Raw genomic sequence first — 54,706 nt, 5'->3', positions numbered from 1 at the left:
CAGGGGCACTGAAAAGGACGCACGTGGACGATCTGACGGAGATGCTGAAGGGCACGCTCGAAGGTTGCGTCCTTGAGATCATCGGCACCGAGGAGACCTACGGATACGCCATCACGCGGCGGCTGAACGAACTCGGATTCGCCGATGTCATCGAGGGGACGGTGTACACGATCCTGCTGCGACTGGAGAAGAACGGGCTCGTCCAGGTGGCGAAACGGCCGTCGGGGTTGGGCCCGCCGCGCAAGTTCTATGCGCTCAATAACGCGGGGCGAGAAGAACTCGCGAGGTTCTGGGCGAAATGGGCGTACATCACATCACGGATCGACAAGCTCAAGGAGGGCGGGAGATGAACTTCTGGGAGACCATCACAGGCAGCGATCTCACCAGGGAATGGAAGGCGTTCGAAGTCCGGGCAGAGGCGCTCCCGGCCGACTACCGAGCGGCATGGGAGCAGATCAAGGGCCATCTATTCCTCTACGGGGACTTCACCGGTCGAAATCTGATGCCGATCTTCGACGGTGCCCTTGGGCTGCTCGAAGAGACAGCGGCCGATGGACAGAGCGTTCACGAGGTTCTGGGAGACGACGTCGAGGGCTTCTGCGTGGCGCTGGCCGGCGGAGAAGGTGCTCGAACCTTCCGCGACCGGTGGCGCGAGCAGTTGAACAGGGACGTCGCAAGGAAATTGGGCCGGCTAGGAGGCTGACGTGGGCATTCAAGACATCATCGAAGGCAAGAAGCAGTGGCGGGCACACATGGCGCGGGTCAAGGCGCTCCCGCCGGACTACCAGATCGTCTACGAAGAGATTCAGAGGTACTACTTCAAGACCGGACCGATCGACCTGCCTGACGTTCTCGCGGGGCTCATCGACTTCTTCGAGGAGGGCGTCGCGGCCGACAAGGGAGTCCTGGAACTCATCGGCAACGACGTCGCGGCCTTCTGCGACGACCTGGTCAAGGACTCGCGCACCTACGCGGACCTCTACCAGGAGTCCATCAACGGGCAATCCGGCGGGGCGGAGAAGTAACACACGGGTAGCGTGCTGCGGGTGCGGTCGTCATCCGGCACGTGATGCCGATGTGGAAGGCTCATGCCATGGAAACATCCGCTGATCGCCCCCAGATCGGACGCATCACCGTCGACCGAGCAGCGGTTCAGCAGCCGGGGGCAGAGCTCGGATCCGTGCTCGACAGCCTCGAGTTCGAGGTGTCGATCGAGGGGGTACCAGACGGCACCCCGATGCATGGCTGGCGAGTGCTTGCCCGACCGGAGTACGCCGTCGTGCTGGGAGCTCCGGTCGATGGAGGATCGAAGACGTGGCGCATCGCGCAGGTCGCGCCGCCACGCGACGGATCGAAGACGGCACACGTGCAGGTCCATCCCGAACCCCAGCCCTTGCGACGGAGTCGCGCCGAGCGCGGCCGTGGTCTCGCCCTGCGCTGGCCCGAGGTTACTCGCACGGAACCCGACCTCGACCGGCTGATGGTCGACGTCGTCAACACGGGTGAAGGACGATGGCGGCCTGACGGCGACACCTTCGTCGCAATCGGCTTCATCTCCCGCGCCGGTGAAGGACCTGGATCCGGCTCCTTCGCCTTCGTGGGCGGTCAGGGTCCGGCCCTCCCATTGGACGCCGGCGAATATGCGCGCGTGCACGTGCGACTCGATACGAACCAGTGGCGCGATCTGGAGCCGGGGCGATTCGAGATCTCGGCAACGCTCATCGATCTCGGGATCCCCACCGAGACACCGCTCGAGGTCGAACTGACCGCTGAACAGATCGAGCAGCACCAACCGCGCACCGGTCGCGCACAACCGTCCGCCCCGGATCAGCGGCGTGCGATGGAAGAGCAACTCGAGGGGCTGCGTGCGCTGCTCGACGCGAGGGGCGAGCTCAGCGCCGTGCTCGAGGCCGTGACGTCGGCGGCGTCCGACGACGATGCACTGCTCGGCATTCGAGAGCTGCTCGACTGCTCGCCGGGCGCGGCCAGGATCGTCTACGACGCACCCCTCCGCCGATTCCGTTCGGCGAACACCGACCACCTTGCCCGGGAGGCCGAGGCGCTCGCGCGCGCGATCGCTCGGGCGGACGAGCGAAGGAGCAATGATGCCCTGCAGGAGGCGCCCGGGGCGCTCGATCGCTGAACGGATGCACCGCAGCGGAATGCCTCGGCTCGCCATCGGGTTATCGTCGAGGAACCGATCGAGGAGAACAGATGCCACTGGAAGGCGAGTACGAACCGAGCACGTCGAGTTGGGCGCGCAATCAGGCCGAGGCGTTCGAGGCGTCGAACGGCGAGAAGTCGAACACCCTGAAGGGGATGCCGATCATCCTGCTCACCACGGTCGGCGCGAAGTCCGGCAAGCTGCGCAAGACGGCACTCATGCGCGTCGAGCACGACGGCGAATACGCAGCTGTCGCGTCGCTCGGCGGTGCGCCGAAGCATCCGGTCTGGTACTGGAATGTGAAGAAGCACCCGCACGTCGAGCTGCAAGACGGCTCCGAGAAGCACGATTACGTCGCGCGCGAGCTCGAGGGCGACGAGCGCGAGCTCTGGTGGGAACGAGCCGTCGAGGCCTTCCCGCCGTACGCCGACTACCAGACGAAGACCGACCGCCAGATCCCGGTCTTCCTCCTCACGCGCATCACCCTCTGAGGCGCGGTCGCCGCCGTCGCCGGCCCACGTCGGAGGACGTCACCCGCGTCGGAGGACACCGGTCCGCGTCCTCCCACCGGACTCGCGTCCTCCGACACGCATCCGCGTGCCCGCGTCAGGCGTGGCGGCGCCGGCGCCGGGTGCGGGTGAGCGTCACAGCCAGCGCATCGTGAACGCCCGCGCGAGCACCGCCCGCAGCGGCGGCACGGAGAGTGTACGCACGGCAGCGTTGCGCAGCCGGAGCCGCGCACCGGCCGCCGGCGCGCCCATCGCCATGTTGAACGCGGCCTGGCGCATGGCGCGCGCCGCCGCCGACCGCCGCACTCGCGCATAACGGGTGAAGGCCTCGAACGGCGCCCCCGCGTCGAGCGCGGCGGTCAGATCGTGATGGAGGGCGAGCGCGTCGAGCCATCCGAGGTTCATGCCCTGACCGCCGATGGGGCTGACCTCGTGCGCCGCGTCGCCGACGAGCGCGACGCGGCCATGCGACATCCGCTCGGCCAGATGCTGTCTCGCCTCGAAGGCGGTCGGCGGCGACACCGACGCCTGATCGAGCTCGTCGCCCGTGCGACCGGCGACGATCGTCGCGAGCACACCGGCGTCGAGCCGCGCCGGCGGTCGCCGGACCCACGCGACCCAGCGACGCTGCCGCCCGGGCATCGGAAAGGACTCGACCACTCCGGCCGGCTCGAAGTGCAGCAGGGCCGTCGCCGGCTCGTCGGTGTCGTCGGGAGCGTCGCCCATCACGTAGTGCGCCCGGCCCGGCCAATCATTCCATCCGATGCCGACGAGGCTCCGGATACCGCTGCGCACCCCGTCGGCCCCGACCGCGTAGCGCGCCCGCACCGTGACCTCTTCGCCACCACGATCAGCTGCGACTTCGACGTGGGTGCCCCGGTCGCGGATGCCGCGCACCTCCGTCGCCCGCTCGAGAACGCCCGGGGCGAGCTCGCCGAGCCGCCGTTCGAGCATCGCCTCGGTCTCGACCTGCGGCAGCGACCAGACCGTGCCGGCGCGCCTGAATGACATCACGCCGAGCGTGCGCCCCTCGCACGTCACCCTGCCACCCCGGATCTCGACGGCGGCGGCCCGCACCGCACCGCCGATGCCTACAGCGTCGAGGGCACGCAACCCGGGCGGATGGATGCCGATCGCCCGTGACGACCCCGCGTGCGTGCGTGGGGCACGACGTTCGAGCACGATCACATCGCGGCGGCGCTGCGCGAGCAGGCAGGCGAGGAGGAGCCCGACGGGCCCGCCGCCCACGATGACCACGTCGTGCATCGGGTCGACGGATGCCTCAGACATCCGTGCCCCAGACGACCTCGAGCCGCGACGGGAAGGCCCGCCGCACAGCCCATCCTTCGGGCAGCACGGCCGCGAGCTCGGCCGCGGTGTGGCTGCGCCGGATCGACGTCAGCCCGTCGGGGCGAATATACGATCCGGCGAGCAGGTTGCCGGCGAACGGCAGCGTGCCGAGCCAGAAGCCCGCGTAGCCGAGACGCGTGCGCTCGATGTCGCCGTGAACGGCGATGCCGCCCGCCCCGAGCAACAGCTCGCTGTCGCGCAGCAGCGCTCCGAGCTCGCGGCCGTCGAGATGATGCAGCACGTGGTTCGACAGCACGAGATCGAAGTGCTCGCGCGCCTCGACGAGCTCACCGCTCGTGGCACGGCTGAGCGTCAGCCCCGGTGTCGGCGGTTGGGCCGATGCCCACTCCATCGCGCGCGCGTCGGGGTCGATCGCCGTGATCTCGAGCTGCAGTCCGTCTTCGTCGGCCCAGCGCAACAGGCGGCGCGGCAGGTCGGCGCTGCCCGAGCCGATGTCGACGAGACGTGTGCCCCAGACCGGCGAGAGTCGCGGCCGCACCCACCGTCGGTACACCGCGCGTTCCCCCGACACCACGGCGTTCACGAGCCGGAACCGCTCGTAGGTCTTCGCGAGCATCGCCGGGTCGGCGGCGGGGTCGTCCATAAGCTCGGCGACCTCGTCGTCGCGTCGGCCGAGGCCACGGGTGTTCCCTGTGTCGCGCGCCTGCATGTGGCCATCGTAGGCGTCGGACGCGCTCGCCGCGCCCGACGCAGAGCTCACACCCGAATGGTCATGAGCGCCGACTCGACGGTGATCCCCGGGCCGAATGCCATCGCCGCGACCCGGTCGCCGTCGGCGGCTGCCTCGGAGTCGAGGATGTTCCGCAGCACGAAGAGCACGGTCGCGCTCGACATGTTGCCGTAGTCGCGCAGCGTCTCGCGCGCCGGCACGAGTTGCGCCTCGGTGAGCACGAGCCGCGACTCGACCTTGTCGAGGATCGACCGCCCGCCCGGGTGGATCGCCCAATGCTCGATGGCATCTGAAGAGCCGTCGGAGGCGAGCGCCGTCGCGAGCGCATCGTCGTGCGCGAAGAGCGGCTCGAGCGCACCCGTGATGTGGTCGTCGATGATCGCCGGGATCGCGTTGGAGAGCACCATCTCGAAGCCGTGGTCGCCGATCTTCCACGCCATGTCGCTCTCGCCGACGGGCGTGATGCGTGTGGCGAAGCGGTCGAGGTCGAACGCCCGCTCACCGGGCGAGAGGGGCCGCGACGTGACGATGCCCGAGCCGGCCCCGTCGGCGAAGAGCGACGACGCGACGATCGTGTCGGGGTCGTTCGACGTGCGCAGATGCAGCGTGCAGAGCTCGACGGAGACGACGAGCACGACCGCCGAGGCATCCGCTTTCGCCAATTGCGAGGCGATGCGCAGTGCCGGAATCGACGCGTAACACCCCATGAAGCCGAGGTGATAGCGCTCGACACCGGGGTCGAGCCCCAGCTCGCGGGCGATCATGAAGTCGGGCCCCGGCGCATAGAAGCCCGTGCACGAGACGGTGATGACATGCGTGATATCGGATGCCTCGATGCCCGGAGTCGCCTCGATGGCCCTGCGACCCGCCTCGACGTAGAGCGGCGTGGCCTGCTCGGCGTAGATCTCGTTGCGCACCTTGGTGCCCGGGAAGAGGAGCTCGCCGGATTCGACGTCGAAGAAGAAGGGCTCTTCGGGGTGCGCGTCGAAGCTCAGTTCGTCGAGCACCGTGTAGCGGGTCGCGATGCCCGACACGTTGAACGAGGTGGCGACGATGCGCTGGCCCAGGCGGTTCAGCCCCGGCTGGCCCGCGAACACGTCGCGCACCTCTTCTTGCACGAGAACAGTCGGCGGAACGACGGTCGAGACGCCCCTCAGAGTGACGGTCATGCCTCAGTGTATGCAGCCGAGCGGATGCCGCGAAAGGACTCGGACGAGGCTCGCACGATCACCCCAGCAGCTTCGCCTTGGCCGCGGCGAACTCGTCGTCGGTGAGGATGCCCTGCTCTTTCAGCGCGCCGAGCTTCGACAGCTCGCCGACGATGTCAGAGCCGCCCGCCGAAGCGGCCGGAGCAGCCGGTGCTGCAGCGGCCTGCTGCGACGCGACGCCCATCGCCGCTTGCTGCTGCTGCGCCACCGCGGCCTGGGCCGCTGCGTCGACCTGCGCCTGCTGTTGCTGGGCCTCGTACTGCTGTCGCTCGTACTGGTCTTGGGACTTCTGCTGCTGGCGACGCTGCATGCCGCCACTGACGGCGGTGGCGGTTCCGGCGACGACTGCCGTGCGAGCGGCCATGCCGATCAGTCCGGGGCGTCCCATTCTTCTGAACGGCATCTTCCTACTCCTCTTCGGCTTCGGCGAGCGCGGCGTTCACGACCGGCGCGGGAATGCGTTCGGTCTGCAGCACGATGCCGCCGGCCGCGGCGAACTTCGAGGCGAGGCGCTTCGCCCAGACGAGCTCGATCGCGAGCAACGCGCCCGAAGTGCCAGGCGGAATACCCTCGGCGAGTTCGGTGGCATCTTCATCGGCGACGAGGCCGATCGCTTCGAGCTCGACCGTGCCGAAGCCGTACTCGTCGCTCACCTCTTCGAACTCGGTGATCTTCACCGTGCCGTCTTCAGCCCGCGAGATCATGAGGAAGTCGAGCAACCTGATCTCGCCGCCCTCGATGAGCTCACGAATCGCCTCGAGGCTGCCTGCATCGGGGCGATCGCCCTCGAACCCCACGAGGTACAGGTCCACCGGACCGTATTCGAAATCCGCCATGATCTCCCCCAATCCACGTGGTTGCAGACTACGCGCGCAGCACCCCGGGACGCCAGAGTCCAGCGGAATCCTCGGCGGACGACGAACATCGGGTCACGACACGTTCGGGTCGCCCGACAGCCGGCGGAGCGCCCGCATGTTCTCGTCGGGCTCGAGCAGCAGGGCCCGCACGAGCAGCGTGAGCGGGATGCAGAGGATCGCACCGATCGGCCCGATCACGAGAGTCCAGAACACGACAGAGAAGAAGGTCAGCGTGAGGCTGAGGCCCACGGCGTCGCTCACGAACTTCGGCTGCACGAGCACTTGCAGCACGACGTTGATCACGCTGTACGCGAGGATCACGACGAGCGCGAGCGGCCAGCCGCCGATGACGAGCGCGAGCACCGCGGGCGGGATGACGCCGATCACGAAGCCGATGTTCGGAATGAAGTTCGTGACGAACGCGAGGATCGCCCACACGATCGGGATCGGCACGCCGAGCGCCCAGAGCAGCAGGCCGTCGAGCACGGCGACGATGAGTCCGAACGTTGCGTTGACCACGTAGTACCGCCGCACGCTCGTGAAGTAGTGGGCGCCGATCACGTCGCCCGCCGCCGTTCCGAACACGCGGCCGCCGCCGCGGCTGAAGCGCGAGGCATCCGCTGCCATGAAGATGACGTAGGCGAGCACGAAGAAGAACGCCGTCGCGGCGCCGAGCACGGCATCGGCGACCCCCGCTGCGAAGGTGAGCAGCACCTCGGGGTCGACGGCGGCGGCCGTCGAAGCGGCTGACACGCTCGTGATTCCGAGCGAGGTGAGCCAGTCGTAGATCGCCTGAACGGTCGCGGTCAGCTTGTCGGCGTAGTCGGGCAGCATCTCGATGAACTGCACGGATGCCACGACGAGCAGTATGCCGAGCGCTGCGAGGATCAGGTAGGCGACGACGATCACCGCGGTCGTCGCGAGCCAGCTCGGCCAGCCGCGGCGTTCGAGCGGGCGGCGCACCGGGTGGGCGATGATCACCACGACCGCGGCGACGGCGGCGGGGGCCAGGATGTCGCGGGCGAACCAGATGCCGGCGAAGACGATCGCCGCGGCGGCGATCGTGAGCAGCATCCGCGTCCCGTGCGCGAGCCCCGTTCCCTGAGCCTGCTCCGTTCCCTGAGCCTGCCCTGTTCCCTGAGCCTGCCCTGTTCCCTGAGCCTGTCGAAGGGAGCCGCCCGAGTCGCCCGCTTCGACGGGCTCAGCGAGCGACTCAGGCTCAGCGATCGACCCGGGCTCAGCGAGCGGCTCGGGCTCAGTGGCATCCGTCATCAGAAGCTCCCGATTCCCTTGCCGATCACGACGACGCCGATGACGAGCAGCAGCACGGCCATGACCGTCGCGTTGTTGTGCACGAGCCACGCGCGGAGCGATTCGAGCGGGCCGCCCATCTTCTCGGCGGCGATGAGGTACGCGATCACGGGCACGGCGACGGTGCACGCGGCGATGATCGTGAAGATCACGACCGAGATCGTGATCTCACCGCCGCTCAGGCCGCCCGTGCCGATGATCACGCCCGCACCTGCAGCCATCAGCAGGTTCTTCGGGTTGACGGCTGCGAGCAGGAAGCCGAGCACACCCCCGCGGACCGTGGTCATCGAGTCGATCGCCGACATCCACTTCGGCAACGCCGCCTCCTCCCCCGGCTTCGGCCGGGTGCGCCACTGCCTCAGGGCGAGGAAGAGCAGGCCCGCACCGAGCAGGAGTTTGATGACACCGGAGATCGGCTTCGAGGCGTCGGAGTCCTGCTCGGGGATGATCGAGGCGAGCAGCGTGAACACCACGACCGCGACGACGATGCCGAGTACCCAGCCGATCAGGAAGCCGACGCTCGTGCCCTTCGCCTTCGGCGAGAGCAGCATGAGGATCGCCGCGATGATCGGGATCGGGCTGATCGCGATACCGAGTGCGAGCGGCAGGATGCTTCCGATGACCTCGCCCATCTGTGTACTCCCTGTCTGGCGGACGAAGCCGCCGTCGGTTATTGCTGAGCGAGCGGATGTCCCGCGCCGCATCACCCTGTTCGCGGTGCGCGACCGGCATCCGCCTCGGCACCATGCACCTCGGGCTCGATGCGGAATTCCGGCGCCCAGGTGACGAGCAACCACGCCGGCAGCACCACCACGCACAGGATCGGGAGCACGGCGATATCGCCGCAGACGGCGACCGCGAGGAACAGCGAGATCCAGCCGTCCCTGGTCACGACGAGCACGATGCCGAGCACGCCGCACGCCACAGCCAGGCCGATCGGCATCGACGGGATGAGGACGTGGCCGAGGAGACCGAGTGCGACGCCGATGAACGTCGCGGGGAAGACGCGACCGCCTCGGAACAAGGCACTCGCCGCGATGAGCAGCGCGAGGATCTTGATGCCTGCGATCGCAGCGAGTTGGGCGCCGTCCAGCTCATCGGCCTGGTTCAGCAGCTCGCCCATCTGCGTGAGCCCCTTGAACATGGTGATCGGGCCGCCGAGCATGCCGAGCAGGCCGAGCAGCACGCCGCCAACGGTGGGAATCAGCACGGGGTGGGGCAGCGCGTGCAGGGCACGGTAGATCCAGGGGAACGCGAACAGTGCTGCGAGCCCCACTATCGTCGCACCACACGCGACGAGCGCGCCGGTGGCGAGGTCCCCGGGTTCGACTTGGCCGATGGGCGGCAAGCTGAAGGCGAGCGGCGGCGCGCCGAGGAGGTGCATCGTGATGGAACCGGCACCGGCCGCCGCGACCGGCAGGAAGAGACGGTCCCAGAGCGACCCGCCCGACTTCAGCGCGGCCACGATGCCCGTGAAGACGAGCGCGGCGGCCACGGGTGTGCCGAACAGGGCGCCGATCGTGCCCGATGCGGCGAGCAGGGTCGTGAGCTGGGCGGGCACCTGCGGCATGAGCCGTGCGACGACGGCCACGAGGATCGCCGTGTTGATGGCGATGATCGGGTTCTCGGGGCCGAGGCTCACGCCGCCCGCGAGCCCGAGCACGGTGACGAGAGCGAGTCCGGGCAGGGTCGCGACCGGCAGCGGCGGCCCGACGAGCTCGGTGGTCGCCGAGTCGGGCCCGCCGTGCCCCGGCACGAATCGCAGCGCGAGCCCGACGGCGAATCCCGTGACGGTGAGTACGAGGAGGATCCACCATCCCGACGGGTCGACGCCGAGCGCCTCCGGCGCCGCCTCCCAGATCAGACTCTGCAGCCCACCCGACACCCGATCGAGCGCCCACAGCACGAGCGCCGACACGATGCCGATGACGAGCGCCGGTACGGCGAGTACGAGCAGTCGCCGCGGCGAGACATCCGGATCCCTCGCTGGCAGGGCAAGTGTCATCGTTCCGCCTCCCGCGGCCAGAGTATCGCTGTGGTGGTCGAAGCGTGGTTGTTCGAAGTATGGACGCGCCGAGCCGCCAAGCGATAGGTTTCACCTCAGCGGCGCTCCTGGGGGGCGCTCACTCAGTGAAAGGCTGCGCATATGAGTTTCTGGACGAATTTCTGGGACCTGATCTGGTGGTTCCTTTGGATATTCGCGTTCATCGCCTACCTGTATGCGCTGTTCGCGATCATCGCCGACCTGTTCCGGGACCAGAAGCTGAACGGCTGGTGGAAGGCATTGTGGATCATCTTCCTCGTCTTCGTGCCGTTCCTCACCGCGCTGGTGTACCTCATCGCCCGGGGCAAGGGCATGGCAGAGCGCGCGCAGAAGGACTACAAGCAGGCCGAAGCCGCGACCCAGGAGTACATCCGTCAAACAGCCGGGGCCCACAGCCCTGCAGATGAGATCGCGAAGGCCAAGGGCCTCCTCGACTCGGGCACCATCACCCAACAGGAGTACGAACTGCTGAAGGCCAAGGCGCTCGGGCACCCCACGCAGAACGTCTGATCTCAGACGGCAGCTGAGAGGGTCGGATGCTTCGGCATCCGACCCTCTTCGCGTCCCTGCAGATCGAGGAGGCCCCCTCACTGCAGGTCGAGGAGACCCGTCCCTGCGGGTTGAGGAGGCCGCCCGCGGCCGTCTCGAAACCCACCCTGGGCGAGCAGGTTCCGAGACGTTCCTTCGTCGCTCGTCAACCAGCGGGTGCGGGTGCGGGAACCTCCGAGACCGGCGTCGCCGAGGCATCCGTCGCCGGCTGCCCGTGCATCGCACTCGAGTTGCGGAGGAAGACGATGATCCAGCTGAAGATCAGCACAGATGCCACGAGTTCGACGGCGGTGAGATTGTAGTACCCGGTCGTGAAGAACACGGCGAGCACGACGATCACGCCGACGTAGACGTATCCGAGCAGGATGAACACCTTCGGCATCGACGGGATGAACCAGCGCAGCCCGATCACGAGCACGGCGAATGCGATCGTCATGCCCGTCGCGACGGTGTTGTGCAGAATGAAGAACCGGTCGACCGGGAGGATTCCGACGCATCCGAGGAAGATCCCGAGCAGGATCATGCCGACCCGCACGATGTTGCGACCGCGCACCTCTGCGGGCGTCGTCGTCGGCACGGCCGCCGTCGCGTACCGGGCGATCGTCGTGACGATCACGCCGGCGATGATGAGCGTCATGTTGAACGCGAGCGCCGAGACATCGTTCGTCATGCCGAGCGCGCTCAGGTTCTGCTGCCACCACAGTGGATTGCTCGAGCTGAGCATGCTCGCGAGCCCACCGACGACGAGGAACAGGGCGAGCACGAACGACAGCAGCATCGGCGTGAGGTGGGCGGCGGAGAGGAACACCGCGTAGGCGGTGACCGCCATGCCGACCCCGGCGAGAATCGCTCCGGGCAGTGCGAAGACGACGGCACCTTGGAAGCTGCGCTCGAGCAGGTCGGCGAGGCCGACCCAGCCGAGGAGCGCGATGAACGCATGCGCGAGGGCGATCGCCGTGAGGTCGAACCAGTGGATGTGCGCTCCGGGCGCGTCGAGACCCGGCAGCTTCGCCTCGGCCAGACCCGCGGCGCTACGCGTGCGCAGAGCCAGGCGGCCGAGCACGAACGCGATGAGCGTGGCGATCGCGGCGCCGACGCTCACGAATTCGCCGAGCGATCCCGGGCCCGCGATCTCCAGGTCTCGGCCGAGGAAGACGAGCCAGGCGACGAGCCCGCCGACGACGAAGGTGGCGGCGCCGATGAGCAGGGCGATCGATTCGAGCGATTCGGCATTGGCCGCCGGATGCCGCAGCACTCGTGCGATCGACGACGGTTCGTGAGTGATGTTCGCGGTGTCTCGGCTCACGTGCTCAGCTTGCCATGATCCACCCGCCGGTCGAGGAGCGACGCAGGAGCGTCACCTCGTTGGTCGAGTAGCGACGCAGGAGCGTATCGAGACCCGTCACCAGGTCTCGATACGGCGCTGGCGCGCCTACTCGACCAGCGGTGGTCTTCAGCCTTTGATCGGGTCGAGCACCTCGAGCATCGAGCCCTGCACGAACCCGGCCCACTCGTACGCCGCACGCAGGTAGTCGTCGCGGGTCTCGTCGGACTCGGTCTCGTCTTCGTCGACGATGCCGACCCGCTCGGCGAGGATCAGCCGCAGGTCGGTGAGGAACGTCAGCCAGCCCCACGCCTCCGACTGGTCGAGCTCGATCTGCACGAGCCCGGCCTGCACGTCGACGGCGGTCGCGTCGCGCACGCGCTGCGCCGCCTGGCGCTTGCCGTCGACGAGGTTGTCGCGGGTGTAGCGGGTGAAGTCGTGCGCCGCGGCCGCATCGTCGGGGTAGGCGTCGGGCAGCAGCCGGCCGAGCGCCGGGTCGTCGACTTCGCCGAGCAGCAGCACCGAGTCGACCTGGTCGGCGAGCTCGGAGAGGAGCATCGCCTCTTCGATCTCGAGCACGATGCGAACCCCCTCGCCGCCGCCGAGGCCCGCGACGATCACGGTTCGCCTTTCGCGACGGTCGCCTGGAGACCGTAGCCGTGCATCGCCTGCGCGTGCCGCTCCATGGCCTCGCGGTTGCCGGTCGCCACGATCGCCCTGCCCTCGGTGTGCACGAGCAGCATGAGGCGTTCGGCCTCCTCGCGGGGGAACCCGAAGTAGCTGCGGAACACGTAGCTGACGTACGTCATGAGGTTCACGGGGTCATCCCACACGATCGTGCGCCACGGCACCTCGGCCGTGGCACGCACGGCGCGATCGGTGTCGAGTTGCTCGATGGTGGTCGTCATTGCTCAAGCCTGACACGATGCGGCGATGCCCGCATCCCGCAGGTAGCGTCGAACGGTGACTGAACGCATCGATATCGACGAGCGATCGGGCAACTCTCGGCGAGCGATGTACTCTTGGGTCACGGCGCGGTCGGCGCGGTCGCGGGCGAGTCGCGGCGAGCTGCTCGCTCGCGCCGCGCTCGGTGAGGATCAGCCGGTGGAGACCGAGTTCATCGATCCGTCGCACTTCTCGCGCCTGATCGCGCGGCCGGTCACGCCACCGCTCGCCGCGAGGCGGTGACCGTGAACTTCGCGTTGCGGGCGATCTGACGGGTCGGGCCGACGACGTGTTCGAGCAACGGCCGGTAGCGCAGGTGCGAGTTGAACACACACCAAAGCTCGCCGCCCGGGGCGAGCACGCGCGCGGCGTCGGCGAAGAGGTGGGCGGCAATGCCGGTCGAGATCGCCGCATCGCTGTGGAACGGCGGGTTCACCACGATGAGCGGCTCGCTCGCATCGGCGAAGGACTCGAGGCCGTCGGCCTGTGCGACCTGCACCCGGTCGGCGACTCCGTTCGCCTCGGCGGTCAGCCGAGCGGATGACGCGGCCGACGCCGAACGATCGGTCGCCGTCACCCGCAGCCCGGGTCGCGCTCGCGCGAGCCACGCCGCCACCACGCCCGTGCCGCACGCGAGATCGACAACGGTCGGGGCATCCGGAACCGCGTCGCCCAGCTGCTCGAGCAGGAACCGCGTGCCGATGTCGATGCCGGTGCCCGCGAAGACCCCGCCGTGCGCAACGACCACGAGGTCGACGTCGTCATGCCGAGTGCGTCGCGGCCAGTTGCCATCCGTTGGTCGAGTAGACCCCGCGACCTGGTCTCCATCGGCATCCGTCGGTCGAGGAGACCCCGCGACCTGGTCTCGATGGGCATCCGTTGGTCGAGTAGGCGCGCCAGCGCCGTATCGAGACCCCGCGACTTGGTCTCGATCGGCATCCGTTGGTCGAGTAGGCGCGCCAGCGCCGTATCGCGACCCCGCGACCTGGTCTCGATACGCTCCTTCGTCACTCCTCGACCGACGAGGCAAGCGTGCCATCAACACGCGCGACTTCTGGCGCGCATGACTCACGTCCAACCGCTCGAAGTGCCGTGCGAGCACCTCGTTCATCGCGAGCGACATGTGCTTGATGCGACCGCCGGCGACGACCACGGCGTCGCGATGGGCATTCGCCGCGATGAGCTCCGCCAGTTCGTCGAGCCGGTCGAGCGAGCGCGGCAATCGCAACAACACGAGGCGTGCGCCCTCGAAGAGCTCGGCGCCGAGCGGCAACGACTGCGCCGCACCCTCGAGCCGCAGTCGACGGGCGTTCTCGACGAGCGCGCGCTCACCCGTGATGAGGTCTTGGTGCACCCTGATACCGCGGACCCCGGCATCCGCCGCAGCGAGCGCGAGTGCCCCGTACGAGTCGTCGACGACGACGAGTTCGCCCTCGCCGACCCCACCGATCATGGCGGCGGCTTCGTCGAGGATCAGCCGGTCCGCGGCATCCGATGCCTCGAGGCCCGGCCCTTCGACATCGGGGCGCCGCTGCAGCGCACCGAAGTCGAAAGCCATCCCCCAAGGGTACGCGGCGACCGACGCTCAACCGGTGCGCCTGGTCACGGACGATCTTGCTGGGTGCGGCGCTCGGTGAGGTTTGCTACTCTCGTGCCGCATGCAGGACGCACAGACCGGGGGACGGCGGGCGGCGCGACATGGAGTCGCGACGCCCGTGACGCGTACCCCGCGCAACGTGCGCTCCCCGCGCCGCTCGCTCGCGGCGGCGGCGGTGCTCTCGGTCATCGGGCTCCTCGCGGGCCTCACCCTGGCACCGTTGCCGCAGCCCGGTGGAGTACTCCCCCTCGCCTCGGCGAATACGCCGCACTCGGGTGACGCGCAGGATTTCAGCGTCGCAGCGGATGTCGCGGCGGCGGCGATCTCGCACGAGTCCTACGTCGCGACCACCGGAGAGCAGACTCTCGTCGCCGGTGGCACGAACGTCGACTGGGCCAAGCTCGTGCTCATCGAGGGCGCCTGGCCGGTCACCGAAGAGAACATCACGTTCATGATGCGCTGGATGCGTCAGGAGAACGGCGCCGACAACTGGTGGAACCGCAACAACCCCCTGAACAACGGGCAGGGTTCGGGCGGCGGCTCGGGACTCGGTAGCTACGCCACCCTCATGGAGGCCGCCTTCTACGCAGCGCAGAACCTGAAGTCGGGCCGCTACCCCGACGTCGATGCCGCACTCGCCCGCGGTGATTCTGCCGACGCGACTGCGCAGGCGATCTGGGCGTCGGCCTGGGCGTCGAGCCACTATGGCAACGGTACCCACTGGAGCTCGCGGCCCTATGCGGTCATCGAAGCGCCCGCCTCGGCCTGGGGTCGCTGAGTTCAGCTGGGCAGGTCGACCGTCACATGCGGCGACAGTGAGCGGAGGAAGTCCGCGGCGTCGAACACTGCGCCCGCCGAGACCACGCCAGTTGCGCGGGTGCGCCCGCTGAGCACTCGCTCGACGGCTTCGACCGCGAGCGGCGCCGTGACATGGCCGGCAGTACGATCGTGCCCGCCGCCCGTGCGGCCTCGGCGTAGTCGGCGAACATCGACGCATTCGCCTCGATCTCCGCGGCAACATCGATGTACGGGATGCCCGCGCGGAGCGCGGCCTCGACGACCGGGCCCGCGGTCACCGCGAACGGGCCGGCGCAGTTGATCACCGCAGCGGCGCCCGCCAACGCGGCATCGAGCGCCGCAGGATCGTCGACCGTCGCCGGTCGCACGACGATCTCGCTCCACTCGGCGGCGAGTGCGGCCAGCTGCGCCCGGTCGCGCCCTGCGGCGATCGGCGTGAAGCCGCGCTGGAGGAGTTCGGCGACGACGAAGCGTCCCGTGTGACCGGTCGCTCCGTAGACGACGACCGTATTCGCTGTTCCCGTGCCACCCTGATCTCTTGTTCCGACGAGTATCTCTTGTTCCGACGAGTACATCTTGGCAGCTCGAGGATGCCCCGCGATCGGATGGATTCCCGGGATTCGGGTGGCCTACCCGCGTTCCAGCGGCCGCCACACGACGACGGCGTTCTCGCGTCTCATGCGAGTGCCGGCTCGAAGAGAAACGACTTCTCCGGCAGACCCTGCGGCGAACACGCGGCGCCCCGGGCGGTTCAGCATCTCGTCGGCGAGCGCGGCCTCGAGCTCGTGGACCCGCGCCCGCAGCGCGGTCACCTCGTCTTCGAGACCGAGCACCCGGCGGATGCCCTCGAGGTTCACACCCTCGCTCGAGAGTTGCGCGATCTCGCGCAAGTGCACGACGTCGCGCATCGAGTAGCGCCGCGACTTGCCCGCGGTGCGGGTGGGCGACACGAGCCCGAGCCGGTCGTACTGGCGCAGGGTCTGCGGGTGCATTCCAGCGAGTTCGGCGGCGACCGAGATGACGAACAGCGGGCTCATCTCGTTCATCTCCACCGCCTATGCCTTCGCCTTCGAGAGCAGCTCGTCGCGCGGATTTTCGTCGGGCAGTAGCGCGGCGAACTCCGCGAGCTTCTCCTCGGCGTCTTTCGAGAGGTGCGAGGGCACCGCGATCTGCACGACCGCGAGGAGGTCTCCTGTGCCCTTGGTGGTCTTCACGCCACGACCCTTGACGCGCAGCACGCGCCCGCTCGGGGTGCCGGGTGCGACACGCAGCTTGACGGGGTCGCCGCCGAGGGTCGGCACCTGGATGGTCGCGCCGAGCGCCGCCTCGGCGAAGGTCACCGGCACGTTGACCCGAAGGTTCAGGCCGTCGCGCTCGAACACGGGGTGCTTGCGCACGCTCACGGTGAGCACGAGGTCGCCGGGCTCGCCGCCGTCGGGCGACGGATGGCCCTTGCCGCGGAGCTTGATCTTCTGGCCGTCGGCGACACCGGCGGGTATGCGCACGGTGATCGGCTTGCCGTCGGAAGTCTGCAGGGTGATCTGCTCGCCCTTGGTGGCGGTGACGAAGTCGAGGGTCGTCGACGCCGCGACATCCCGACCCTTCGATGGGCCGCCCTGACCGCGATAGCCGCCGCTCGGCTGGCCGAAGCGGCCGCCGCCGAAGAGCCCGCCGAGCAAGTCGTCGTAGTCGCCGCCCTGCTGGAACGTGTACGACTGGCTGCGGCCCCCGCCGCCCTGGCCGAACATGCCACCGAAGACGTCTTCGAAGCCGCCCGCACCGCCCGCGCCGCCAGCGCCACCGGGCGCGGTGAACCGAGCGCCCGAACCCATGGCGCGAACCGCGTCGTACTCCTTGCGCTGTTCGGGATCGGAGAGCACCGAGTGCGCTTCGCTGATCTCCTTGAACTTCGCTTCGGCTGCGGCGTCACCCGCGTTGGAGTCGGGGTGGTACTTGCGTGCGAGCTTGCGGTACGTCTTCTTCAGCTCTGCGTCGCTCACGTCTTTGGAGACGCCGAGCACTTTGTAGAAGTCCTTGTCGAACCAATCCTGACTGGCCATCGGCACCTCCTCTTCTGAAATCTAGTCGTGTGTGTCGGTCGAGTAGCGCGAAGCGCGTATCGGGACTCTTGTGACGGGTCTCGATACGCTCCTTCGCCGCTACTCGACCAACGGGGCCGTCACGCCTGCGGCGTCTTCACGACGACCTTCGCCGCGCGAAGCAGCGTGCCGCCGAGGGTGTAGCCCGTTTCGACGACGTCGGCGACCGTCTCGGTCTCGACTTCGGCGGATGGCTGCTGGAAGATCGCCTCGTGCCGCTGCGGGTCGAACGGCTCGCCGACCTCGCCGAAGGCGGTGAGACCGAGCTTCTCGACCGCACCGCGCAGCTTCGCGGCGATCGTCGCGAATGGCGCGTCGCCCTCGAGATCGCCGTGCTTCTCAGCCCGGTCGAGGTCGTCGAGCACGGGCAGCAGTACGGCGACGGCCGCACCCACCGCTCGCTCACGCTCGACCTCGCGGTTCGCTTCGGTGCGCTTGCGGTAGTTGGCGTACTCGGCCGTGATGCGCTTGAGGTCGGCGAGGTGCTCGTCGCTCGGCTCCTGCACCTCAGCCTGCGCCGCGTTCAGGATGTCGTCGACCGTGAGCACCTCTTCGTCTGCGCCATCGCCCGCTGAGCCCGTCGAAGCGGATGCCGCGGCATCCGTCTCGATATCGGGCCCTTCGGCCTGGATGAACTCGTCATCCAGACCGTCGTGCTCGTTCTCGTGCTGGTCGGACATGGCTACTTCTTCTCTTCGTCGTCGTCGATGACCTCGGCGTCGACCACGTCTTCGTCAGAGGACTGGTCGCTCTCGGCGCCGGACGCGTTCGCATCTTCGCCGGCCGCAGCGCTCGCGCCGGCCTGCTGGCCCTGCGCGTAGATCGCCTCGCCGAGCTTGCCCTGCGATGCGTTGAGCTTCTCGAAGGCCGACTTCACGGCCTCGTCGTCTTCGCCTGCGAGCGCCGACTTCAGTGCATCGACATCGCCCTGCACCTCGGACTTGACGTCAGCGGGAAGCTTGTCGTCATTGTCCTTGATGAGCTTCTCGATCGAGTAGACGAGCTGCTCGGCCTGGTTGCGGGTCTCAGCCGACTCGCGACGCGCCTTGTCTTCGGCAGCGTGCTCTTCAGCCTCGCGCACCATGCGGTCGATGTCGTCTTTCGGGAGGCTCGAGCCGCCCGAGATCGTCATGCGCTGCTCCTTGCCGGTGCCCTTTTCTTTCGCGGACACGTGCACGATGCCGTTGGCGTCGATGTCGAACGTGACCTCGATCTGCGGGATGCCCCGCGGCGCCGGCGCGATGCCGGTGAGCTCGAAGGTGCCGAGCGGCTTGTTGTCGCGGGTGAACTCGCGCTCGCCCTGGAAGACCTGGATCGCGACCGACGGCTGGTTGTCGTCGGCGGTCGTGAAGGTCTCGCTGCGCTTCGTGGGGATGGCCGTGTTGCGCTCGATGAGCTTCGTCATGATGCCGCCCTTGGTCTCGATGCCGAGGCTGAGGGGGGTGACGTCGATGAGCAGCACGTCCTTGCGCTCGCCCTTGAGGACGCCCGCCTGGAGGGCCGCCCCGACGGCGACGACCTCATCGGGGTTGACGCCCTTGTTGGGCTCCTGGCCGGTCTCTTTCTTGACGAGCTCGCTGACCGCGGGCATGCGCGTCGACCCGCCGACGAGCACGACGTGCGCGATGTCGGAGAGCTTGACGCCCGCCTCGCGGATGACGTCTTCGAACGGCTTCTTCGTGCGGTCGAGCAGGTCGCTCGTCATGTTCTCGAACTCGGCGCGCGTGAGCGTCTCGTCGAGGTTCGCGGGGCCATTCTCGGTGAGCGAGAGGTAAGGCAGCTGGATCGAGGCCTTCATGTTCGAAGACAGCTCTTTCTTGGCCTGCTCCGCTGCCTCCTTCAGGCGCTGCTTGGCGATCTTGTCGTTGGAGACGTCGACGCCGGTGGTCTCCTTGAACTTCTTGATGAGCCAGTCGACGATGCGCTGGTCCCAGTCGTCGCCGCCGAGGCGGTTGTCGCCCGCGGTCGACTTGACCTGGATCGTCGAGAAGTCGTCGTCTTTGCCCACCTCGAGCAGGGAGACGTCGAACGTGCCGCCACCGAGGTCGAAGACCAGGATGAGCTCGTCTTCCTTGCCCTTGTCGAGGCCGTAGGCGAGGGCGGCCGCAGTGGGCTCGTTGATGATGCGCAGCACGTTGAGGCCCGCGATCTCGCCGGCCTCCTTGGTAGCCTGACGCTCGGCGTCGTTGAAGTAAGCGGGCACGGTGATGACCGCGTCGGTGACGGTGTCGCCGAGGTACTGCTCGGCGTCGCGCTTCAGCTTCTGCAGGATGCGCGCCGAGATCTCTTGCGGCGTGTACCGCTTGCCGTCGATCTCGTCGGTCTTCCAGTCGGTGCCCATGTGGCGCTTGACCGACGCGATGGTGCGGTCGACGTTGGTGACCGCCTGGCGCTTCGCGGTCTCACCGACGAGCACCTCGCCGTCTTTCGTGAATGCGACGACCGACGGGGTGGTGCGAAGACCCTCCGCGTTGGCGATGACTGTGGGCTCTCCGCCCTCGAGGACCGCGACGACCGAGTTGGTGGTTCCGAGGTCGATTCCTACTGCACGTGACATGTGTTTTCTCCTTCTCTCCACCCGCCGCCCGAGTGGCGTGCGACGCCGTCGCACGCGTATCGAGACCCGCGGGCCGGATGCCGGTTCGACCCTTGCTGGCCCGCAACCGAAGTACGTGTGACAAGACTTGAGCCTTGCCGACTCAAGCTTCGCAGCCCCTCGGGAACGTGTCAAGTGGAGGCGTGAAACTTGAGCGTACTTGACTCAACTTTCGGATGGCGTCCAGTATTCCTGCACTGGAGGTCCAACGAAAGAGCGCCCGGAGATCGATCACTCCGGGCGCTCTTCCTGCCGTTGGGGGCTACTGTCGGCGGGATTCCGACGTCATTCTCCGCTCAAGCGATGGCATCGTCGTGACGGTCATGCGCGCGCGTATCCTGCAGCTCGGGCACGAGCCCGAAGTCAGTCAGAAGCTGACCCACCTCGGTCTTGTCGAAGCGGTGGACCAAGTGTCGCTCCGCGAATGCGGGTCCCGGGATGTGCAGTTCTTCTCCGTCGGCAAGGATCTTGGTGGCATGCAGGAGGAACCGAAGGTCGTATGTCGAGTTGTAGACCTCCGGCACGCCTCGCTCAACGTTCAGCAGCTGGTACGTCGCCTCCATCGCTGTGCGCACCGAGTACTCGGTGGTGAAGATGCAATCGCGCGTCGTTTCGGCGAACTGACCGATGAACGCGAAGTTCACGCTTCCCTCCGGCACGACGGCGGGGCGGTCGCCCGCCGTGCGCGGCATGAAGAATGAGGTCACATAGGGCATCATCACCGGCACGGTCTTGGCGCCGGTCGCGGCCAGCTCGGGGATCTCGTCGACGGGGACACCCATGTGGTACAGCCATTCCTGGGTGATCTCTTCGCCAGTGCAGTCCTGCATCGCCTTCTTGACGTAGGCGCCCGGCGTTTCGACGAACAAGCCGTACACCCACACCACGATCTCGGTGGGCTTCTGCGCCTTGAAGTGCGGCTGTCGGTTCACTGTCCAGCTCATCAGCCACGGCGAGTCCCGCACCGTGACGATGCCGCCCGTGACGACCTTTCCTGAGAACGGGTCGCGCTCGGCGATCTTCTCGATATACGCCGGGATACGGGCATCCAAAGTTGTGACGGTTGCCGACTCCCACTTCGTCTTGTCCACATCGCGGCAGAATACGTCAGGGCGACCAAAGTCGGGCGATTTCGCGGCGATCGTCTTCCACAGATCCCATGCCGGAGCCGGGCCCGTATTGAGCACGGCAGGTGTCTTGTGGTCGCCGTCATCCGAGTTCTCGGTGAGCGAGCCGATCGTGACCAGCGCCAGGTCGTTCTCGCTGAGATCGACACCGCCCACGATCCCCTTCTCTACCCAGTCGAGCCGCGTGGCCTGCTTGCGCCCGTCGCTGATATCGAACTGGACGTCGGTCACGGTGGTGTTGAACTGGAACGTGACGCCGCGCTCGAGGAGCCAGGTATACATCGGCAGAACGAAGGACTCGTACTGGTTGAATTTCGTGAACTTCAGGGAGGACATGTCGGGGAAGCCGCCGAGCTGGTGCACGAAGCGGTGCAAGTACAGCTTCATCTCGAGCGCGGAGTGCCATTCCTCGAACGCGAACATCGTGCGCCAGTACAGCCAGAAGTTGCTTTCAAGGAACTCCTTGGAGAAGACCTCGTCGATGCGCTTGCCTTCCATCTCCTCACGGGTGGCGAGGAACAACTTCACGATCTCCTTCTGCGCCTTCGAGCTGAGTCCGAACTTGAAGTTCGTGCCGGCGTCCTGCCCCTGCTTCTCGGTCACGCGACGCTTGGAGGAGTTCGGGTCATCCTTGTTCAGCCAGTAGAACTCGTCGAGCATGCTGCCGTCGACCTCAAGGGAGGGCACCGTCCGCAGGAGATCCCAGAGGCATTCCATGTGGTCTTCCAGCTCGCGTCCACCGCGGATCACGAACCCCTTCTCGGGGTACTTGATGCCGTCGAGCGCACCGCCGGGCAGGCTGAGCTCCTCGAGGATGGTGATCTTCTCACCCTTCATCTGACCGTCGCGGATCATGAAGATCGCGGCTGCCATGTTGCCCAACCCGGCACCGACCAGCCAGGCGGTCTTGTCGTCAACGCCCACAGGTTTACGGGGCCGGGCGAATGCCTCGTAGTTGCCGCTGCTGTAATGCATGGGTGGACCACCTATCCGATCGGTATGGCACTGAGTCGGAGCTGGACGAGAGCGTGTCCGCTCCGATCCATCCAGCGTATGAAGGGTTGTCCGGTCCACGGCGGGAAACGCAGCGAAATCCTCCTTGGCGTCACCCGGGGGTCACCCGGCTGGGAGAACAGGGAGACGTCCGTGCGGTTGACCTCCTCGCGTCGATCTCTACCTGGCGCAGTGGGTCGTTCTCTACCTGGCGCAGTAGGTGGAGCCGGCTCGCCATCCGGAACCCGTCAGGTCGACGGATGCGCGTTGGACAGGCTCGGCCGGTCGACGCGGACCATGCTCGACTTCACGAGCGTCAGAGGATGATGGATCCATGCCCGCCGCCCACCGTCCCGGTCTTCGGGTCGACTCAACACTCACGATCCCCGAGTCTGAGCTGTCGTGGCGGTTCTCGCGGTCATCCGGTCCCGGCGGGCAAGGTGTGAACACTGCCGACTCCCGAGCGGAACTCGTATGGGATGTGGCAGGCTCGGCCGTTCTCTCTCCGATCCAGCGGGAGCGACTCCTCGAGCGTCTGAGCAGTCGCGTTGTCGACGGAGTACTGACGATCACAGCATCCGAGCATCGCGCGCAATTGCGCAACAGGAATGCTGCGCGCGCTCGGCTGGCCACTGTCGTGGCCGACGCTCTGCGGCCGCCGTCACCGTCACGACGACCGACGAGACCGAGTCGCGGTGCCAAGGAACGGCGCTTGGAAGCGAAGAAGCGGCGCACCGACGTCAAGCGACTGCGTCGCCCACCTCACGACTGACCCCGGAGTGGTACTCCGGCCACCTCGACCAACACCTCGTATTGCGACCGCGTGCATGGCTGGCCGTCCATCGACGCACCGTCATCATCGCCTTTCGGGGTCGCGCAATGACGGGATGTGCAGGAGACTTGCGTCACCTGGACCGAGGAGGACAACCATGCCGGAACCGATCGAAGTGGGTCTCGTCTCGTACACGCTCTCCGCCGACACGTACGCGCGCATCGGCGCGGACTTCGACCCCGAGGCGGTCGACGACGCAATCCTCGCTCGACTGAACGAACTCGTGCCCCCCGGCGTGGTCGTGCACCGCAACGGCAAGGCGTTCGCCGACGCCGACATCGCCGACGTCGCCCGCGAGCTCGACTGGCAGCACCTCCTGTCGCAGATCGACGTCAACCAGATTCTCGCCGACCACAGCCGCTGAACAGAGCCCCGCGAGCCGGCCGCGGCGATCGCATGGCTGACGCGACGGAGCGAGCAGCACAGTGTCGGATGCCTCGTGCTGCATGTCGTCCCGCATGCGCCGACCCTGCTCCGCGCCGAAGGTGAGAGGCTTGACGGCGATCCGCGATCCAGGAGGAACATGTCGCACGTCGACCCGATCGATCTGGCCGACTGGCCGCGCCGCCAACACTACGAGCACTACCGCGATGCGGTGCCGTGCAGCTACAGCGTCACCACCGAGGTCGACGTGACGGCCCTGCGCACGGCGCTCCGAGCGGTCGGCCGCAAGACCTACCCTGCCCAGATCTACGCACTCGCGACGCTCGTGAACCGCTTCGCCGAGTTCCGCATGACCACGACCGACGGCGGCGGGCCGGGCACGTGGAGCGAGGTGCATCCGGCGTACACGGTGTTCAACGCCGAGCTCGAGACGTTCTCATGCGTCTGGACGCCCTACGACGGCGACTTCACCGTCTTCCACGACGCGGTGGTCGCCGACCTCGACCGATTCAGCACGGCCACCGGCCTGTTCCCGCAAGGCGACCTGCCGGCCAACATCTTCGACGTGTCGAGCATTCCGTGGCTCGGCTTCACGGGCTTCACGCTCGACATCACGGGCGGCAACGGACACTTGGCGCCGATCTTCACGATCGGGCGGTTCGTCGAACGCGACGGGTCGACGTTCATGCCGCTGGCGCTGCAGGTGCACCACGCGGCGGCCGACGGGTTCCATGCGGCGCGCTTCATGAACGAACTGCAGTCGATGGTCGACGACCCCAGCTGGGTCGGCCACTAGACGCGCCGGGCGAAGCGCCCTAAACTGCCGAAGCTGCGTCATTCGCGCGGCATGGGTCCGGTGCATCCGGTGAGGGAAGGAGTCGATCATGGCTGTCGTTGTCGTGAACCTCCACGTTCCTTTCACTTGCGAGGCCCCCTCCCGCTAAGAGCGGCCCGGTGGCCTCCGCGATCCACGGAGATCCACCTTGCACATCACCACGTCACTCGACGTTTCTGCCGTGCTGCGTTCGCACGCGGCATCCCACGACCTCACGACCCCGCGTTTCGACGCGGGCGACCTCGCGTTCCAGACCACGGAACCCGGCGAGGACCAACGCTGGTCGACCTGGCCGGCGACCACCCCTTCCGAGCGCGGCCCGGAGCCGCGACCCGATTGGCTCGTCACGGATGCCGCGGCGATCGACACCGAGCTCGGCGTCGTGAAGACTGGCAAGGAGGCCGACCTCAACCTCATCGAACGCGCCGTGCCGGGTGCGGAACCCGGCACGCCCGGCAGAAGCGTGCTGCTCGCCGCGAAGCGCTATCGGGGCAACGAGCACAGCGATTTCCACCGCTCGACGGTCTACACCGAGGGCCGCGGCACCCGCCGCAGTCGTGACGCGCGCGCCGTCGCGAAGGGATCGACGTTCGGCCGCGAGGTCGCGCGCGTGCAGTGGGCGTACGCCGAGTTCGAGGCGCTGAAGCGACTCACCGAGCTCGGGGCATCCGTGCCGTACCCGGTGCAGGTCGGCGGCACCGAAGTGCTCATGGAGTTCATCGGCGACGGCCGGGTCGCGGCCCCGCGGCTCGCGCAGGTGCGCGCGACCCCCGACGAACTGCGCGATCTGTTCCACCAGGTCGTGGAGTTCATGCGCACGCTCGCGCACTCGGGGCTCGCTCACGGCGACCTCTCGCCGTACAACCTACTCGTGCTGCACGGGCGGGTCGTCGCGATCGACCTGCCGCAGGTCGTCGACGTGGTCTCGAACCCGCAGGGGTTCGATCTACTGCACCGCGACTGCAAGAACGTCTGCGACTGGTTCACCCGGCAACGCCTCGAATGCGACGCAGAGCAGCTCTTCAGCGAGCTGATCGCCGAGGTCTACAGCTGAGACGGCGGATGTCGCGGCGCCCGCGACATCCGCCGGCCGCGACATCCGCCGGCCCAGACTGCCCGGCTCAGGGACAACCCTGAACTCAGGTCACGATTCGCCAACACCCATTGCGAATAGGAAGATATCTTCCTATTCTCTCGGTATGGAACTTCGAACCCAATCGATCACGGTGCTCGCTGCGGGCGCGCTCGCCCTCCTCCTGAGCGGATGCGGGGCGACCCCGCTCGAGAATTCCGGCTCGACCTCGACAGGCCCGGCCACGCCGGTCGCCTCCGAGACCGCCGAACCGACCGAGGCCGCGACCGACCCTGCCCAGTCGGCGACGAGCTGCGCGTCGGTGTTCACCGCCGACGAGTACGCGCAGCTCGCCGACGACGGTCTCGTGCTCGACGAAGACGATCCGTTCCTGCTCGGGCCCGTCATGGAGCGCATGGCAGACGAGGGCGGCCTCGTCTGCGTCTGGAGCAAGCCGAGCGGCGATGTCTCCGTCTGGTACGCGCGCCTCGACGTGGGCGACGCCGGAGACGCCTGGCTCACCGAGCTCCAAGCCGAAGGCTGGCTCGACGACACCGAACGTGGAGACGGCACCTACCTCGCACCCGCCGACTACGACTCGAACTACCAGCCCTCGGTGCAACTGAGCAACGGAGTGCTGCACTTCGCGAGCTACAATCAGCTGCTCGAATCGGTGCTCGAGCTGCAGTGACAGAGCGGCGCGGCGGATCCTGAGCGCTACACCCGGGCCGTCGCGTCGGCGACCGGCACGACACGTTGCGTCGTGTCGCGCGCCGCGGGCGTGAGCATCTCGGCGACGGCTGCCGGTTCGGCCGCGTACTTCACACGCAGCGCGTCGTCGATACGCAACTCGAGATCTGGGTCGCGCACCGCCTCGAGCGAAACAGCCTGCGACCCGACCGGGGAGCGGAAACCCACGCCTGCATTGCGGGTCGCGCGCAGGTACCACTTGGACTCCGGGCCGTACGCCGAGCGCACATAGATCGCGTCGTTGACAGCGACCGACCAGATCGGCGTCGAGAGACGGCGCCCGTCGCGGGTCTTCGTCTCGATGTGCACCGTGTCGGTGTCGCGGAGGTGGATGAACAGTGCTGCGTCGAGGCCCATGCCAAGGTGCAGCGCGAGGCGCCGACGAGGTATTCCGCCGACGTGCCGCATTTCCCGGCCGCGCGCCGCCGTTCACACGGCACCGCGCAGGCGATACAGTGCCCACGGGTCGATGCGGACCAGCGCGAGCCCGGAGACCTCCGGATGTCGCGGCTCCGCAGCATCCGCCACCCGCTGTTCACCTGAGAGAACGAGACTGCAGCCATGACCGATCCGACGCCTCCGCAGGGTTCACCCGAGACGCCGCGCAACTTCCCACCGTCGCATCTCACGCCGTCCGACGGAGCCGCCGCGACGATCGGCGTGGAGACCGCACAGGTCACGGCGGTCACCGAGGCCGGAGCGCGCAAGGGCCGTATTCTCGCGTGGGGGCTGTGGGACTGGGGCTCGGCGGCCTTCAACGCGGTCGTCACGACGTTCGTGTTCACGGTGTACCTCACGAGCGAATCATTCGGGCCGACGGGCACCGTCGAAGCGCAACTCGGGTGGGCACTCGCCATCGCTGGCCTTTTCATCGCCCTGCTCGCGCCGATCACCGGGCAGCGATCCGATACGAGCGGGCGGCGCAAGTTCTGGCTCGCGGTGAACACCTACGTCGTCGTCGCGATGACGCTCGCGATGTTCTTCGTACTGCCGGCGCCCGAATATCTGCTGCTCGGCCTCTTTCTGGTTGCAGCCGGCAACGTGTTCTTCGAGTTCGCGGGCGTCAACTACAACGCGATGCTCGTGCAGGTCTCGACCCCGCGCTCGATCGGCAAGGTCTCGGGCTTCGGCTGGGGCATGGGCTACGTCGGCGGCATCGTGCTGCTGCTCATCGTGTACTTCGGCTTCATCCAGCCCGAGGTGGGCCTCTTCGGCGTCACCGGCGAGAACGGCCTCGACGTGCGGGTCACGATGCTCGTCTCGGCGATCTGGTTCGGTCTCTTCGCCCTGCCGGTGCTCTTCGCGGTGCCCGAGTACCGCAACCCCGCCGCCGTCGACCGAGAGAAGATCGGCTTCTTCGCCTCGTACGCCCGCCTCGGCCGCGACATCAAGCGGCTCTGGAAGGAGCAGCGCAACACGGTGTGGTTCCTGCTCGCGAGCGCGGTGTTCCGCGACGGGCTTGCGGGAGTGTTCACGTTCGGCGGCGTGCTCGCGGCATCCGTCTTCGGGTTCTCGGCGGGCGAGGTCATCATCTTCGCGATCGCCGCGAACGTCGTCGCCGGCATCTCGACGATCGCGGTCGGCGCCCTCGACGACAAGCTCGGTGCGAAGCCCGTCATCGTGACGGCGCTCATCGGGCTCGTCGTCAGCGGCCTGCTCGTGTTCTTCCTGCACGACGGCGGTCAGATCGTGTTCTGGACCGCCGGTCTCGCGCTCTGCCTCTTCGTCGGCCCCGCGCAGTCGGCGAGCCGCACCTTCCTCGCGCGGCTCATCCCGGCGGGCCGCGAGGGCGAGGTCTTCGGCCTCTACGCGACGACCGGCCGTGCGGTGAGCTTCCTCGCACCGACGGCGTTCGCGCTCTTCGTCACGATCGGCGGCGAGCCGTACTTCGGCATCCTCGGCATCATCCTCGTGATCGCACTCGGGCTCGCGCTCCTGATTCCGGTGAAGGCGACGGCGCCGACCAAGTAGGGCTGACCGAGCGGATGCCCCGCGGCGGCCGGGCCGGGCCGTCGACTCACTTGCGGCCGTCGGAGCCCAGCCGCGTCTGCGCGCGCAGGCGCGCGACGATCTCGTCGAGCGTGCGGCTGACGATGCGGGGCATGTCGACGGCGTCGGGTTACAGGAGCCATTGCACCTGCAGGCCGTCCATGACGGCGATGAGCGCGGATGCCGAGTCGAGCAGCATCGCGACGAGCAGCCCCTCTTTGCTGCCGAAGTGGTGCAGCACGCCGGCGTGGGTCATGCCCGCCTGCTCGGCAACTTCGACGAGGGCGCCCTTGTTGTAGCCGCTGGCCGAATCGGTGGAGTGGAACCTCGAATCCGCCCGGGCCGTGATCACGGCGCGGGCGTCAAGTGGTCCGACGGAACTCAGTGGGTCGGTGGCGACCGATCGGGCACCTCAGTCGCGGGGCCACGCCTCGATGAAGCGTGAAAAGAGGCGCGAGAACTCGGCAGTCTCTTCGGGCGTGAATCCGGCGAGCGCGGTCTCCACAGCGCTGCGGCGCGTATCCCGTGCGCTCGCGAGCAGGTTGCGCCCGGCCCCCGTCAGCACGAGCGCGCTGCGCCGCGCGTCGGAGGCGTCCACCTCTCGGCGCACGTGACCCGCCTCGACGGCAGCCTGCACGAGCCGGCTCGCGCGCGGTTGATCGACGCCGATCGCGTCGGCGAGCTCGCTCACCGACAGGGGGTGCCCTGCGCCCTCGAGCGCGTCGAGCAGGCGGAAGCGCGCCGCATGCGCGAGCCCGTGCCGCGTCGGGCCACCCCGGCCGCCCCCGCCGCCAAGACCGCCCATGCCGCCGCGTGCGCCCCACTCGTCCGGCACACCGCGACCCCGCCGATGTCCGTGGCCCTCATGATCGCCGGGCTCGCCGGGCTCGTGCCCGCCTCGCCCGAAGTGCTCTGAGCGGCGCTGCAGGCGACGCCGCTCCTGGTCGCGGCGCATCGTGACGAGCGACTGCTCGATCAGGGTGATCGGGTCGCCCGAGGCGCCGGCCGCGGCATCCGACCCTGAATGTTCGCCGGGAGGGACTTGACTCGATGCGCTCATGTATGTCATTGTACATATACATGTAACGGAGCATGCAATAGACCAGGCGCGTGACACGGGCATGAGCGAGAGCCGCCCGTGCGCACCTGCCACAGCGGGCGAGCCTCCAGCGCCGCTCGCGACACCGATGCGCATCGCGCACGAAAGGAACACCCATGTCGAACAACGACAACATCACTCCAGACAGCAACACCAGTAACACGTCCATCCCGACGAGCCCGCGCCCACTCGGCTTCTGGCTCCGGGTCATCGAACGTCGTCTCGACGACGGAATGCGCGAACTCTTCGCGGCGGAGGGAATCACCCGCCGCGACTGGCGCCGCCTCAACCTCGTGGCCGGCACCGTCACCGATCCCCGCATGAGCGAGAAGCTCGCAGCGCGCCCCGAGCGCGTCGAGCCCCTCGTCGAGCGCGGCTGGGTCGAGGGCGAACCGGGCGCCTGGCGCCTCACCGAAGCCGGCGAGGCCGCACGTGCGTCACTGCACGAGCGAGTCTCCTCGCTGCGTGCGAAGGTCGCCGGCTCCGTCAGCCCCGAAGACTTCGCGACGACGCTCGCCTCACTCGAGGCGATCGCCCGCGAACTCGGCTGGAGGGAAGACGAGCGGATGCCGCGCCGCCACGGCCGCGGCTTCGGCCGCCGTCACTTCGGCGAGGGCTACGGCCACGGCCACCGCCACGGCGCGGGCCGCGGCGAGTGCGGCCACGGTGCCGCTCGCAGTGATGTGCACGTCCATGTGCACGTGCACGGTGACGCCGATCAGCACGGCGATCCGCGCCAGCACCCTGACCACGGCGCCCGTCGTGGCCGCACCGGGCACGGTCGCACCGGGCACGGGGCAGACCGCGCCTGATCGTCGCGGTAAGTGCGTCGATGCACCACGAGGGGTCCGCCAGCGGCGGGCCCCTCGTTCGTCGCGGCATCCGTGCGCAAGCGGGAAGCGCCGCAGCTACAGTGGGTGAACCCGCCGCCGGACCCGACCGGCGTCACTGGATCGCCGCGGCAGCGTCGCCACGGAGAAGGAGCCCCATGAGCGCGCTCACCCCGAGTCCTACGATCACGCCTGCACGAACGTCGGATCGACGGCTGCTGACGTGGATGTTCGTGATGAACGCCGCGATGCTCAGCTGCTACGCCGCGTTCATGGTGATCTTCATTCCCGATCAGGTGCAGCAGCTGGACCCGGCGAACAAGGTGGGCAACCTCGCCCTCGTGATGACGGCGTCCTCGATCGGCGCGATCATCGTCCACCCGCTGATCGGCGCATTCTCCGACCGCACCCGCAGCAGGTTCGGTCGGCGCGCACCGTGGATGGTCATCTCGGCGGCGACCGCTGCCGTCATGATGGTGCTGCTCTCGGGCGCGGCGAGCTTATGGTGGATCGGCGTGTACTGGGTGCTCGTCATGCTCGCCCTGAACGCGATCGGCACGGCTCAGGCGGCGATCGTGCCCGACCGAATCCCGAAGGAGCGGTTCGGCGCCGCCTCGGGAGTGCTCGCCATGGGCACGTTCCTCGGCATGGGCCTCGGCGTCGCGGGCGCCGGGTTCTTCGCGAACAGCATCGGCATCGGCTACGCCGTCTTCGGCGGGATGATCCTCGTCGTCACCCTGGCCTTCACGATCTTCAACCGCGACTTCTCGTCGCGTGACCTCGAGGTGGCGCCATTCAGCTGGAAGCTGTTCTTCGCGAGCTTCTGGGTGAACCCGAAGCAGCATTCGGACTTCTGGTGGGCATTCGCTGGCCGGTTTCTGATGATCCTCGCCTACCAGAGCGTGCAGTCATACCTGCTGTACATCCTGCGTGACTACATCGGCATCTCCGACGCCGAGTCCACCGCGCTCAGTACACCGCTCACCGCCGTGATGCTGGTCGGGGCCCTCGCCACGGCGTTCGTGACGGGCAAGCTCTCGGATCGCTCGGGGCGCCGGAAGGTGTTCGTCATCATCGCGTCGCTCATCATGGCGTGCTCCCTCGTGATCCCCCTGGTCTCCCCGACCATCGGCGGCATGTTCGCCCTCGCCGCCACCTTCGGGCTCGGCTACGGCATCTACCTGAGCGTCGATGCGGCCCTCATGACCGAGGTGCTGCCGGCCGCCGAGGCGGCGGGAAAGGACCTCGGCATCCTGAACATCGCCACGACGCTCCCCCAGGCCCTCACGCCGGTCGTGGTGTGGGCGCTCATCACCGCCACCGGCAGCTACACGTCGGTGTTCGTCGCCGGCATCGTGTTCGCCGGGCTCGGTGCGCTCTCGGTCATCCCCATCAGGCGCGTGCGATGACCGCACGTTCGATGACCGCTCGTGAGATCATCGCGCCGGTCGACCTCGTCCGGCCGAACGGACGCCTCGACCCGGCATCCGTCGGCTGGACTCGCCATCAGTTCCACGACACCGATCGAATCGGACGCGGATGGTATGGCTGGGGGCGCAACAAGCGATGGGAGTATTGGGGCATCGTGACCCCGACGCATGTCATCGCGCTCACGATCGCGGCGCTCGATTTCGCGAACGTGCGCCAGCTCTGGGTGCTCGATCGAACGAGCATGCAGACCATCGACGCCTTCGAGATCGGACCATTCAGTCGCGGCGTATCGCTGGCCGGAACCCACGGCGCGGGGCCGAACACCTCGCGGGGCAGACGCCTGTCGCTCCGGTTCGAGGAAATCGACGGCGGCACACGACTGCGCGCGGAGAGCGAGCGGGTGCAGGTGGACGTCGTCGCCGAGACTCGCCCGGGGCACGAGGCGATGGGCATCGCCTCGCCCCACAGTCGGCGGCTGGTCGACTACACCGTCAAAGACGTCGACCGGCCGACATCCGGCAGCCTCACGATCGACGGAGTGGTGCGCGATGTGCCTGCGGAGCACAGCTTCGCCGTGCTCGACCACGCCCGCTCCCGCGGCCCGTACCGCACCGACTGGAACTGGGGTGCCGCCGTCGGTGTGGCCGAAGGCCGCCGCATCGGCATCAACCTCGGCGGCGGCGGCCCGCAAGGCATCCGCAACGGACTCTCGCACACCGCATTCACCGTCGACGGCCGAGTGCACAAGATCCCGACGGCCCTGCGCTGGCAGTTCGACCCGTCTGATTGGATGCGGCCATGGCACATGTCGACCGACCGTGTGGAGCTCGAGTTCACCCCGTTCTACGACCGCTACGCGCGCACCGATCTGCTCGTCATCCGGTCGACGACCCACCAGTGCTTCGGCACATTCGCAGGGCGGGTGCAGACCGACGAGGGCGAATGGATCACGGTCGACGGCCTCGCCGGTTGGGCGGAAGACGTGCACAACCGCTGGTGACGTCGCGCTCGTCATGCGCATCGATCGAGCGCGCGTCGCCAGACGAGCACGAGTCGCCGCACGCGACGATAGGGTAGCCCGCTGTAGTGACCGTCGTGAGCTGGGCGCCGTCCCAGTGGCCGTGGAGACCGCGGTCTACTTCGTGATCAGCGAGGCCATCGCCAACGCCGTCAAGCACAGCAGCGCCGATCACGTCGACGTACGGCTCCGACGAGACGCCGACGAGTTGCGCGTCGAAGTCCGCGACGACGGTGTCGGCGGGGTCGACGAACGCCGAGGCACCGGCATCACCGGCATCCGATCGCGAGTGGCCGCACTCGACGGCGACGTGTCGATCGCAAGCCCGGACGGCGGGCCGACGACGATCGCGGTCGAGATCCCGTGCGGGTAGTCGTCGCCGAAGACAATGTGCTGCTCTCCGCTGGGCTCGAGTTGCTGCTCGACACCTACGGCTTCGAAGTGGCGGAGATCGCGAGCGACGGCCCGGCCTTCCTCGCTGCCGTCGAGGCGCACGACCCCGAGCTCGTGATCGTCGACGTGCGACTCCCGCCGACGTTTCGCGACGAGGGCGTGCTCGCCGCGCTCGAGGCACGACGCCGTCGACCGACCCTGCCGGTGCTCGTCCTCTCGCAGTACGTCGAGCGGCAGTACGCCGCCGAATTGCTCAGCGACGATCGGGGGCACGTCGGCTACCTCCTGAAGGACCGCATCAGCCGCGTACGCCAGTTCATCGATGCCCTGCACCGGATCGTTGCCGGGGGCACGGTCATCGATCCCGAGGTCGTCGCCCAATTGCTGGGGCCACGACCCCACGACCCGCTCGACCGACTGACGCCTCGCGAGACCGAGGTGCTCGCGGCGATGGCCGAGGGCGACGACAACACCCAGATCGCCGCTCGCCTCGTGGTCACCGAGAACGCCGTGCACAAGCACATCGGCAGCATCTTCGCCAAGGTCGGGCTCCCTCCGAGCGAGAGCGGCCACCGGCGCGTGCATGCCGTGCTGGCCTACCTCGCCGATCGCTGACGACTGCGGACCTCGAAGCCCCTTCGTCAGCGCGACGCGACCAGCTCGTCGTCGACGGCGAGGAACGTCGCGACGACGCCCGGGTCGGCGGCGCCCGCGAACAGCCGTGCAGCGAGCGCCACGCGCGCCCGCCGATATGGTGCGTTCGCCCCGGTCATCACCGAGCGGCTGTTGGCCGCATCGAGCACCGCGGTCGCTTCGAAAGCGATCTGCTCGGCGTCGACTTCGGCGTTCAGCTCGCCCTGCGCGACCGCATACCCGATCGACACCACGAGGTACGAGTTCCACGAGTCGAAGCAAGCGGCCACGGCGTCGCGAACCGGCCCGGGCTTGGCGTCGACATCGGCGATCGCCGTGCCGAAGAAGCATCCGCCGGGAAACACGCGGTCGCGAGAGTAGGCGATCCAGTGATCGTAGAGCGCGACGAGCCTGCGGATGCCTCGTGGCTCGACGCGCGCACGATCGACGACCGTGCGGAGGAACTGCTCGCGTGCTGCGTCGACCGTGGCGAGCTGCAGGCGTTCCTTGGTGCCGAACAGCGTGGCGACCCCGCTCTTGCTGACCGAGGCTGCGGTTGCGAGCCGCCCGATCGAGAGGCCGTCGAGCCCTTCGACCGAGGCGATGTCGACCGCGCTCGCGAGCACGATGCGTCGCGAGGCATCCCCTCGCAGTCGCCGGCCATCGATATCGGTCATGCTCTCGATTTTACGCACGATCGTTCGTATAGTGTACGTACGACCGTTCGTACTGTTGGTTCACCGCCACCATTGAGGAGTTACGATGTCCGCTGCATCCGTCATCGCCGCCGGCGTCCGCACCGCTGCGGCCGTCTCACCCGAGGCGGGCGCCGCCGTCGCACTGCCGCTCTTCATTCGGATCGGGCGGCGCACGCCCATCGCAGCCGCCGACCTCGCGACGCATCGGGCCGCCCGACGCGGCACGGTGCGCATCCCCGGCATACACGGCACCGGTGTCGACATCGTCACCTACGAGTGGGGCAGCGGAGAGCGCACCGTGCTGCTCGCGCACGGCTGGCAATCACGCGCGAGCGTGTTCGCACCGCTCGTCCGCGAGCTGCGCAGCGAGGGGTTCCGAGTGCTCGCGTTCGACGCGCCGGCCAACGGCGACTCCCCGGGTCGCGACACCTACCTCGTCGACCACCTCGACATCATCGACGAGCTCACCCGCCGCGAAGGACCGTGGCACGGCCTCGTCGGCCACTCCTTCGGCTCCCTCGCCGCGCTCATGGCCGTGCACGACGGCATCGAGGCGAACCGGGTCGTCTCCATCGCAGGCGCCGCCGATCCGCGCATCTTCGTCGAGCTGTTCGGCGAGATGTTCAGACTCGACCGCGCGACGCGCGATGCGCTCGCCCGACGATTCGCCGCTCGCTTCTTCCGCGGCCGGCCCGACCCGTTCGAGCGCTACTCGGCCGTGGGACATCCGCTGCCCGACGCCACGCCCCTGCTGCTCGTGCACGACCGTGGCGACCGGCGGGTGCCGTTCGCCGAGTCCGAGCGACTGCTCGAGGCGAACCGCGACTCGGCCCGGCTCGTGCCGACCGAAGGCTTCGGCCACAACCGGGTGCTGCGCGCCGATGCGACGCTTGATGCGACCATGGCGTTCATGCTCGCCTCCGACGCGGAGCTGGCTGAGCCCGACGCGGCGCATGCCGCGACCGACATGCACTCGTCGACCGACGCGCACTCGTAGACAGCGGCCGGCTGACGCCGATCAGCCCGTGATCAGGCCGAGCAGCACCGCAAGGCGGTCCTCGCCGTCACCTGGGACGCGACGGGTACGTTGCAGCATCGTCAGGCCGTGCAGGCTCGCCCACAGCACCTCGGCGAGCGTGTCGGGTTGCTCGGTGAACGGCTGCACCGCCGCGCGGAGTTCGGAGAAGCCCGCCACCAGCTGCGGCGAGGTGCGCTCATCGGCGAACGCGAGGCCCGTTCCGCGAACGAACATCGCGTCGTACATCGCGGGATGCGCTTCGGCGTAGCCCAGGTAGGCACGACTCAGGGCCTCGAGCGCTCGCTCAGTGCCGGATGCACCGGCGCGAGCTCGCGCGAGGGCGGCCGCGAGTTCGCCGAAGCCCTCGACCGCGACGGCGTCGATCACGGCGTCCATGGACTCGAAATGCGAGTAGATGACGGGCTGGGTGTAGTCGATCGCGTCGGCCAGGCGCCGCGACGTGACGGCGGACCAGCCCTCGGCCTCCGCGAACTCGCGCGCGGCCGCCAGGATCGCGCCGCGCCGTTGCTCGCGACGCCTCGCCATGCGTTCACTCGTTGCCACGAAGCCAGACTAGCGCGAAGCCGAAAGGAATGCTAGCTTCGCTATAAATCTTGCATCGAAAGGATTCTCATGGACTTCGCACAATTCTCGCCGGCCACCTGGATCGGCGCCGCTCTTGCGCTCGTGCCCACCCTGGGCATCATCTACGTCGGCATCGCCTACCTCACCGCTCCCGAAGCGACCTCCCGCGGCTTCGGCTTCACCAGTGCCATCACGCCCGAAGTGACCCCGTGGCAGCACATCAAGGGCCCGCGCGACATCGTGCTCGGGCTGGTCGCGATCGCGATGCTCGTCTTCTTCGGACCAGTGGCCGCGGCAGTGGTCCTCTTGCTCGAGGCGCTCGTTCCCATCGGCGACGGCCTGATGATCATCCGCAATCACGGCCGCCCGTCGGCCGCCATCGGCATCCACTTCGCCACAGCGGCCGTGATGGTCGTCGCGGCCGTTCTGCTGTTCCTCTGAGCTCCCGCGGGCTGTGACTTAGAGCGCTAAACGGCCGCGCATTTGCGGCGGTATTTGGCAGGGTCTCGGCTACGCCGTCCCAATGTCGCTATCGGCGCCGTTGCTTCGGCACCACAGTTTGCGCCGCTCTACTGCTGGAAAAGGATGCCTTCGACCGACGTCATGACACGATTGGAGACTCGGGTTCCTCATGAGGACAGCCCGACAGGCCTTCAACCCGCCCGTCGAGCGCTGCGAACGTGGTGTAGAAGCCACGGGATTCCTCCAAATCCTGCCCAACGTCCACACCTCCATTCGGCCACACAATCCGCACGAGGGACACTCCCTCCAGCACACCATGTTCTGGCCACACAGCGGGAATCACGGTCTCGTCGTCCTGGGTGATTCCCACGCAGACGCTCTCAGTAGAGATCCTTCCGGTGACTGAAACGACCTTCTCACCAGCGGATGGGACCAACTTCCCAGTCAGCAGCATTCGAATATCAGCAGAAGCCGGAAGGTATCCTCGGGACGGTGAAGATTTGTTGCGCGGTTCCGGCCAGCTGATGGACGTGTATGAGGCCGTAGACAGCCGTCGAGCTGTGCGGGCATTCAACAATGAGCCGGTGCCCAGGGAAGCGCTTGAGCGTGTGATCGCCGCAGCGGGGCGGGCACCGTCGAGCGGGAATCTTCAGCCGTGGCGGGTCTTTGTCACAACCGGGGAGCCCCTGGCCCAATTGAAGAGACGAGCGAAGTCCAGGGCGCGTACAGGGGACCCCGGCGATGACCGGGAGTACCCGATGTACCCCGCTGAACTCGGCTCGCCCTATTTCGACCGCTTCTCTTCGGCGGCCGCCCAGAGGTACATGGCTCTGGGCATTGAGCGCGACGACCCTCAGCGGCCCGCGAAAATCGCCGCATTGAACTGCGACGGGTTCGGCGCGCCTGTCGTCCTGTTCTGCTATCTCGACCAGTCGATGGAACCAGGGCAGTGGACAGACGTCGGAATCTACCTCCAGACGGTGATGTTGCTGCTGAGAGCCGAGGGGCTGCATAGCTGCCCCCAAGTGATGTGGACCATGTACCGGAAAACGGTCAGCGAGATAGTCGGAGCCAGCGAAGACCTCGTACTGGTCTGCGGCGTCTCGATCGGATACGAGGACACCGGCGTACCTCCACTGCGCACCGACCGCGCTGACCTAAGCGAAACAGCGACCTTCCTCGGAATGTGAACTACATCCAGGGAGTCATAAACGACCGTTCGCGAGACGCCCGACAGACCCGCGCAAGGATCGGTGTGTCGCGTCTCACAACTCGTGTCCACAATCTACGTAACGTGGGCGGCATTTGCATTACATTCTTAGGGTGGCAGTGATTGGGTACGCACGTGTGTCGACTCGGGATCAGAATCCCGAGGGGCAGACGGACGCACTCGAGTCTGTTGGGTGCGACAAGATCTTCGTCGAGCACATGTCGGGCACTCTCGCACGGCGCCCGGTGCTCGACGACGCCCTTGCCTACCTCAGGGACGGTGACACCCTTGTGGTCACGAAGCTCGACCGGCTCGGCCGTTCGGTCCGGAACCTGAAACAGGTCGTGGACGGGCTGCAGGGGCGAGGGATCGGTTTGAAGGCGTTGTCGCAGGGGATCGACACGACCACGCCGGGCGGCCGTTTGTTCTTCCATATGCTCGATCGCCGAGTTTGAGCATGACCTCATCGTCGAACGCACCCACGACGGTCTGGCCGCCGCCCGTGCCCGCGGGCGCAAGGGTGGGCCCAAGTTCAAGATGACCGCGAACAAGATCAACCAGGCCCGCTCCATGTATGAAGCCGGCCATCACACCGTCCAGGAGATCGCGGACACGTTCGGTGTCTCTCGTCCCACGATCTACCGTCACCTGCAGCGTGACCTGGACGCCGGTGGTGCGTCCGCAACGTAGGCAGGATGCATGATGGCGGGGCCGTCGGCGCTGGAGCGGGCAGCGCTGCTGCGCCAGCATCTCGACGATGGCGTGCCACTCATCCGTGTCGCCGACGCGAGCGGAGTTCCCGTGCGAACTCTGCGACGGTGGCTTGCTTCGTACCGGTCTGCGGAGTCCGTTACCTGCCTGGAGCGGAAGCCGCGATCTGATCGCGGCACGCACACTCTGCCCGATGATCTGGTCGGTGCGATAGAGGGACTCGCGCTGCGCAAGCCTCCGCCGACGATCGCGTTCATCCACCGCCGCATCTCCGACGTGACGGCTCAGCGCGGTCTGCGTGCGCCGAGCTACTCAAGCGTCCGCGCGATCGTCACCAACATCGACTCAGGCACACGCACCCTCGCGCACGAAGGAGACGCGGCCTACCGTGACCGCTTCGAACTCGTCTACCGGCGCACCGCGTCAAACCCGAACGAGCAATGGCAATGCGACCACACCCAACTCGACATCATCGTCCTCGACGCCGCCGGTACGCGGATCCGGCCGTGGCTCACGATCGTGCTCGACGACTACTCGCGTGCGATCGCCGGCTACACAGTCTTCACCGGCGCACCCAGCGCGTTGCAGACCGCCCTCGCACTGCACCAGGCGATACGGCGAAAGACGAATCCGACGTGGCCCGTCTTGGGTCTGCCTGACATCCTCTATAGCGATCACGGCTCCGATTTCACCAGCGCTCACCTCGAGCGCGTCTGCCTCGATACCCACATCCGACTTATCCACTCCCTTCCGGGGATCCCGCAGGGCCGCGGCAAGATCGAACGGTTCTACCGCACCGTCACCGATGAACTCCTCCCGCACCTCCCCGGCTTCATCCCGCACGGCACCAACGGCGAGCCGGCGACGACGCCGATGCTGACCATCGAGCAGCTCGACCGTGCGCTCGAGCAGTTCATCGTCGACGAGTACAACCACCGCCGACACTCCGAAACCGGCGCCGCGCCAACGCAGCGGTGGGAGGCCGGGGGTTGGATCCCGAGAACGCGGCACGCCCGGAGGACCTCGACCTGCTCCTGCTGACTGTCGCAACACAGCGAATTGTGCACCGTGACGGGATCCGCTTCAGCGGCATCAGATACATCGACGTCACCCTCTCCGCATACGTCGGAGAACCCGTCACCATCCGTTACGACCCTCGCGACATGGCCGAGATCCGTGTCTACTACCAAGACGACTTCCTCTGCCGAGCCGTAGCGCCCGAACTGGCCGCAGAGCAGATATCGCTCAAGCAGCTCCAGTTCGCTCGGGTCGCGCGGCGCAACGCCCTCAAGAGGAACATCCGATCGAAGCTCAGCTTCGCCGACGCGCTGCCCGACGATACCCGCTATGCGACCCCATTGACCGTCAAACCAGAACCTGCGCACGACACGCCTGTGCCCCGGCGGCTGCGCACCTACGCCGAGGACTAGTCCAACGAGAACGGAGCGATGATGTCGATCATGGACGAGGGCGACGACGGCCGCAGATTCCTGTCGAACAAGCTCGGCGAGATCTCGCCGGCAGCGCCGCCCGTCCCCTCCGACGCCGCCACATTCCTCATCACCAAGGAGCACCGTCGGTTCGACGAGTTCGCCACCACCGTGCGCCGCAACCGGCATATCGGCGTCTGTTACGGCCCACCCAGCGTCGGCAAGACGCTATCGGCACGCACCTACGCCGGCGTCACAGAATGGGAACAATGGCAACGCTTCGGCGAGACGAATGCCGACCCGATCCCTCCGCGAGTCATCGAATCATGCACCGCGTTCTGGACCCCCACGGTCACCGCGAGCCCGCGCATGATCGACGATCAGATCCCGCGCATCTGCCAGCAGGTCTCGTGGGCCATCGAATACCACCAGAACGGCAACATCAACCCGTTCGAACACCGCCCCTCGCGAAGCTCGGGCCTGACCGAGCTGCTCATCGTCGACGAAGCAGACCGGCTCAAGCCCCCCGCCCTCGAACAAGTCCGCGACTACTACGACCGGCACACAATGGGCGTCATCCTGATCGGCATGCCAGGCATCGAGAAACGTCTCGCTCGCTACCCACAGCTCTACAGCCGCATCGGCTTTGCACACCAGTACCGCGGCCTCAGCAACGACGAACTCGCCTTCGTCCTCCAACACCGCTGGAACGAACTCGGCCTCACATTCGAACCCGACGACTTCACCGATACCGAAGCCATCGCCGCCATCACCCGCGTCACCAACGGAAACTTCCGCCTCGTCCAACGGCTCTTCACCCAGATTCGCCGGATCCGCGACATTAACCAGCTCACCACCATCACGAAGGAAGTCGTCGAAGCCGCCCGAGAGACTCTCCTCATCGGCAGCTGAATCAATAGCGACACAGCCAAATACCGCCGCAAATGCGCGGCCATCTAACGCTCTAGGTCACACCCGCGGGCCTCGACCCGAGGGTCAGTTGCCCTGCGAGCCTGCGTCGGACGCACCGACATCCGTGCGGTGGAAGTTGTGGAACGACCGCGACGCCGTCGGGCCCCGCTGGCCCTGGTAGCGCGAGTTGTACTCGGCCGAGCCGTACGGTCGCTCGCTCGGCGACGACAAGCGGAAGAAGCACATCTGACCGATCTTCATACCCGGCCAGAGCTTGATCGGCAGAGTTGCGACGTTCGAGAACTCGAGCGTGACGTGACCGGTGAAGCCCGGGTCGATGAACCCGGCCGTCGAGTGGGTGAGCAGGCCGAGACGCCCGAGCGAACTCTTGCCCTCGAGTCGTGCAGCGACGTCATCGGGCAGGGTGACCGCCTCGTACGTCGACGCGAGCACGAACTCGCCCGGGTGCAGGATGAATGCCTCGTCGGGTCGCACCTCGATGAGGTGGGTCAGCTCGGGCTGGTCTTCGGCCGGGTCGATGAACGGGTACTTGTGATTGTCGAACAGCCGGAAGTACCGATCGAGCCGCACATCGATCGACGCAGGCTGGATCATGCCCGGTTCGTACGGTTCCAGACGGATGCGTTCGCGGTCGAGTTCGGCCCTGATGTCACGATCCGAGAGAAGCACGGGGACAGCCTACTGGGGCGATCGACATCGGCGTGGGACATCCAAATCGAATACCACCCATCCGTTAGGTATTGGTGCAACGCTGTCGTCACGCCCGGTCGGGCATCGTGTGACTGGTGGCGCTATTTGGCGGCGTTCTGTGATCTCCCGGTGGTCCCGAGCGTCGCATACTCCCCTCGAGCGACGAGAACCCCACCGTGCCCGACTACGGGACGAGCGGGGCCGCGCCTTCACGGACTGAGGCAATACGGTCCATGTGCTTCGTGCCCCAAGCGCCGAGCGACTCGAGCGACTCGTTCAGTGACACCCCGAGCGCAGTCAACGAATACTCGACTTTCGGCGGGACCTGTTGGTACACCTCCCGGTGCACGATTCCGTCGGCTTCCAGCTCGCGCAGTTGCTGGATCAGCATCTTCTCGGTGATGCCGGGCAGCTGTCGCCTCAGCTCGCCGAATCGCTGGGCACCGGAGTACAGGCCCCAGAGAATCAGGGCCTTCCATTTGCCGCCGATCACGTCGATCGCAGCGTCGATCCCGCAGGAATAGGGCCGATGCTGGCGTTTCATACCGACCCTTCACTGACCTATTGGTAAGTACCTGACTTAGAAGTCGGTACTTGTCAAGATTACCGTGTTGCCAGAGCCTTGGGAGGCAACCACTTCTTCACGAAAGGGATTCATGTCTGAGAAACTGCCCGCGGTCACCGTCGTCGGGCTCGGCCCGATGGGCCAGGCGATGGCCACGACCTTGCTCGGCCAGGGGCTGCCGGTCACCGTCTTCAACCGCACGGCCTCGCGCGCGGACGCGGTGGTGGGCGCGGGCGCTCGTCGTGCAGGTACCGCGGCCGAAGCGCTCGACGCCGCCGACCTCGTGCTGATCAGCCTCACCCACTATCGGGCGATGTACGACATGCTCGGCCCGGTCGCCGAGCGGCTCGCCGGGAAGGTCCTGGTGAACCTCAGCTCCGACACGCCGCGCGAGGCGGAGCGCGCTGCCGTGTGGGCCGAGCAGCACGGCGCCGCCTTCATCACGGCCGGCATCATGGTGCCCGCGTCGCTCGTCGGCGACGAATCGGCGTATGCGTTCTACAGCGGGCCTCGCGAGGTATTCGACCGTTGGTCCAGTACTCTCGCGCGCATCGCCAGACCGGAATACGTCGGCGCGGAACCCGGGCTTGCCCTGCTCTGGTATCAAGCCCAGCTCGCCATCGTCATGACCGCGGTGGTGAGCACGAGTCATGCCGCAGCCCTGCTCGCGTCGGCCGGGGTGCGCGCGGAGACGTTCCTTCCGTACGCCGTCGAGACCTTCGAGCAGATGCCGTACTTCCTGCAGGGCGCCGCGAAGGAGATCGACGATCGTGCGTACCCGAACGACGGCGCGAGCCTCGCGATGATGGCGGCTGGCATCGACCACATCACGATCGCCAGCGAGGACGCGGGAATCGACGCGACGCTGCCTGCTGCGGTTCGGGCGCTCTACCAGCGCACGGTCGCGCTCGGGTACTCTCAGCACGGCGCGGGCAGCGTCTACGAGGCGATGATCGCGCACCCGCGCGCCGCAGAGGCCGCCTGACCATTAGCGCCAGATCGGGGAGGAACAGCGCGGCACGTCTTGCTAGCATGGTGACCGTGCATTCGTCGGACGGATGCCGCGTGCGGATGTAGTTCAATGGTAGAACTTCAGCTTCCCAAGCTGATAGCGCGGGTTCGATTCCCGTCATCCGCTCCGTCGAACTCCCCCGGAATTCCGCGGGAGTTCAGCCCACGAATGAGAGTTCAGACCCGGCGTGCCCGCCGCACGAGCGCGCTCACGCAGCGGCCTTCTCCGACGCGGTCGAGCGCAAGGCGAGCGCGACGGCAACGGCCGCGATCACACACAGCACCGCGTTCGCCGCGATGGCGATCGTGATCCCGCTCAGCACTCCGGCCGGGCCTGTGTCGCCGAGCGTGTTCACGTGCGCGGTCACGATCGCCGACATGATCGGGATCCCCATCGTGATGCCCACCTGCTGGCTCATGGTGACCAGGCCCGTTGCGAGGCCCTGCTCCGCATCGGGCAGACCTGAGGTCGACGTGACGACGTATCCGACGATCGCGACCAGGTTGGCGACGCCGCCGACGAACGTAGCCGCGAGTAGGAGGATGATCCAACTGGACTCTGGGCCGAGCAACACGAGGGGGGCAGTCGCGGCCGCCTGCACCAGGAAGCCCGCGACGATCGCCCGCCGCGCACCGAACCGGGCGATGAGCTTCGGGCCGACGATTCCGCCGAGCACCGTGCCCACTCCGAGCACGGCGAACGAGAGGCCCGCGGCGAGCGCCGTGTAGCCGAGTACCTGCTGCAGGTACAGGGTCAAGAGGAACACGAGCGAGGTCTCGGTGGCGAACGCGAGCAGGCCGGCGGTGTTGCCCCAGGCGACCGTCTTCCGCTTCAGGATCCCGACGGGAACGAGCGGGTTCGCGACACGTTGTTCGATCGCCCAGAAGGTGAGGAGGAGCGCGGCGCCGACGAGCAGTGATCCCCACGCCAACGGGTTGCCCCACGACGTCTCGCCGGCCGTCGTGAGACCGTAGACGAGTGCGAGCAGGCCGAGACTCACGGTGACGGCGCCGGCGAAGTCGAGCCTCGGGCGGTCTTCAGGCCGGCTCTCCTTGAGCACGAACGGCGCGACGACGAGCACCGCGACCGCAACGACGACGTTGATGAAGAACGCCCACCGCCAGCTGAGCACATCGGTGAGCACGCCGCCGAGGATGGCCCCGGTTGTGAACCCGGCGGCCATGAGCGCTCCGTTGAGGCCGAGCGCCCGGTTCCGCTGCGGGCCTTCTGCGAACGAGGTGGTGAGCAGCGACAGCGCCGCCGGCACGACGATCGCCGTCGCCACACCTTGCCCGATTCTGGCGATGATCAACAGCACGGGCTCCTGCGCGAGGCCACCGGCCAACGAGGCTGCGCCGAGCAAGGCCATGCCGATCAGGAAGAGCCGGCGGCGGCCGAACAGATCCGCGATGCGACCGAAGAAGAGTGTGAAGCCCGCCGCCGGCAGTGCGAACGACGTCGCGATCCACTGCAGGTGATCGATGGAGAAGCCCACGTCGGCGCCGATGCTCGGCAGGGCGACGTTCAGGATCGAGAAGTCGACGGCCAAGGTGAAGCTCGCAGTGAACAGCACGAGGAGCACGAGGTTTTGCCGACCCGTCCAACGGGTCGCTGCTGCCTGGGACGGACCCGCAGACGCAGAGGCAACCGCAGTCGCAGTCGCAGGTCGAGTGGAATCGATGGTCTGGGAGGTGTTGGACATCCCGGCTCCTTCTGGTGTGGAGTGATCGCGGCGCCGGAGGGCGCCGTGAGATCACTCTGCGCCGACCCACGCAGGGCAACCAGACCCGCCTCATCCGATCCCCCGACTGCCTAGCACTGGCAAGGGCAGGCTGTTTCCTGCCGGAAGACCCAGAATGAATGCATGGACAGCAGAACAGGATCAGACGAGCTCGGTGAGTTCCTTCGAGCCCGGCGCGCACTGCTCACCCCTGAGGCCACGTACTACACGAGGCTCGAACAGGGGCAGTCCACGAATGCCTCCGAGTCCGTCATCGACTCGATCGCTCGCGCGCTGTACCTCAACGATGACGAGCGCGCGCACCTGCACGATCTGGCGCGGCCGACGCGGGCGAGGCGCCGCAGCCCGGCGCGACCCGATCAGGCCCGACCCGGCACGATCCGCCTGCTCGAGGCGATGTCCGACGTGCCGGCGGTCGTCATGGGCCGGCGGAACGAAGTACTCGCGTGGAATCCGCTCGGCCATGCGCTCCTCGCGGGGCACCTGGACTTCGATGCCCCCTCCCGACCTTCGGAGCGACCGAATCTCACGCACCTGCTGTTCCTCGACCCCCATACGAGAGACCTCTACCGCTCCTGGCGAGAGGAGGCCACCCTCGCGGTGGCGTCGCTCCGCTTCACCGCCGCCCAGTTCCAGGATGACGCCGAGCTGACGCAGCTCATCGGCGAGCTCACTCTCAAGAGCACCGAGTTCGCCGCGCTGTGGGCGAAGCACCCCGTGCAGCAGTGCGTGAGTGGAGTGAAGCGCTTCCACCACCCTGAGGTCGGAGACTTCGACCTGAACTTCGAGGTGCTCCACCTTCCCGGCACCACCGGGCAGCGGATGATGACCCACGCGGCCGACCCCGGTTCATCCGATGCCGCAGCGGTGTCGCTCTTGTCGGCGACGATCGCCCCATCGGTTGCAGCAGAGGTCGCCTCGCTCCAGCGCTGAACCGGGGGAGGTCCTTCACACCCGCTGTGCCTCCTCGCGCTGCACCGTAACGGGAACGCCCGTCGCCGCGGAACGCCGCGCAGCGTCGACGATCTCGAGCGTGCGCAGCCCAACGCCGCCATCGGGCTGGGGCTGCGCAACGGGGGGGCGCCCTGGCACGGCCTCGCCGCTGCTGCGCACCGCGCCGAGGAATTCCTTCAGTAGGAGCGCGTCGACATCCGTTGCATAGCCGAGACGGATGCCGCCGCGCACTCCGATACCGCCGACGTGTTCGGCGAACGGCTCGATCTCCACCGAGCCGCGCGTGCCCGTGACCTTCAACGAGACTCCGCCCCAGTTCGGAGCGGTGTCGGGCTGGCTCCAGGAGCAGTCGATCGTCGCGATGAGTCCGCCGGCGTACGTGATCGTCACCAGCCCGCCCGTCTCCACGCTCACGTTCTTCTCGGAATGCAGGATGTTGTTCGCCACGGCGTACACCGATTCGGCTCGCGCGCCGCCGGTGAGCGCATCGATCAGGTCGGCGCAGTGCACGACGTGATCGACGAGCGCGCCACCCCCGGCGAGCTCCCGGTCGGTGAACCACTGCCGCGAGTCGATCGGGATCTTCCCGTTGTTCGTGCCGACGATCGCGAACAGCTCGCCGAGGCGGCCCGTGTCGACAGCGTGACGCAGGGCGGCGAACTGCGGGGCGAACCGCACGGGGTAGGCCACCATCAGGATGACGCCGGCGGCTTCGCAGGCGGCGATCATCGCCTGCCCGTCGGCGACCTCCGTCGCGAGCGGCTTCTCGCACAGCACGTGCACACCCTCGGCCGCCGCTCGCTCCACGAGCGCTCGGTGGTGCACGTTCTCGCTCGTCACGACGACGGCGTCGGGACCCCATGCGAACAGCGCGTCGTAGTCGTCCGCGTACGGAACACCGATCTTCGCGGCGAGTTCGGGGCCGCGCGGTGCGGCATCGGGTGCAGCCGCGCCATCCGGGTCGCTCGCCATCACCTCGACGTCGAGCGCCAGAAGCGCCTTCGCATAGCCGGCGGCGTGCACATGGGCGAAGGACGCGATCGCAACCTTCAGGGGCTTCTCCGTGATCACGCTGCATTCTCCTGTCGTGTCGGCCTGGTGCTGAACTCCGACATGGTCACGACCTTGCCGGTCGACAGCGACTGCTGTGCGGCCTCGGCGAGATAGACGGCGAACGCGCCGTCCTCCGCGCTCACGCGCGGCGCGGGCCCGCCGTGGAACGCACGAGTGAACTCGCGGATCTCGGTGAGATACGGGCTCTCCCGCAGGTTGCTCGTCGGAATGGTGAGGGCGCCCTCCGACTGTCCCTGCAGCTCGGGTGTCAGGCCCGTGTTCTCCAGCGAGGAGTAGGTCAGCACGCCCTCCTCCCCCGCGATCGAGAAGCCCGTCTTGAACTTCGTGCCCGTCGCACCCCACGTCGCGTGGATGTGCGAGATCGCACCGCCGACATGCGTGAGCGTGACGTGCGCAGACACGAACGACGGCACGACATCGTCGACCGTCGGCGGGTTCTGCACTGCGAAGACGGTGAGCACCTCCCCGCAGGTCCACCGTGCCTGGTCGAGGTCGTGGAGCATGAGGTCCATGATGATGCCGCCCGAGGCCTTCAGATCCTGGAACCAGGTGCCGATGGCGGGGCTGGATGCCTCCCTGAAGAAGCGCGCGACGGCGACCCGTCCGATCTCACCGGATGTCACCGCGCGGTGCGCGGCAGCGTATGGCGCGGTGAAACGCACGACGTGCGCAGGGTAGATCTGCACACCCGCGCGTTCGGCCGCCTCGTACACCGAGCGCGACGACTTCGCCGTGAGCGTGAGGGGCTTCTCGCAGACGATGTGCTTGCCCGCGGCGATCGCGGCCAGGGCGATCTCCTCGTGGGACGGCGTCGGCGTCACGATGTCGATGATCGATGCACGGCGAAGGACTTCGTCGTAGCTCGCGACGACTTCCAGGTCGAACTGCTCGGCGAGCGCCGCAGCCCCTTGCTGCGAATGGACCAGGACGTGCGCGCCCATCTCCTTCCACGCGGGGGCGTGAACGCGGGAGATGCCGCCTGCGCCGATGAGACCGACGACGAGTGCGGTGGATTCGGATGCCAACGATTCCGCGTGGTGCATGAGTGCCTTTCGATTTCGGGCAGGAGGAGGACTATTTGAGGCCGGAGAAGGCGATGCCCTCGACGACGCGGCGTTGCAGCACGATGAAGGAGATGAGCACGGGCGCCATCGCGAGTAGCGATGCTGCCATCAACACGCCGGTGTGCACACTGGCGCGATACCCCTGGAGGGTGGCCAGACCGACGGAGAGCGGCATGGATTCCGGCGTGCTGGCGACGACGAGCGGCCACAGCAGGTCGTTCCACGAGGCGAGGATCGTGATGATCGCGAGCGAGACCATGCCGGGCTTCGCCAGGGGGAGCATGACCTGCCAGAAGATCTGCCAGCTGTTGCATCCGTCCAGGCGCGCGGCCTGCTCGAGCTCCCGCGGCATCGTTCTGAAGTACTGCACCATCAGGAAGGTCCCGAACGCGCTGAACAGGCCGGGCAGCGCGATTCCGACGATCGTGTCCAGCAGGCCGAGGTTCTGCACGATCTGGTACTGCGGGATCAGGTAGACCTGTCCGGGAACCATGAGGATCGACAGGATCAGGCCCAGCAGGAGCCCTTTGAACCTGAACTGCATGCGCGCGAAGGCGTAGCCCGCCATCGAGCACAGGATGACTTGTGCCACGGTGCGCAGTGCGGTGACCGCGAGCGAGACCCAGAACTGGCTGAGGAACGGAAGCCGCTGGAAGACTTCGACGTAGTTCTCCCATTCGACTCCCGTCGGCCAGAAGTTCGGCGGGATCGCCATGATCTCCGCCTCGGTGGAGATAGAAAGCTTGATCTGCCAGATGAAGGGGAACAGCATCAGCAGCGAGACGATGATCAGGATCGTGTGTGCGACCCAGTTGCTTCCGTGATTGATCCGGCCCGTCGTCGCGCGGGTTCCGCGACGACCGGTCGAGAGGGCGAAAGTATCAGTCGACATAGTGAACCCACTTCCGCTGAAGCTTGAACTGCGCGTAGGTGAACACCGCGATGATCACCAGCACGAACATGGCGATGGCGGAGGCGTACCCCTTCTCGTTCGCGAGGAACGCAGCGTCGTAGAACATGAAGACGAGCGACTGCGTCTTGGGCATGACGGGGTTGGTCGGCCCGAGGAGCGCGTACAGCAGGTCGAACAGCTGGAAGCCGGAGATGAGCGTCATCACCGACAGGAAGAAGATCGACGGCGTCAGGAGGGGAACCGTGATCGAGAAGAACTGCTTGGTCTGCGTCGCTCCGTCGATCGACGATGCCTCGTAGAGCTCGGCAGGGATGCCCTTGAGACCGGCGGAGAGCACGATCATGTTGAAGCCGATGGACATCCAGAGTCCGAGCACTGCGACCGCGATCAGTGCGAACCATTCCGTGGCGATCCACGCTGGGCCTTCGATTCCGAAGACGCGCAGCGCCGAATTGATGACCCCGTAGTCCTGGTTGTAGATGATCTTCCACACCATCGAGATGGCGGTCGGCATCGCGACGTAGGGAAGGAAGAAGCACGTGCGATACACCATCGCGAACTTCAGCCCGGGGCGGTTCAGCAGGCTCGCGAAGACGGTTGCGATGGGAATGCCCAGCAGGAGGATCGCGGTGTAGATGACGGTGTTCAGAATGGAGCGCAACACCTTGGGGTCGCTGAAGAGCCGGACGTAGTTGTCCAGCCCCGTCCAGGTCGTTCCGCCGAACACGCCCCACTCGGTGAAGCTGAAGTAGAACGACTGCAGGAGTGGCCAGAGGTAGAACGCGGCAACACCGATGAACAGCGGCAGCACGAACAGGATCGGCCAGTACCCGTCGACCGATCGGCGCGGGTGCCCCGTGGGCGCGGGTGCGGGTGCGGGTGCGACAGGAGACGCTCCCGGCACCGGGGCGGGTGCCGTGGCGACACCCACCCCATTCCTCATCGAGGCCATCGTTCCTACTTCTCCTTGGCGAGGGCTTCGTTCATCTGCTCCGCAAGGTCTTGCGCGACCTCGTCGACGGGGCGCTCACCCGAGTAGGCCTCGGGCAGCAGCTCGGTCTCGAGCTTGTTCCAGGCGCTCGTGTTCTTCGAGACCGGGAATGCCTGGGAGTACTCCGTCGCGGCATCCTCGAAGACCTGGAGGTTGTAGTCGGGAGCCGAGTCGACGAAGGCCTGCTGGGTGTCGTTGAACGCAGGGTTCGCCACGCCGAGCTCCGCCTGGATGATGGCGGCCTCCTCCGAGGCGAGGTAGGTGAGGAACGCCTGCGCTGCGGGGTCGCCGGCGGACTTCGCGTTGAGCACGTTGCCGATGCCGTGAATGACCGTCTGGCGATCACCCGACGGGGAGAGCGGCAGTTCGACGGCGGTGACGTCGTCCTTGACGACGGACTCCAGCAACGCGGAGACCTGCCAGTTGCCGGTCCACATCATGCCGGCCTGCCCGTTCGTGAACTTCGTCAGTCCCGTGGTGTCGGCATTCTGTGCGGGAGTGAGCATGGATCCGTCTGCGACCATGTCGGCCCAGAACTGCAGTGCTTCGATCGCTTTCGGGTCGTCGTAGCCCGATTCCCCGTCGGAGATGATGCTTCCGCCGTTGCTCAGAATGGAGGGGTAGACCATCGCCTGGGTGTCGAAGTTGTCACCCGAGCCGATGATCCCCTCGCCGCCCAACGTGTCGCTGATCTGCTTCGCGGCCGCGTGGTATTCGTCCCACGTCCAGTCGGACGTCGGCTCGGCGACGCCGGCACGCGAGAGGATGTCGCGGTTGTAGAAGACGGCGATCGTATCGAAGTCCTTCGGCACGCCGTACTGCACGCCGTCGAGAGTGTAGATGTCGTTCATCGCCTCTGGGTAGTCGGCCGTGTCCAGCACCTTCGCCTCTTCGAACGGCTCGAGAGGTGCCAGCAGGCCGTTGGAGGCGAACAGTTGGAGGTTCGGCCCGTTCATCCAGAAGACGTCGGGCAGAGTTCCGGATGACCCTTGAGTCTGCAGTTTGGTGAAGTACTGCGGGTACGCCGTGAGCTCGATGGAGACCTCCACATTCGGGTAGGTCTTGTTGAAGTCGGCGATGAGCTCCTCCATCGCCGGCTGCTGGTTGACATCCCAGATGGCGTAGGAGACGTCCCCGGTGACGTCGGCCGGGTCGGCGTTGGCATCGATCTCACTGGAGCCGGAATCCGCGCCAGACGCGCAACCGGACAGCAGGACGGCGATCGCGGCGACGCCGAGGCCTCTTTTCAGGAACCGCATGCGGCTTCTCACTTTCGTTCGTTCATGGGAGGGGACATCCGTCTGCGCCGTCGACCGAGTGCCGGTCAGTCAGCCTCGACCTGATGCCTGTCGAAGTACCGCTGTACTTCGACGGGGAGCGGGGCGATGGCTCGTGGCCTCGACCCGTCCCGCAGCGACTCGGCAGCTGTGATGCCCGTCGCGACGGCCTGTCTGGCGGCGACGGGCGACGTCTCGGTCGCACCGCCGTCGCGGACGAACCGCAGGAACTCGGCCATGGTCAGCTGGTCGGCGTCTCCATGACCTGCCTCGTCACCGTCGATCGGAAACTCGAGGTCACCGTGCTCCTGGTACTCGTGCCGCTTGTTCCACACGCGCACCACGCCGCCTGACGAGTCACCGAAGTTCTCGGCCCGCCCGTGCGTGCCGATGATCGTGTAGTTGCGCCAATAGTCGGGCGTGAAATGACACTGCTGGTACGAGGCGAGTACGCCATTGGCGAGCCGCATCTGGATCATCGAGATGTCTTCGACGTCGATGACGGGGTTGAGATCGGTCTGCTCAGTCGGAGGCCAGTTGTCGGAGCTGAACCAGTCGCCCATGAGACGGTCGGCGTTGTCTCGGCGGGAGGTGACGCCGCCGTAGACCATGAGGTCGCCCATGCCGGTGACGAGCTCGGTATAGGCCCCCGCGAGCCAGTGGATCACATCGATGTCGTGGGCGCCCTTCTGCAGCAGGAGGCTCCCGACACGGCTGCGCTCGGCGTGCCAGTCCTTGAAGTAGTAGTCGCCGCCGTTGCCGACGAAGTGCCTGCACCAGATGGCCTTCACCTCGCCGATGGCCCCGCTCTGCACGACGTCGCGCAGGGTGCGCACGACGCTCATGTGACGCATGTTGTGACCGACGTACAGCTTGCTTCCCGACTCATGGGCCGCAGCGAGGATGCGATCGCATTCTGCGAGGCTGATCGCGAGCGGCTTCTCGAGGTAGACGGCGATTCCAGCGCGCAACAGGAACTCCGCGACGTCGGCGTGCGCGTCATCGGGCGTCGTGATGACGGCGGCGTCGAGGTCGTACTCTGCGAACTGCCGGTAGTCGGTGACGAATGCGATCCCGTCGCCGAAGAGCGAGCGCGCGCGCTCTTCGGCTTGGGGGCGGAGGTCGGCGACGATGGTGAGCTCTGCGGCGGTGCCCTGCCCCGTCACCCACCGGCCGATACCGGCTCTCGCGCCGACACCGACGAGTCCGACTCGGAGTGCGGTGCTCACACGGTCTCATTCGCATCGGTCGGCGTCGTGATGTCGGGCACGGGGACTCCTGAGATTCCGAAGAGCTGGGTGGATGACTTCTGGAATGCGAGTGCGAGCGCTCCGAGCGCTGTTCCCACCGACCCCAGTGGGGACGCCACCACGGGGGGCTTGTCGGCGAGCACGCTGAGATGGTGGATCTCTGCGCTGAGCATGTCGACGAACAGGTCGGCGGAGTGCGAGAGGCCACCTCCGACGACGATGAGTGCAGGGTCCACGGCGAGGCTCACCGTCGTGATGAGCGGAGCGATCTCCTTCGTGAACGTGCGCACCTCGTCGAGCGCGGCCGTGTCACCATCGAGAGCCTTCGCGAAGACGCCTTCCGCGGTGTCGGCGCTCTTCCACGTGAGTTGACCCTTCACGGAGTTGCTGGCCCATCGCATGCCGCGCAGGCTGCCGACCTCGCCCGAGCTGTTGTGGGCTCCTTGGAAGATCTGGCCGTCGAAGGTCAGTGCCAGGGAGACCCGGTTGCCCGTTTGGATGTAGAGGATGTTCTCCACGGATTGCGCGGCGCCCATGTGGTGCTCGGCGAACGCGGCGAGCTTGATGTCGTTCTCGAGGAACGCATCGCACCCGAGATGGGCGCCGAGCTCTTCGGCGATTGCGAGACCGTTCCATGCGGGCACGGCGATGCTGTGTGCGAGGCGACCGTCATCCCCGAGGATTCCCGACACTGCGATGCACGCCGCACGCAGACGCGTGCGGGCAAGCCCGGTCGACTCCAGTGCCTGCACGACCGTGTCGCCGACGAATCGAAGACGTTCCTCGCTCTCGGGGGAGCCCTCGAAGCTGCGCTCGACACGGGCGATGACTCGGCCCCTGAGGTCTGCGATGAGCACGCGAACGTTTCGAGGCCCCGCGTCGATGCCTGCGACGAGTGAACTCGTCGCCTCCAACGCGAAACGGCGCGCAGGTCGCCCTCCGGCACTGGATGCACCTTCGGCCGCGTAGCTCGTGACGACACCTCGCTGCTCGAATGCGGCGATGACGGCATCGACCGTCGGGCGTGACAACCCGGTTCGCTGTGCGATGTCACTCAGCGTCAGTGGGGACGACGCGCTGCGCAGCACATGAACGCAGGAGAGCGCATTCGCGCGACGAATGTCAGCTGGACCAAATGTGTTCATTCGACCGTTCTCCTCCGTCGGCGTCATCGCTCGGGCATAACGCTAGCAGGTTACAAAACCGCCTATCGAAACCGTGCGACCATCGCGTTCACCTCGCCGCCCCTGCATCCCGGCCGCGAATACCGCGGGTCGCCGGCCGTACTGCGATGATGATCTTCAGAGGCGTGCCATCCCGCCGAGCAAGAAACCGAGCGGCTTCCTGCGACGGCGCTCGACCTGTGACACGTTCCATCGGTTCCTGAGAGCCGCTTCCCCACCGGAGATCATCTTGGCGATCAAGCTGCGCACAGACACGTCCGACAGATACAAGCCTGAACCGTCGGTGCTCACGGCACTGCGCACGCCGCGCATCCTCACGAAAGAGGTGCTGGCCGGTCTCGTGGTCGCCGTCGCGCTCATCCCCGAGGCGATCTCCTTCTCGATCATCGCGGGGGTCGACCCGCGCGTGGGGCTCTTCTCCTCGTTCGTGATGGCGGTTTCCATCGCCTTCCTCGGCGGCCGCCCGGCCATGATCACCGCAGCGACCGGCGCCGTCGCGCTCGTCATCGCACCAGTCGCCCGCGAGTACGGGATGGACTACTTCATCGCCACCGTCATCCTCGGCGGAATCTTCCAGGTGATCATGGGCGTGCTCGGTGTCGCGCGCCTCATGCGCTTCATCCCGCGAAGCGTGATGGTCGGCTTCGTCAACTCGCTCGCGATCCTGATCTTCACCGCCCAGCTTCCGCAGCTGATCGGGGTGCCGTGGTTGGTGTATCCGCTGGTCGCTGCCGGGTTGCTCATCATGGTGTTCATGCCGAAGCTGACCAAGCTCGTTCCGGCCCCGCTCGTCGCGATCGTCCTGATCACGGCCGCGACCGTCGCCACAGGCCTCAACGTGCCGACCGTCGGCGACCAGGGCGAACTGCCCGAGAGCCTGCCCGAGCTGTTCATCCCGAACATCCCGCTCACTTGGGAGACGTTCACCACCATCGCCCCGTACGCGCTCGCGTTGGCCCTCGTCGGCCTGCTCGAGTCGTTGATGACGGCGAAGCTCGTCGACGACATCACCGATACGCACTCGCGCAAGACCCGCGAATCGCTCGGCCAGGGCGCCGCGAACATCCTCTCCGGCCTGTTCGGCGGCATGGGCGGTTGCGCGATGATCGGCCAGACCATGATCAACGTCAAGGTCTCGGGCGCCCGCACCCGAATCTCGACATTCCTCGCCGGTGTGTTCCTGCTGGTGCTCATCCTCGTGCTCGGCGACGTCGTCGCGATCATCCCGATGGCCGCGCTCGTCGCAGTCATGATCATGGTCACGGTCGCGACCTTCGACTGGCACTCCATCCGGTGGACCACACTCAAGCGCATGCCGAAGAGCGAGACTCTGGTCATGGTCGCCACCGTCGCAGTCGTCGTGGCTACTCACAACCTCGCCATCGGCGTCATCGTGGGCGTCATCGTCGCCATGGTCGCGTTCGCCCGCAGGGTCGCCCACTTCGCAACCGTCGTACGTAGCATCGACGCGGACGCGAGCGTGCCGACCGTCAACTACACGGTCGATGGCGAGCTC

At 67.1% G+C, this 54,706-nt stretch carries 61 protein-coding genes, 1 tRNA gene and 1 pseudogene (1 of these 63 running past the window's edge); 30 read left to right on the top strand and 33 right to left on the bottom strand.

Annotated elements, in window-relative coordinates; all coding sequences use genetic code 11:
- The first annotated feature begins 23 nt into the window (after nt 1-23).
- From AC1C2U_RS10905 to AC1C2U_RS10885, 5 genes are all read left to right on the top strand, one after another.
- A complete protein-coding gene (locus AC1C2U_RS10905; protein ID WP_495361754.1) occupies nt 24-350 on the top strand; it encodes a PadR family transcriptional regulator in 327 nt (108 codons plus the stop codon).
- Nucleotides 347-703, top strand: a complete 357-nt coding sequence (locus AC1C2U_RS10900) for a DUF1048 domain-containing protein (RefSeq protein ID WP_495361753.1) — start codon at nt 347-349, stop codon at nt 701-703. Before AC1C2U_RS10905 ends, AC1C2U_RS10900 begins: the two co-directional genes overlap by 4 nt.
- A 1-nt stretch (nt 704) precedes the next feature.
- Nucleotides 705-1,025, top strand: a complete 321-nt coding sequence (locus tag AC1C2U_RS10895; RefSeq protein WP_495361752.1) for a DUF1048 domain-containing protein — start codon at nt 705-707, stop codon at nt 1,023-1,025.
- A 68-nt stretch (nt 1,026-1,093) separates the two neighbouring features.
- The gene (locus AC1C2U_RS10890) at nt 1,094-2,143 is read left to right on the top strand and encodes a hypothetical protein (RefSeq protein WP_495361751.1); all 1,050 of its coding nucleotides are present in this window, start codon (nt 1,094-1,096) and stop codon (nt 2,141-2,143) included.
- A gap of 71 nt (nt 2,144-2,214) precedes the next feature.
- Nucleotides 2,215-2,655 (top strand): nitroreductase family deazaflavin-dependent oxidoreductase, encoded by a 441-nt coding sequence (locus AC1C2U_RS10885; RefSeq protein WP_495361750.1) that lies wholly within the window; start codon nt 2,215-2,217, stop codon nt 2,653-2,655.
- A 153-nt stretch (nt 2,656-2,808) separates the two neighbouring features.
- Here AC1C2U_RS10885 and AC1C2U_RS10880 read toward each other — a convergent pair whose 3' ends face one another.
- From AC1C2U_RS10880 to AC1C2U_RS10845, 8 genes are all read right to left on the bottom strand, one after another.
- Nucleotides 2,809-3,963 carry an FAD-dependent oxidoreductase gene (locus AC1C2U_RS10880; RefSeq protein ID WP_495361749.1) on the bottom strand — a complete coding sequence of 385 codons (1,155 nt, stop codon included), beginning with the start codon at nt 3,961-3,963 and terminating at the stop codon, nt 2,809-2,811.
- Nucleotides 3,956-4,744 (bottom strand): methyltransferase, encoded by a 789-nt coding sequence (locus AC1C2U_RS10875; protein WP_495361748.1) that lies wholly within the window; start codon nt 4,742-4,744, stop codon nt 3,956-3,958. The genes AC1C2U_RS10880 and AC1C2U_RS10875 overlap by 8 nt, the downstream gene beginning before the upstream one ends.
- Nucleotides 4,741-5,883, bottom strand: coding sequence for a type III polyketide synthase (locus tag AC1C2U_RS10870; protein WP_495361747.1), 1,143 nt, complete (start codon nt 5,881-5,883; stop codon nt 4,741-4,743). The genes AC1C2U_RS10875 and AC1C2U_RS10870 overlap by 4 nt, the downstream gene beginning before the upstream one ends.
- A 58-nt stretch (nt 5,884-5,941) precedes the next feature.
- Nucleotides 5,942-6,325 carry an SHOCT domain-containing protein gene (locus tag AC1C2U_RS10865; protein ID WP_495361746.1) on the bottom strand — a complete coding sequence of 128 codons (384 nt, stop codon included), beginning with the start codon at nt 6,323-6,325 and terminating at the stop codon, nt 5,942-5,944.
- A 4-nt stretch (nt 6,326-6,329) separates the two neighbouring features.
- On the bottom strand, nt 6,330-6,758 hold the full coding sequence (locus AC1C2U_RS10860) for a DUF6325 family protein (RefSeq protein ID WP_495361745.1): 429 nt from the start codon (nt 6,756-6,758) through the stop codon (nt 6,330-6,332).
- Nucleotides 6,759-6,851: 93 nt separating this feature from the next.
- A complete protein-coding gene (locus AC1C2U_RS10855; RefSeq protein WP_495361744.1) occupies nt 6,852-8,051 on the bottom strand; it encodes an AI-2E family transporter in 1,200 nt (399 codons plus the stop codon).
- Nucleotides 8,051-8,722, bottom strand: a complete 672-nt coding sequence (locus tag AC1C2U_RS10850; RefSeq protein ID WP_495361743.1) for a GAP family protein — start codon at nt 8,720-8,722, stop codon at nt 8,051-8,053. Before AC1C2U_RS10850 ends, AC1C2U_RS10855 begins: the two co-directional genes overlap by 1 nt.
- A 71-nt stretch (nt 8,723-8,793) precedes the next feature.
- Nucleotides 8,794-10,095, bottom strand: a complete 1,302-nt coding sequence (locus AC1C2U_RS10845) for an ion channel protein (RefSeq protein ID WP_495361742.1) — start codon at nt 10,093-10,095, stop codon at nt 8,794-8,796.
- A 141-nt stretch (nt 10,096-10,236) separates the two neighbouring features.
- Here AC1C2U_RS10845 and AC1C2U_RS10840 point away from each other — a divergent pair, with 141 nt between their 5' ends.
- Complete coding sequence (locus AC1C2U_RS10840) at nt 10,237-10,644, top strand: SHOCT domain-containing protein (protein ID WP_495361741.1); 408 nt, start codon at nt 10,237-10,239, stop codon at nt 10,642-10,644.
- A 184-nt stretch (nt 10,645-10,828) separates the two neighbouring features.
- On the opposite strand, the gene AC1C2U_RS10835 is transcribed toward AC1C2U_RS10840, so the two are convergent.
- The 3 genes from AC1C2U_RS10835 to clpS all read right to left on the bottom strand — a co-directional run bounded on the left by AC1C2U_RS10835 (nt 10,829) and on the right by clpS (nt 12,915).
- A complete protein-coding gene (locus AC1C2U_RS10835) occupies nt 10,829-11,989 on the bottom strand; it encodes a hypothetical protein (RefSeq protein WP_495361740.1) in 1,161 nt (386 codons plus the stop codon).
- Nucleotides 11,990-12,136: 147 nt separating this feature from the next.
- Nucleotides 12,137-12,628: a DUF2017 family protein gene (locus AC1C2U_RS10830; RefSeq protein ID WP_495361739.1), complete on the bottom strand. Its 492-nt coding sequence runs from the start codon at nt 12,626-12,628 to the stop codon at nt 12,137-12,139.
- Nucleotides 12,625-12,915, bottom strand: coding sequence for an ATP-dependent Clp protease adapter ClpS (gene clpS / locus AC1C2U_RS10825; protein WP_495361738.1), 291 nt, complete (start codon nt 12,913-12,915; stop codon nt 12,625-12,627). The genes AC1C2U_RS10830 and clpS overlap by 4 nt, the downstream gene beginning before the upstream one ends.
- Nucleotides 12,916-12,970: 55 nt before the next feature.
- On the opposite strand from clpS, the gene AC1C2U_RS10820 reads away from it, so the two are divergent.
- Nucleotides 12,971-13,195, top strand: a complete 225-nt coding sequence (locus AC1C2U_RS10820; RefSeq protein ID WP_495361737.1) for a hypothetical protein — start codon at nt 12,971-12,973, stop codon at nt 13,193-13,195.
- Here AC1C2U_RS10820 and AC1C2U_RS10815 read toward each other — a convergent pair.
- Complete coding sequence (locus AC1C2U_RS10815) at nt 13,167-14,510, bottom strand: class I SAM-dependent methyltransferase (RefSeq protein WP_495361736.1); 1,344 nt, start codon at nt 14,508-14,510, stop codon at nt 13,167-13,169. The genes AC1C2U_RS10820 and AC1C2U_RS10815 overlap by 29 nt on opposite strands.
- 100 nt (nt 14,511-14,610) lie before the next feature.
- Here AC1C2U_RS10815 and AC1C2U_RS10810 point away from each other — a divergent pair, with 100 nt between their 5' ends.
- Nucleotides 14,611-15,327, top strand: coding sequence for a hypothetical protein (locus tag AC1C2U_RS10810; RefSeq protein WP_495361735.1), 717 nt, complete (start codon nt 14,611-14,613; stop codon nt 15,325-15,327).
- A gap of 22 nt (nt 15,328-15,349) precedes the next feature.
- Here AC1C2U_RS10810 and AC1C2U_RS10805 read toward each other — a convergent pair whose 3' ends face one another.
- From AC1C2U_RS10805 to AC1C2U_RS10780, 6 genes are all read right to left on the bottom strand, one after another.
- Nucleotides 15,350-15,922 carry a saccharopine dehydrogenase NADP-binding domain-containing protein gene (locus AC1C2U_RS10805; RefSeq protein ID WP_495361734.1) on the bottom strand — a complete coding sequence of 191 codons (573 nt, stop codon included), beginning with the start codon at nt 15,920-15,922 and terminating at the stop codon, nt 15,350-15,352.
- Between the two features lie 54 nt (nt 15,923-15,976).
- The gene (locus AC1C2U_RS10800) at nt 15,977-16,393 is read right to left on the bottom strand and encodes a heat shock protein transcriptional repressor HspR (protein ID WP_495361733.1); all 417 of its coding nucleotides are present in this window, start codon (nt 16,391-16,393) and stop codon (nt 15,977-15,979) included.
- Nucleotides 16,394-16,402: 9 nt separating this feature from the next.
- Nucleotides 16,403-17,407, bottom strand: coding sequence for a DnaJ C-terminal domain-containing protein (locus AC1C2U_RS10795; RefSeq protein ID WP_495361732.1), 1,005 nt, complete (start codon nt 17,405-17,407; stop codon nt 16,403-16,405).
- 119 nt (nt 17,408-17,526) lie between these two features.
- A complete protein-coding gene (locus tag AC1C2U_RS10790) occupies nt 17,527-18,126 on the bottom strand; it encodes a nucleotide exchange factor GrpE (protein ID WP_495361731.1) in 600 nt (199 codons plus the stop codon).
- Between the two features lie 2 nt (nt 18,127-18,128).
- A complete protein-coding gene (gene dnaK / locus AC1C2U_RS10785; RefSeq protein WP_495361730.1) occupies nt 18,129-20,003 on the bottom strand; it encodes a molecular chaperone DnaK in 1,875 nt (624 codons plus the stop codon).
- A 335-nt stretch (nt 20,004-20,338) separates the two neighbouring features.
- The gene (locus AC1C2U_RS10780) at nt 20,339-22,144 is read right to left on the bottom strand and encodes an oleate hydratase (protein WP_495361981.1); all 1,806 of its coding nucleotides are present in this window, start codon (nt 22,142-22,144) and stop codon (nt 20,339-20,341) included.
- 352 nt (nt 22,145-22,496) lie between these two features.
- Here AC1C2U_RS10780 and arfB point away from each other — a divergent pair, with 352 nt between their 5' ends.
- The 5 genes from arfB (at nt 22,497) to AC1C2U_RS10755 (ending at nt 25,976) form a co-directional block, all read left to right on the top strand.
- Nucleotides 22,497-22,934: an alternative ribosome rescue aminoacyl-tRNA hydrolase ArfB gene (gene arfB, locus AC1C2U_RS10775; RefSeq protein ID WP_495361729.1), complete on the top strand. Its 438-nt coding sequence runs from the start codon at nt 22,497-22,499 to the stop codon at nt 22,932-22,934.
- A 157-nt stretch (nt 22,935-23,091) separates the two neighbouring features.
- Entirely contained in the window at nt 23,092-23,358 is a 267-nt protein-coding gene (locus tag AC1C2U_RS10770) for a hypothetical protein (RefSeq protein WP_495361728.1), read from the top strand.
- 159 nt (nt 23,359-23,517) lie between these two features.
- Entirely contained in the window at nt 23,518-24,174 is a 657-nt protein-coding gene (gene catA, locus AC1C2U_RS10765; protein ID WP_495361727.1) for a type A chloramphenicol O-acetyltransferase, read from the top strand.
- Nucleotides 24,175-24,361: 187 nt separating this feature from the next.
- A complete protein-coding gene (locus AC1C2U_RS10760; RefSeq protein ID WP_495361726.1) occupies nt 24,362-25,267 on the top strand; it encodes a serine protein kinase RIO in 906 nt (301 codons plus the stop codon).
- Nucleotides 25,268-25,412: 145 nt separating this feature from the next.
- A complete protein-coding gene (locus AC1C2U_RS10755) occupies nt 25,413-25,976 on the top strand; it encodes a hypothetical protein (protein ID WP_495361725.1) in 564 nt (187 codons plus the stop codon).
- 26 nt (nt 25,977-26,002) lie between these two features.
- On the opposite strand, the gene AC1C2U_RS10750 is transcribed toward AC1C2U_RS10755, so the two are convergent.
- Nucleotides 26,003-26,392, bottom strand: a complete 390-nt coding sequence (locus AC1C2U_RS10750) for a DUF2255 family protein (protein ID WP_495361724.1) — start codon at nt 26,390-26,392, stop codon at nt 26,003-26,005.
- A 204-nt stretch (nt 26,393-26,596) separates the two neighbouring features.
- Between AC1C2U_RS10750 and AC1C2U_RS10745 the strand changes: the two genes are divergently transcribed.
- Nucleotides 26,597-28,006 (top strand): MFS transporter, encoded by a 1,410-nt coding sequence (locus AC1C2U_RS10745; protein ID WP_495361723.1) that lies wholly within the window; start codon nt 26,597-26,599, stop codon nt 28,004-28,006.
- Between the two features lie 148 nt (nt 28,007-28,154).
- Here AC1C2U_RS10745 and AC1C2U_RS10740 read toward each other — a convergent pair whose 3' ends face one another.
- On the bottom strand, nt 28,155-28,376 hold the full coding sequence (locus AC1C2U_RS10740) for a TetR/AcrR family transcriptional regulator (RefSeq protein WP_495361722.1): 222 nt from the start codon (nt 28,374-28,376) through the stop codon (nt 28,155-28,157).
- A gap of 60 nt (nt 28,377-28,436) precedes the next feature.
- The gene (locus AC1C2U_RS10735) at nt 28,437-29,084 is read right to left on the bottom strand and encodes a MarR family winged helix-turn-helix transcriptional regulator (RefSeq protein WP_495361721.1); all 648 of its coding nucleotides are present in this window, start codon (nt 29,082-29,084) and stop codon (nt 28,437-28,439) included.
- Between the two features lie 155 nt (nt 29,085-29,239).
- On the opposite strand from AC1C2U_RS10735, the gene AC1C2U_RS10730 reads away from it, so the two are divergent.
- The 5 genes from AC1C2U_RS10730 (at nt 29,240) to AC1C2U_RS10710 (ending at nt 33,410) form a co-directional block, all read left to right on the top strand.
- Nucleotides 29,240-29,935 carry a MarR family winged helix-turn-helix transcriptional regulator gene (locus AC1C2U_RS10730; protein WP_495361720.1) on the top strand — a complete coding sequence of 232 codons (696 nt, stop codon included), beginning with the start codon at nt 29,240-29,242 and terminating at the stop codon, nt 29,933-29,935.
- Nucleotides 29,936-30,111: 176 nt separating this feature from the next.
- A complete protein-coding gene (locus AC1C2U_RS10725) occupies nt 30,112-31,362 on the top strand; it encodes an MFS transporter (RefSeq protein ID WP_495361719.1) in 1,251 nt (416 codons plus the stop codon).
- Nucleotides 31,359-32,384 carry a DUF2804 domain-containing protein gene (locus AC1C2U_RS10720; RefSeq protein WP_495361718.1) on the top strand — a complete coding sequence of 342 codons (1,026 nt, stop codon included), beginning with the start codon at nt 31,359-31,361 and terminating at the stop codon, nt 32,382-32,384. Before AC1C2U_RS10725 ends, AC1C2U_RS10720 begins: the two co-directional genes overlap by 4 nt.
- A gap of 115 nt (nt 32,385-32,499) precedes the next feature.
- Nucleotides 32,500-32,775 (top strand): sensor histidine kinase, encoded by a 276-nt coding sequence (locus tag AC1C2U_RS10715; protein WP_495361717.1) that lies wholly within the window; start codon nt 32,500-32,502, stop codon nt 32,773-32,775.
- On the top strand, nt 32,766-33,410 hold the full coding sequence (locus AC1C2U_RS10710; protein ID WP_495361716.1) for a response regulator: 645 nt from the start codon (nt 32,766-32,768) through the stop codon (nt 33,408-33,410). Before AC1C2U_RS10715 ends, AC1C2U_RS10710 begins: the two co-directional genes overlap by 10 nt.
- A 26-nt stretch (nt 33,411-33,436) precedes the next feature.
- Here the strand turns inward: AC1C2U_RS10710 and AC1C2U_RS10705 are convergent, their stop codons facing one another.
- A complete protein-coding gene (locus AC1C2U_RS10705; RefSeq protein ID WP_495361715.1) occupies nt 33,437-34,105 on the bottom strand; it encodes a TetR/AcrR family transcriptional regulator in 669 nt (222 codons plus the stop codon).
- An 85-nt stretch (nt 34,106-34,190) separates the two neighbouring features.
- Between AC1C2U_RS10705 and AC1C2U_RS10700 the strand changes: the two genes are divergently transcribed.
- Nucleotides 34,191-35,123: an alpha/beta hydrolase family protein gene (locus tag AC1C2U_RS10700; RefSeq protein ID WP_495361714.1), complete on the top strand. Its 933-nt coding sequence runs from the start codon at nt 34,191-34,193 to the stop codon at nt 35,121-35,123.
- 21 nt (nt 35,124-35,144) lie between these two features.
- Here the strand turns inward: AC1C2U_RS10700 and AC1C2U_RS10695 are convergent, their stop codons facing one another.
- Entirely contained in the window at nt 35,145-35,708 is a 564-nt protein-coding gene (locus tag AC1C2U_RS10695; RefSeq protein ID WP_495361713.1) for a TetR/AcrR family transcriptional regulator, read from the bottom strand.
- 69 nt (nt 35,709-35,777) lie between these two features.
- Here AC1C2U_RS10695 and AC1C2U_RS10690 point away from each other — a divergent pair, with 69 nt between their 5' ends.
- From AC1C2U_RS10690 to AC1C2U_RS10665, 6 genes and pseudogenes are all read left to right on the top strand, one after another.
- Complete coding sequence (locus AC1C2U_RS10690) at nt 35,778-36,170, top strand: DUF4267 domain-containing protein (protein WP_495361712.1); 393 nt, start codon at nt 35,778-35,780, stop codon at nt 36,168-36,170.
- A 419-nt stretch (nt 36,171-36,589) separates the two neighbouring features.
- Nucleotides 36,590-37,381, top strand: coding sequence for a nitroreductase (locus AC1C2U_RS10685; protein WP_495361711.1), 792 nt, complete (start codon nt 36,590-36,592; stop codon nt 37,379-37,381).
- 133 nt (nt 37,382-37,514) lie between these two features.
- A pseudogene (locus AC1C2U_RS10680) lies at nt 37,515-38,091 on the top strand (recombinase family protein).
- Between the two features lie 9 nt (nt 38,092-38,100).
- Nucleotides 38,101-39,153 (top strand): TnsB C-terminal domain-containing protein, encoded by a 1,053-nt coding sequence (locus AC1C2U_RS10675; protein WP_495361710.1) that lies wholly within the window; start codon nt 38,101-38,103, stop codon nt 39,151-39,153.
- Nucleotides 39,102-39,542 carry a Mu transposase C-terminal domain-containing protein gene (locus tag AC1C2U_RS10670; RefSeq protein ID WP_495361709.1) on the top strand — a complete coding sequence of 147 codons (441 nt, stop codon included), beginning with the start codon at nt 39,102-39,104 and terminating at the stop codon, nt 39,540-39,542. Before AC1C2U_RS10675 ends, AC1C2U_RS10670 begins: the two co-directional genes overlap by 52 nt.
- 30 nt (nt 39,543-39,572) lie before the next feature.
- Nucleotides 39,573-40,454 (top strand): AAA family ATPase, encoded by an 882-nt coding sequence (locus AC1C2U_RS10665; RefSeq protein ID WP_495361708.1) that lies wholly within the window; start codon nt 39,573-39,575, stop codon nt 40,452-40,454.
- 84 nt (nt 40,455-40,538) lie between these two features.
- Here the strand turns inward: AC1C2U_RS10665 and dcd are convergent, their stop codons facing one another.
- Both dcd and AC1C2U_RS10655 read right to left on the bottom strand, forming a co-directional pair.
- Nucleotides 40,539-41,144, bottom strand: a complete 606-nt coding sequence (gene dcd, locus AC1C2U_RS10660; protein ID WP_495361707.1) for a dCTP deaminase — start codon at nt 41,142-41,144, stop codon at nt 40,539-40,541.
- Between the two features lie 205 nt (nt 41,145-41,349).
- Nucleotides 41,350-41,709, bottom strand: coding sequence for a winged helix-turn-helix transcriptional regulator (locus AC1C2U_RS10655; RefSeq protein ID WP_495361706.1), 360 nt, complete (start codon nt 41,707-41,709; stop codon nt 41,350-41,352).
- A 112-nt stretch (nt 41,710-41,821) separates the two neighbouring features.
- Between AC1C2U_RS10655 and AC1C2U_RS10650 the strand changes: the two genes are divergently transcribed.
- Nucleotides 41,822-42,715 carry an NAD(P)-dependent oxidoreductase gene (locus AC1C2U_RS10650; RefSeq protein ID WP_495361705.1) on the top strand — a complete coding sequence of 298 codons (894 nt, stop codon included), beginning with the start codon at nt 41,822-41,824 and terminating at the stop codon, nt 42,713-42,715.
- Between the two features lie 82 nt (nt 42,716-42,797).
- Nucleotides 42,798-42,868, top strand: a tRNA-Gly gene (locus tag AC1C2U_RS10645).
- Between the two features lie 82 nt (nt 42,869-42,950).
- On the opposite strand, the gene AC1C2U_RS10640 is transcribed toward AC1C2U_RS10645, so the two are convergent.
- On the bottom strand, nt 42,951-44,444 hold the full coding sequence (locus AC1C2U_RS10640; RefSeq protein ID WP_495361704.1) for an MFS transporter: 1,494 nt from the start codon (nt 44,442-44,444) through the stop codon (nt 42,951-42,953).
- A 162-nt stretch (nt 44,445-44,606) separates the two neighbouring features.
- Here AC1C2U_RS10640 and AC1C2U_RS10635 point away from each other — a divergent pair, with 162 nt between their 5' ends.
- The gene (locus AC1C2U_RS10635) at nt 44,607-45,416 is read left to right on the top strand and encodes a helix-turn-helix transcriptional regulator (protein ID WP_495361703.1); all 810 of its coding nucleotides are present in this window, start codon (nt 44,607-44,609) and stop codon (nt 45,414-45,416) included.
- Nucleotides 45,417-45,431: 15 nt separating this feature from the next.
- Here the strand turns inward: AC1C2U_RS10635 and AC1C2U_RS10630 are convergent, their stop codons facing one another.
- The 7 genes from AC1C2U_RS10630 to AC1C2U_RS10600 form a co-directional block, all read right to left on the bottom strand.
- On the bottom strand, nt 45,432-46,508 hold the full coding sequence (locus tag AC1C2U_RS10630) for a Gfo/Idh/MocA family protein (RefSeq protein ID WP_495361702.1): 1,077 nt from the start codon (nt 46,506-46,508) through the stop codon (nt 45,432-45,434).
- Nucleotides 46,505-47,554, bottom strand: a complete 1,050-nt coding sequence (locus tag AC1C2U_RS10625) for a Gfo/Idh/MocA family protein (protein WP_495361701.1) — start codon at nt 47,552-47,554, stop codon at nt 46,505-46,507. Before AC1C2U_RS10625 ends, AC1C2U_RS10630 begins: the two co-directional genes overlap by 4 nt.
- Nucleotides 47,555-47,585: 31 nt before the next feature.
- On the bottom strand, nt 47,586-48,467 hold the full coding sequence (locus AC1C2U_RS10620) for a carbohydrate ABC transporter permease (RefSeq protein ID WP_495361700.1): 882 nt from the start codon (nt 48,465-48,467) through the stop codon (nt 47,586-47,588).
- A complete protein-coding gene (locus AC1C2U_RS10615) occupies nt 48,457-49,431 on the bottom strand; it encodes a carbohydrate ABC transporter permease (protein ID WP_495361699.1) in 975 nt (324 codons plus the stop codon). Before AC1C2U_RS10615 ends, AC1C2U_RS10620 begins: the two co-directional genes overlap by 11 nt.
- 14 nt (nt 49,432-49,445) lie before the next feature.
- Nucleotides 49,446-50,738, bottom strand: a complete 1,293-nt coding sequence (locus tag AC1C2U_RS10610) for an ABC transporter substrate-binding protein (RefSeq protein WP_495361698.1) — start codon at nt 50,736-50,738, stop codon at nt 49,446-49,448.
- Nucleotides 50,739-50,803: 65 nt separating this feature from the next.
- A complete protein-coding gene (locus AC1C2U_RS10605; RefSeq protein WP_495361697.1) occupies nt 50,804-51,985 on the bottom strand; it encodes a Gfo/Idh/MocA family protein in 1,182 nt (393 codons plus the stop codon).
- Complete coding sequence (locus tag AC1C2U_RS10600) at nt 51,982-53,151, bottom strand: ROK family transcriptional regulator (RefSeq protein ID WP_495361696.1); 1,170 nt, start codon at nt 53,149-53,151, stop codon at nt 51,982-51,984. The genes AC1C2U_RS10605 and AC1C2U_RS10600 overlap by 4 nt, the downstream gene beginning before the upstream one ends.
- A 322-nt stretch (nt 53,152-53,473) precedes the next feature.
- On the opposite strand from AC1C2U_RS10600, the gene AC1C2U_RS10595 reads away from it, so the two are divergent.
- A protein-coding gene (locus AC1C2U_RS10595) for a SulP family inorganic anion transporter (protein ID WP_495361695.1) crosses the window boundary here: on the top strand, nt 53,474-54,706 show its 5' portion. The gene runs 234 nt beyond the window's last position; the window shows 1,233 of its 1,467 coding nt (coding positions 1-1,233); the start codon lies at nt 53,474-53,476; the stop codon falls past the right edge of the window.

Source organism: Agromyces sp. Y575 (genome assembly GCF_059445445.1).
The sequence above is the reverse complement of the archived record's forward strand: the minus strand, read 5'-3'. Positions and strand labels throughout refer to the sequence as shown.

Bases quoted from the DNA above. Each gene is read 5' to 3' on its own strand.
- AC1C2U_RS10860 (WP_495361745.1), bottom strand. From the start codon at position 6,758: ATGGCGGATTTCGAATACGGTCCGGTGGACCTGTACCTCGTGGGGTTC.
- AC1C2U_RS10610 (WP_495361698.1), bottom strand. From the start codon at position 50,738: ATGCGGTTCCTGAAAAGAGGCCTCGGCGTCGCCGCGATCGCCGTCCTG.
- AC1C2U_RS10640 (WP_495361704.1), bottom strand. From the start codon at position 44,444: ATGTCCAACACCTCCCAGACCATCGATTCCACTCGACCTGCGACTGCG.
- AC1C2U_RS10735 (WP_495361721.1), bottom strand. From the start codon at position 29,084: ATGAGCGCATCGAGTCAAGTCCCTCCCGGCGAACATTCAGGGTCGGAT.
- AC1C2U_RS10615 (WP_495361699.1), bottom strand. From the start codon at position 49,431: ATGAGGAATGGGGTGGGTGTCGCCACGGCACCCGCCCCGGTGCCGGGA.
- dnaK (WP_495361730.1), bottom strand. From the start codon at position 20,003: ATGTCACGTGCAGTAGGAATCGACCTCGGAACCACCAACTCGGTCGTC.
- AC1C2U_RS10890 (WP_495361751.1), top strand. From the start codon at position 1,094: ATGGAAACATCCGCTGATCGCCCCCAGATCGGACGCATCACCGTCGAC.
- AC1C2U_RS10650 (WP_495361705.1), top strand. From the start codon at position 41,822: ATGTCTGAGAAACTGCCCGCGGTCACCGTCGTCGGGCTCGGCCCGATG.
- AC1C2U_RS10840 (WP_495361741.1), top strand. From the start codon at position 10,237: ATGAGTTTCTGGACGAATTTCTGGGACCTGATCTGGTGGTTCCTTTGG.
- AC1C2U_RS10745 (WP_495361723.1), top strand. From the start codon at position 26,597: ATGACCGATCCGACGCCTCCGCAGGGTTCACCCGAGACGCCGCGCAAC.
- AC1C2U_RS10790 (WP_495361731.1), bottom strand. From the start codon at position 18,126: ATGTCCGACCAGCACGAGAACGAGCACGACGGTCTGGATGACGAGTTC.
- AC1C2U_RS10635 (WP_495361703.1), top strand. From the start codon at position 44,607: ATGGACAGCAGAACAGGATCAGACGAGCTCGGTGAGTTCCTTCGAGCC.
- AC1C2U_RS10815 (WP_495361736.1), bottom strand. From the start codon at position 14,510: ATGGCTTTCGACTTCGGTGCGCTGCAGCGGCGCCCCGATGTCGAAGGG.
- AC1C2U_RS10855 (WP_495361744.1), bottom strand. From the start codon at position 8,051: ATGACGGATGCCACTGAGCCCGAGCCGCTCGCTGAGCCCGGGTCGATC.
- AC1C2U_RS10870 (WP_495361747.1), bottom strand. From the start codon at position 5,883: ATGACCGTCACTCTGAGGGGCGTCTCGACCGTCGTTCCGCCGACTGTT.
- AC1C2U_RS10690 (WP_495361712.1), top strand. From the start codon at position 35,778: ATGGACTTCGCACAATTCTCGCCGGCCACCTGGATCGGCGCCGCTCTT.
- AC1C2U_RS10625 (WP_495361701.1), bottom strand. From the start codon at position 47,554: ATGCACCACGCGGAATCGTTGGCATCCGAATCCACCGCACTCGTCGTC.
- AC1C2U_RS10885 (WP_495361750.1), top strand. From the start codon at position 2,215: ATGCCACTGGAAGGCGAGTACGAACCGAGCACGTCGAGTTGGGCGCGC.
- AC1C2U_RS10850 (WP_495361743.1), bottom strand. From the start codon at position 8,722: ATGGGCGAGGTCATCGGAAGCATCCTGCCGCTCGCACTCGGTATCGCG.
- AC1C2U_RS10720 (WP_495361718.1), top strand. From the start codon at position 31,359: ATGACCGCACGTTCGATGACCGCTCGTGAGATCATCGCGCCGGTCGAC.
- AC1C2U_RS10750 (WP_495361724.1), bottom strand. From the start codon at position 26,392: ATGGGCCTCGACGCAGCACTGTTCATCCACCTCCGCGACACCGACACG.
- AC1C2U_RS10805 (WP_495361734.1), bottom strand. From the start codon at position 15,922: ATGTACTCGTCGGAACAAGAGATACTCGTCGGAACAAGAGATCAGGGT.
- AC1C2U_RS10675 (WP_495361710.1), top strand. From the start codon at position 38,101: ATGATGGCGGGGCCGTCGGCGCTGGAGCGGGCAGCGCTGCTGCGCCAG.
- AC1C2U_RS10770 (WP_495361728.1), top strand. From the start codon at position 23,092: ATGCCGGAACCGATCGAAGTGGGTCTCGTCTCGTACACGCTCTCCGCC.
- AC1C2U_RS10705 (WP_495361715.1), bottom strand. From the start codon at position 34,105: ATGACCGATATCGATGGCCGGCGACTGCGAGGGGATGCCTCGCGACGC.
- AC1C2U_RS10780 (WP_495361981.1), bottom strand. From the start codon at position 22,144: ATGCATTACAGCAGCGGCAACTACGAGGCATTCGCCCGGCCCCGTAAA.
- catA (WP_495361727.1), top strand. From the start codon at position 23,518: ATGTCGCACGTCGACCCGATCGATCTGGCCGACTGGCCGCGCCGCCAA.
- AC1C2U_RS10665 (WP_495361708.1), top strand. From the start codon at position 39,573: ATGGACGAGGGCGACGACGGCCGCAGATTCCTGTCGAACAAGCTCGGC.
- AC1C2U_RS10600 (WP_495361696.1), bottom strand. From the start codon at position 53,151: ATGAACACATTTGGTCCAGCTGACATTCGTCGCGCGAATGCGCTCTCC.
- arfB (WP_495361729.1), top strand. From the start codon at position 22,497: ATGCCCGCCGCCCACCGTCCCGGTCTTCGGGTCGACTCAACACTCACG.
- AC1C2U_RS10865 (WP_495361746.1), bottom strand. From the start codon at position 6,325: ATGCCGTTCAGAAGAATGGGACGCCCCGGACTGATCGGCATGGCCGCT.
- AC1C2U_RS10880 (WP_495361749.1), bottom strand. From the start codon at position 3,963: ATGTCTGAGGCATCCGTCGACCCGATGCACGACGTGGTCATCGTGGGC.
- AC1C2U_RS10655 (WP_495361706.1), bottom strand. From the start codon at position 41,709: ATGAAACGCCAGCATCGGCCCTATTCCTGCGGGATCGACGCTGCGATC.
- AC1C2U_RS10700 (WP_495361714.1), top strand. From the start codon at position 34,191: ATGTCCGCTGCATCCGTCATCGCCGCCGGCGTCCGCACCGCTGCGGCC.
- AC1C2U_RS10810 (WP_495361735.1), top strand. From the start codon at position 14,611: ATGCAGGACGCACAGACCGGGGGACGGCGGGCGGCGCGACATGGAGTC.
- AC1C2U_RS10900 (WP_495361753.1), top strand. From the start codon at position 347: ATGAACTTCTGGGAGACCATCACAGGCAGCGATCTCACCAGGGAATGG.
- AC1C2U_RS10725 (WP_495361719.1), top strand. From the start codon at position 30,112: ATGAGCGCGCTCACCCCGAGTCCTACGATCACGCCTGCACGAACGTCG.
- AC1C2U_RS10845 (WP_495361742.1), bottom strand. From the start codon at position 10,095: ATGACACTTGCCCTGCCAGCGAGGGATCCGGATGTCTCGCCGCGGCGA.
- AC1C2U_RS10755 (WP_495361725.1), top strand. From the start codon at position 25,413: ATGGAACTTCGAACCCAATCGATCACGGTGCTCGCTGCGGGCGCGCTC.
- AC1C2U_RS10620 (WP_495361700.1), bottom strand. From the start codon at position 48,467: ATGTCGACTGATACTTTCGCCCTCTCGACCGGTCGTCGCGGAACCCGC.
- AC1C2U_RS10800 (WP_495361733.1), bottom strand. From the start codon at position 16,393: ATGAACGAGATGAGCCCGCTGTTCGTCATCTCGGTCGCCGCCGAACTC.
- AC1C2U_RS10730 (WP_495361720.1), top strand. From the start codon at position 29,240: ATGTCGAACAACGACAACATCACTCCAGACAGCAACACCAGTAACACG.
- AC1C2U_RS10795 (WP_495361732.1), bottom strand. From the start codon at position 17,407: ATGGCCAGTCAGGATTGGTTCGACAAGGACTTCTACAAAGTGCTCGGC.
- clpS (WP_495361738.1), bottom strand. From the start codon at position 12,915: ATGACGACCACCATCGAGCAACTCGACACCGATCGCGCCGTGCGTGCC.